General features: G+C 41.9%; 62 protein-coding genes, 1 rRNA gene, 2 riboswitches and 1 other annotated feature. Of the genes, 40 read left to right on the top strand and 23 right to left on the bottom strand.

The window, feature by feature from the left end; genetic code table 11:
* Positions 1-19: 19 nt before the first annotated feature.
* A complete protein-coding gene (locus LCL89_RS10760) occupies positions 20-637 on the bottom strand; it encodes a YhcN/YlaJ family sporulation lipoprotein (RefSeq protein ID WP_197317632.1) in 618 nt (205 codons plus the stop codon).
* A gap of 130 nt (positions 638-767) precedes the next feature.
* Between LCL89_RS10760 and LCL89_RS10755 the strand changes: the two genes are divergently transcribed.
* Positions 768-1,043 (top strand): YutD family protein, encoded by a 276-nt coding sequence (locus LCL89_RS10755; RefSeq protein ID WP_224810108.1) that lies wholly within the window; start codon positions 768-770, stop codon positions 1,041-1,043.
* Between the two features lie 35 nt (positions 1,044-1,078).
* Here the strand turns inward: LCL89_RS10755 and LCL89_RS10750 are convergent, their stop codons facing one another.
* Positions 1,079-1,369 (bottom strand): cytosolic protein, encoded by a 291-nt coding sequence (locus LCL89_RS10750; protein ID WP_197317633.1) that lies wholly within the window; start codon positions 1,367-1,369, stop codon positions 1,079-1,081.
* A gap of 122 nt (positions 1,370-1,491) precedes the next feature.
* Positions 1,492-1,758, bottom strand: a complete 267-nt coding sequence (locus LCL89_RS10745; RefSeq protein ID WP_197317634.1) for a DUF3055 domain-containing protein — start codon at positions 1,756-1,758, stop codon at positions 1,492-1,494.
* A 188-nt stretch (positions 1,759-1,946) separates the two neighbouring features.
* Between LCL89_RS10745 and hepT the strand changes: the two genes are divergently transcribed.
* Together hepT and LCL89_RS10735 are read left to right on the top strand one after the other, a co-directional pair.
* Positions 1,947-2,381, top strand: a complete 435-nt coding sequence (gene hepT / locus LCL89_RS10740; protein ID WP_197317635.1) for a type VII toxin-antitoxin system HepT family RNase toxin — start codon at positions 1,947-1,949, stop codon at positions 2,379-2,381.
* A gap of 33 nt (positions 2,382-2,414) precedes the next feature.
* The gene (locus LCL89_RS10735; protein WP_197317636.1) at positions 2,415-3,182 is read left to right on the top strand and encodes a TIGR01457 family HAD-type hydrolase; all 768 of its coding nucleotides are present in this window, start codon (positions 2,415-2,417) and stop codon (positions 3,180-3,182) included.
* Between the two features lie 86 nt (positions 3,183-3,268).
* Here LCL89_RS10735 and LCL89_RS10730 read toward each other — a convergent pair whose 3' ends face one another.
* Positions 3,269-4,831: a hypothetical protein gene (locus LCL89_RS10730; RefSeq protein ID WP_224810107.1), complete on the bottom strand. Its 1,563-nt coding sequence runs from the start codon at positions 4,829-4,831 to the stop codon at positions 3,269-3,271.
* A 123-nt stretch (positions 4,832-4,954) separates the two neighbouring features.
* A complete protein-coding gene (locus tag LCL89_RS10725; protein ID WP_197317638.1) occupies positions 4,955-5,470 on the bottom strand; it encodes a phosphatidylglycerophosphatase A family protein in 516 nt (171 codons plus the stop codon).
* Between the two features lie 167 nt (positions 5,471-5,637).
* On the opposite strand from LCL89_RS10725, the gene LCL89_RS10720 reads away from it, so the two are divergent.
* Positions 5,638-6,603: a 2-hydroxyacid dehydrogenase gene (locus LCL89_RS10720; protein ID WP_224810106.1), complete on the top strand. Its 966-nt coding sequence runs from the start codon at positions 5,638-5,640 to the stop codon at positions 6,601-6,603.
* 41 nt (positions 6,604-6,644) lie between these two features.
* Here the strand turns inward: LCL89_RS10720 and LCL89_RS10715 are convergent, their stop codons facing one another.
* Complete coding sequence (locus tag LCL89_RS10715; protein WP_197317734.1) at positions 6,645-6,923, bottom strand: NifU family protein; 279 nt, start codon at positions 6,921-6,923, stop codon at positions 6,645-6,647.
* A 113-nt stretch (positions 6,924-7,036) separates the two neighbouring features.
* On the opposite strand from LCL89_RS10715, the gene LCL89_RS10710 reads away from it, so the two are divergent.
* Both LCL89_RS10710 and LCL89_RS10705 read left to right on the top strand, forming a co-directional pair.
* Positions 7,037-7,366, top strand: a complete 330-nt coding sequence (locus LCL89_RS10710) for a YuzD family protein (RefSeq protein WP_197317640.1) — start codon at positions 7,037-7,039, stop codon at positions 7,364-7,366.
* An 80-nt stretch (positions 7,367-7,446) separates the two neighbouring features.
* A complete protein-coding gene (locus tag LCL89_RS10705; RefSeq protein WP_224810105.1) occupies positions 7,447-7,677 on the top strand; it encodes a YuzB family protein in 231 nt (76 codons plus the stop codon).
* Between the two features lie 748 nt (positions 7,678-8,425).
* Here LCL89_RS10705 and LCL89_RS10700 read toward each other — a convergent pair.
* Positions 8,426-9,133 carry a DUF2225 domain-containing protein gene (locus tag LCL89_RS10700; RefSeq protein ID WP_224810104.1) on the bottom strand — a complete coding sequence of 236 codons (708 nt, stop codon included), beginning with the start codon at positions 9,131-9,133 and terminating at the stop codon, positions 8,426-8,428.
* Positions 9,134-9,283: 150 nt separating this feature from the next.
* On the opposite strand from LCL89_RS10700, the gene LCL89_RS10695 reads away from it, so the two are divergent.
* Entirely contained in the window at positions 9,284-9,646 is a 363-nt protein-coding gene (locus LCL89_RS10695) for a HesB/IscA family protein (RefSeq protein WP_197317643.1), read from the top strand.
* Positions 9,647-9,755: 109 nt separating this feature from the next.
* Positions 9,756-10,016, top strand: coding sequence for a hypothetical protein (locus tag LCL89_RS10690; protein WP_224810103.1), 261 nt, complete (start codon positions 9,756-9,758; stop codon positions 10,014-10,016).
* Between the two features lie 160 nt (positions 10,017-10,176).
* On the opposite strand, the gene LCL89_RS10685 is transcribed toward LCL89_RS10690, so the two are convergent.
* Entirely contained in the window at positions 10,177-11,163 is a 987-nt protein-coding gene (locus LCL89_RS10685) for an NAD(P)/FAD-dependent oxidoreductase (protein ID WP_224810102.1), read from the bottom strand.
* Between the two features lie 301 nt (positions 11,164-11,464).
* Here LCL89_RS10685 and LCL89_RS10680 point away from each other — a divergent pair, with 301 nt between their 5' ends.
* From LCL89_RS10680 to LCL89_RS10670, 3 genes are all read left to right on the top strand, one after another.
* A complete protein-coding gene (locus LCL89_RS10680) occupies positions 11,465-12,685 on the top strand; it encodes an NAD(P)/FAD-dependent oxidoreductase (RefSeq protein WP_197317646.1) in 1,221 nt (406 codons plus the stop codon).
* A gap of 252 nt (positions 12,686-12,937) precedes the next feature.
* On the top strand, positions 12,938-13,255 hold the full coding sequence (locus LCL89_RS10675) for a YuiB family protein (RefSeq protein WP_224810101.1): 318 nt from the start codon (positions 12,938-12,940) through the stop codon (positions 13,253-13,255).
* A gap of 499 nt (positions 13,256-13,754) precedes the next feature.
* Positions 13,755-14,432, top strand: a complete 678-nt coding sequence (locus tag LCL89_RS10670) for a 3D domain-containing protein (RefSeq protein ID WP_224810100.1) — start codon at positions 13,755-13,757, stop codon at positions 14,430-14,432.
* Between the two features lie 240 nt (positions 14,433-14,672).
* Here the strand turns inward: LCL89_RS10670 and LCL89_RS10665 are convergent, their stop codons facing one another.
* A complete protein-coding gene (locus LCL89_RS10665; RefSeq protein ID WP_197317648.1) occupies positions 14,673-15,155 on the bottom strand; it encodes a divergent PAP2 family protein in 483 nt (160 codons plus the stop codon).
* Positions 15,156-15,306: 151 nt separating this feature from the next.
* Here LCL89_RS10665 and LCL89_RS10660 point away from each other — a divergent pair, with 151 nt between their 5' ends.
* Both LCL89_RS10660 and LCL89_RS10655 read left to right on the top strand, forming a co-directional pair.
* Positions 15,307-16,785, top strand: coding sequence for a leucyl aminopeptidase (locus LCL89_RS10660; protein WP_224810099.1), 1,479 nt, complete (start codon positions 15,307-15,309; stop codon positions 16,783-16,785).
* A 411-nt stretch (positions 16,786-17,196) separates the two neighbouring features.
* Entirely contained in the window at positions 17,197-17,424 is a 228-nt protein-coding gene (locus tag LCL89_RS10655) for a hypothetical protein (protein WP_197317650.1), read from the top strand.
* Positions 17,425-17,438: 14 nt separating this feature from the next.
* Here the strand turns inward: LCL89_RS10655 and deoD are convergent, their stop codons facing one another.
* Complete coding sequence (gene deoD, locus LCL89_RS10650) at positions 17,439-18,149, bottom strand: purine-nucleoside phosphorylase (RefSeq protein ID WP_197317651.1); 711 nt, start codon at positions 18,147-18,149, stop codon at positions 17,439-17,441.
* Positions 18,150-18,340: 191 nt separating this feature from the next.
* Between deoD and LCL89_RS10645 the strand changes: the two genes are divergently transcribed.
* Both LCL89_RS10645 and LCL89_RS10640 read left to right on the top strand, forming a co-directional pair.
* A complete protein-coding gene (locus LCL89_RS10645) occupies positions 18,341-18,889 on the top strand; it encodes a cation:proton antiporter regulatory subunit (protein WP_224810098.1) in 549 nt (182 codons plus the stop codon).
* 6 nt (positions 18,890-18,895) lie between these two features.
* Entirely contained in the window at positions 18,896-20,077 is a 1,182-nt protein-coding gene (locus LCL89_RS10640; RefSeq protein WP_224810097.1) for a cation:proton antiporter, read from the top strand.
* A gap of 24 nt (positions 20,078-20,101) precedes the next feature.
* Here the strand turns inward: LCL89_RS10640 and LCL89_RS10635 are convergent, their stop codons facing one another.
* Positions 20,102-20,485, bottom strand: coding sequence for a kinase-associated lipoprotein B (locus LCL89_RS10635; protein WP_224810096.1), 384 nt, complete (start codon positions 20,483-20,485; stop codon positions 20,102-20,104).
* Between the two features lie 115 nt (positions 20,486-20,600).
* Here LCL89_RS10635 and LCL89_RS10630 point away from each other — a divergent pair, with 115 nt between their 5' ends.
* On the top strand, positions 20,601-20,780 hold the full coding sequence (locus LCL89_RS10630; RefSeq protein ID WP_197317655.1) for a hypothetical protein: 180 nt from the start codon (positions 20,601-20,603) through the stop codon (positions 20,778-20,780).
* A 97-nt stretch (positions 20,781-20,877) separates the two neighbouring features.
* A complete protein-coding gene (locus LCL89_RS10625) occupies positions 20,878-21,453 on the top strand; it encodes a superoxide dismutase family protein (protein ID WP_224810095.1) in 576 nt (191 codons plus the stop codon).
* An 87-nt stretch (positions 21,454-21,540) separates the two neighbouring features.
* On the opposite strand, the gene LCL89_RS10620 is transcribed toward LCL89_RS10625, so the two are convergent.
* The 3 genes from LCL89_RS10620 to LCL89_RS10610 form a co-directional block, all read right to left on the bottom strand.
* Positions 21,541-22,716: a MalY/PatB family protein gene (locus LCL89_RS10620; RefSeq protein WP_224810094.1), complete on the bottom strand. Its 1,176-nt coding sequence runs from the start codon at positions 22,714-22,716 to the stop codon at positions 21,541-21,543.
* Between the two features lie 263 nt (positions 22,717-22,979).
* Positions 22,980-23,123, bottom strand: coding sequence for a hypothetical protein (locus LCL89_RS10615; RefSeq protein ID WP_224810093.1), 144 nt, complete (start codon positions 23,121-23,123; stop codon positions 22,980-22,982).
* A 145-nt stretch (positions 23,124-23,268) separates the two neighbouring features.
* Positions 23,269-23,622 (bottom strand): helix-turn-helix domain-containing protein, encoded by a 354-nt coding sequence (locus LCL89_RS10610; RefSeq protein WP_197317658.1) that lies wholly within the window; start codon positions 23,620-23,622, stop codon positions 23,269-23,271.
* Positions 23,623-23,836: 214 nt separating this feature from the next.
* Between LCL89_RS10610 and yugI the strand changes: the two genes are divergently transcribed.
* Complete coding sequence (yugI, locus tag LCL89_RS10605; RefSeq protein ID WP_197317659.1) at positions 23,837-24,217, top strand: S1 domain-containing post-transcriptional regulator GSP13; 381 nt, start codon at positions 23,837-23,839, stop codon at positions 24,215-24,217.
* Positions 24,218-24,264: 47 nt separating this feature from the next.
* On the opposite strand, the gene LCL89_RS10600 is transcribed toward yugI, so the two are convergent.
* Positions 24,265-24,501, bottom strand: coding sequence for a DUF378 domain-containing protein (locus LCL89_RS10600; protein WP_197317660.1), 237 nt, complete (start codon positions 24,499-24,501; stop codon positions 24,265-24,267).
* A 146-nt stretch (positions 24,502-24,647) separates the two neighbouring features.
* Here LCL89_RS10600 and LCL89_RS10595 point away from each other — a divergent pair, with 146 nt between their 5' ends.
* The 3 genes from LCL89_RS10595 to LCL89_RS10585 all read left to right on the top strand — a co-directional run bounded on the left by LCL89_RS10595 (position 24,648) and on the right by LCL89_RS10585 (position 27,826).
* Positions 24,648-25,814 (top strand): iron-containing alcohol dehydrogenase, encoded by a 1,167-nt coding sequence (locus LCL89_RS10595; RefSeq protein ID WP_224810092.1) that lies wholly within the window; start codon positions 24,648-24,650, stop codon positions 25,812-25,814.
* A gap of 145 nt (positions 25,815-25,959) precedes the next feature.
* The gene (locus tag LCL89_RS10590; protein ID WP_224810091.1) at positions 25,960-27,312 is read left to right on the top strand and encodes a glucose-6-phosphate isomerase; all 1,353 of its coding nucleotides are present in this window, start codon (positions 25,960-25,962) and stop codon (positions 27,310-27,312) included.
* 91 nt (positions 27,313-27,403) lie between these two features.
* Complete coding sequence (locus tag LCL89_RS10585) at positions 27,404-27,826, top strand: YugN-like family protein (protein WP_224810090.1); 423 nt, start codon at positions 27,404-27,406, stop codon at positions 27,824-27,826.
* Here LCL89_RS10585 and LCL89_RS10580 read toward each other — a convergent pair.
* Positions 27,803-28,801 carry a potassium channel family protein gene (locus LCL89_RS10580; protein WP_224810089.1) on the bottom strand — a complete coding sequence of 333 codons (999 nt, stop codon included), beginning with the start codon at positions 28,799-28,801 and terminating at the stop codon, positions 27,803-27,805. The two genes, LCL89_RS10585 and LCL89_RS10580, sit on opposite strands and share 24 nt — an antisense overlap.
* 312 nt (positions 28,802-29,113) lie before the next feature.
* On the opposite strand from LCL89_RS10580, the gene LCL89_RS10575 reads away from it, so the two are divergent.
* From LCL89_RS10575 to LCL89_RS10565, 3 genes are all read left to right on the top strand, one after another.
* Positions 29,114-30,172, top strand: coding sequence for a M20/M25/M40 family metallo-hydrolase (locus LCL89_RS10575; RefSeq protein WP_224810088.1), 1,059 nt, complete (start codon positions 29,114-29,116; stop codon positions 30,170-30,172).
* Between the two features lie 121 nt (positions 30,173-30,293).
* A complete protein-coding gene (locus LCL89_RS10570) occupies positions 30,294-30,491 on the top strand; it encodes a hypothetical protein (protein ID WP_224810087.1) in 198 nt (65 codons plus the stop codon).
* Positions 30,492-30,639: 148 nt separating this feature from the next.
* A riboswitch (FMN riboswitch) is annotated at positions 30,640-30,786 on the top strand.
* Between the two features lie 161 nt (positions 30,787-30,947).
* Positions 30,948-31,547, top strand: a complete 600-nt coding sequence (locus LCL89_RS10565; protein WP_197317667.1) for an ECF transporter S component — start codon at positions 30,948-30,950, stop codon at positions 31,545-31,547.
* Between the two features lie 56 nt (positions 31,548-31,603).
* On the opposite strand, the gene LCL89_RS10560 is transcribed toward LCL89_RS10565, so the two are convergent.
* The 3 genes from LCL89_RS10560 to LCL89_RS10550 all read right to left on the bottom strand — a co-directional run bounded on the left by LCL89_RS10560 (position 31,604) and on the right by LCL89_RS10550 (position 33,461).
* On the bottom strand, positions 31,604-31,978 hold the full coding sequence (locus tag LCL89_RS10560; protein ID WP_224810086.1) for a TraR/DksA C4-type zinc finger protein: 375 nt from the start codon (positions 31,976-31,978) through the stop codon (positions 31,604-31,606).
* A gap of 41 nt (positions 31,979-32,019) precedes the next feature.
* Complete coding sequence (locus tag LCL89_RS10555; RefSeq protein WP_197317669.1) at positions 32,020-32,418, bottom strand: hotdog fold thioesterase; 399 nt, start codon at positions 32,416-32,418, stop codon at positions 32,020-32,022.
* Between the two features lie 98 nt (positions 32,419-32,516).
* Entirely contained in the window at positions 32,517-33,461 is a 945-nt protein-coding gene (locus tag LCL89_RS10550) for a 1,4-dihydroxy-2-naphthoate polyprenyltransferase (RefSeq protein ID WP_224810085.1), read from the bottom strand.
* A gap of 223 nt (positions 33,462-33,684) precedes the next feature.
* Here LCL89_RS10550 and LCL89_RS10545 point away from each other — a divergent pair, with 223 nt between their 5' ends.
* The 7 genes from LCL89_RS10545 to LCL89_RS10515 all read left to right on the top strand — a co-directional run bounded on the left by LCL89_RS10545 (position 33,685) and on the right by LCL89_RS10515 (position 41,507).
* Positions 33,685-35,076 (top strand): isochorismate synthase, encoded by a 1,392-nt coding sequence (locus tag LCL89_RS10545; RefSeq protein ID WP_224810084.1) that lies wholly within the window; start codon positions 33,685-33,687, stop codon positions 35,074-35,076.
* Positions 35,076-36,812, top strand: a complete 1,737-nt coding sequence (gene menD / locus LCL89_RS10540; RefSeq protein WP_224810083.1) for a 2-succinyl-5-enolpyruvyl-6-hydroxy-3-cyclohexene-1-carboxylic-acid synthase — start codon at positions 35,076-35,078, stop codon at positions 36,810-36,812. The genes LCL89_RS10545 and menD overlap by 1 nt, the downstream gene beginning before the upstream one ends.
* Complete coding sequence (gene menH, locus LCL89_RS10535; protein ID WP_224810082.1) at positions 36,812-37,609, top strand: 2-succinyl-6-hydroxy-2,4-cyclohexadiene-1-carboxylate synthase; 798 nt, start codon at positions 36,812-36,814, stop codon at positions 37,607-37,609. Before menD ends, menH begins: the two co-directional genes overlap by 1 nt.
* 65 nt (positions 37,610-37,674) lie before the next feature.
* On the top strand, positions 37,675-38,493 hold the full coding sequence (gene menB, locus LCL89_RS10530; RefSeq protein ID WP_197317674.1) for a 1,4-dihydroxy-2-naphthoyl-CoA synthase: 819 nt from the start codon (positions 37,675-37,677) through the stop codon (positions 38,491-38,493).
* 78 nt (positions 38,494-38,571) lie between these two features.
* Positions 38,572-40,047 carry an o-succinylbenzoate--CoA ligase gene (locus LCL89_RS10525; protein ID WP_224810081.1) on the top strand — a complete coding sequence of 492 codons (1,476 nt, stop codon included), beginning with the start codon at positions 38,572-38,574 and terminating at the stop codon, positions 40,045-40,047.
* The gene (gene menC / locus LCL89_RS10520) at positions 40,037-41,152 is read left to right on the top strand and encodes an o-succinylbenzoate synthase (RefSeq protein ID WP_224810080.1); all 1,116 of its coding nucleotides are present in this window, start codon (positions 40,037-40,039) and stop codon (positions 41,150-41,152) included. The genes LCL89_RS10525 and menC overlap by 11 nt, the downstream gene beginning before the upstream one ends.
* 43 nt (positions 41,153-41,195) lie before the next feature.
* A complete protein-coding gene (locus LCL89_RS10515) occupies positions 41,196-41,507 on the top strand; it encodes a hydrolase (RefSeq protein WP_224810079.1) in 312 nt (103 codons plus the stop codon).
* Between the two features lie 112 nt (positions 41,508-41,619).
* Here LCL89_RS10515 and LCL89_RS10510 read toward each other — a convergent pair whose 3' ends face one another.
* A complete protein-coding gene (locus tag LCL89_RS10510; RefSeq protein ID WP_224810078.1) occupies positions 41,620-42,459 on the bottom strand; it encodes a DUF6612 family protein in 840 nt (279 codons plus the stop codon).
* A 244-nt stretch (positions 42,460-42,703) separates the two neighbouring features.
* Here LCL89_RS10510 and ytkD point away from each other — a divergent pair, with 244 nt between their 5' ends.
* Complete coding sequence (ytkD, locus tag LCL89_RS10505; RefSeq protein ID WP_197317679.1) at positions 42,704-43,171, top strand: RNA deprotection pyrophosphohydrolase; 468 nt, start codon at positions 42,704-42,706, stop codon at positions 43,169-43,171.
* Between the two features lie 186 nt (positions 43,172-43,357).
* Here the strand turns inward: ytkD and pckA are convergent, their stop codons facing one another.
* On the bottom strand, positions 43,358-44,947 hold the full coding sequence (gene pckA, locus LCL89_RS10500; RefSeq protein ID WP_224810077.1) for a phosphoenolpyruvate carboxykinase (ATP): 1,590 nt from the start codon (positions 44,945-44,947) through the stop codon (positions 43,358-43,360).
* A gap of 351 nt (positions 44,948-45,298) precedes the next feature.
* Positions 45,299-45,410, top strand: a riboswitch (SAM riboswitch).
* A gap of 227 nt (positions 45,411-45,637) precedes the next feature.
* Between pckA and metK the strand changes: the two genes are divergently transcribed.
* The gene (metK, locus tag LCL89_RS10495; RefSeq protein ID WP_224810076.1) at positions 45,638-46,834 is read left to right on the top strand and encodes a methionine adenosyltransferase; all 1,197 of its coding nucleotides are present in this window, start codon (positions 45,638-45,640) and stop codon (positions 46,832-46,834) included.
* A 49-nt stretch (positions 46,835-46,883) separates the two neighbouring features.
* Here the strand turns inward: metK and LCL89_RS10490 are convergent, their stop codons facing one another.
* A complete protein-coding gene (locus LCL89_RS10490) occupies positions 46,884-47,393 on the bottom strand; it encodes a gamma carbonic anhydrase (RefSeq protein WP_224810075.1) in 510 nt (169 codons plus the stop codon).
* A 59-nt stretch (positions 47,394-47,452) separates the two neighbouring features.
* Here LCL89_RS10490 and LCL89_RS10485 point away from each other — a divergent pair, with 59 nt between their 5' ends.
* Positions 47,453-48,241, top strand: a complete 789-nt coding sequence (locus LCL89_RS10485; RefSeq protein ID WP_224810074.1) for an alpha/beta hydrolase — start codon at positions 47,453-47,455, stop codon at positions 48,239-48,241.
* A gap of 48 nt (positions 48,242-48,289) precedes the next feature.
* The gene (locus LCL89_RS10480; RefSeq protein ID WP_224810273.1) at positions 48,290-49,327 is read left to right on the top strand and encodes a tetraprenyl-beta-curcumene synthase family protein; all 1,038 of its coding nucleotides are present in this window, start codon (positions 48,290-48,292) and stop codon (positions 49,325-49,327) included.
* 11 nt (positions 49,328-49,338) lie between these two features.
* On the opposite strand, the gene LCL89_RS10475 is transcribed toward LCL89_RS10480, so the two are convergent.
* Positions 49,339-49,911 (bottom strand): class I SAM-dependent methyltransferase, encoded by a 573-nt coding sequence (locus LCL89_RS10475; protein WP_224810073.1) that lies wholly within the window; start codon positions 49,909-49,911, stop codon positions 49,339-49,341.
* A gap of 138 nt (positions 49,912-50,049) precedes the next feature.
* Here LCL89_RS10475 and LCL89_RS10470 point away from each other — a divergent pair, with 138 nt between their 5' ends.
* From LCL89_RS10470 to LCL89_RS10450, 5 genes are all read left to right on the top strand, one after another.
* Positions 50,050-50,922: a WD40 repeat domain-containing protein gene (locus LCL89_RS10470; protein ID WP_224810072.1), complete on the top strand. Its 873-nt coding sequence runs from the start codon at positions 50,050-50,052 to the stop codon at positions 50,920-50,922.
* A 130-nt stretch (positions 50,923-51,052) separates the two neighbouring features.
* Positions 51,053-51,275, top strand: a binding site (T-box leader).
* Between the two features lie 53 nt (positions 51,276-51,328).
* The gene (leuS, locus tag LCL89_RS10465) at positions 51,329-53,743 is read left to right on the top strand and encodes a leucine--tRNA ligase (RefSeq protein ID WP_224810071.1); all 2,415 of its coding nucleotides are present in this window, start codon (positions 51,329-51,331) and stop codon (positions 53,741-53,743) included.
* Positions 53,744-53,880: 137 nt separating this feature from the next.
* Complete coding sequence (locus tag LCL89_RS10460) at positions 53,881-54,192, top strand: rhodanese-like domain-containing protein (protein WP_197317687.1); 312 nt, start codon at positions 53,881-53,883, stop codon at positions 54,190-54,192.
* A gap of 18 nt (positions 54,193-54,210) precedes the next feature.
* Positions 54,211-54,540, top strand: a complete 330-nt coding sequence (locus LCL89_RS10455) for a rhodanese-like domain-containing protein (protein WP_224810070.1) — start codon at positions 54,211-54,213, stop codon at positions 54,538-54,540.
* 545 nt (positions 54,541-55,085) lie between these two features.
* Positions 55,086-55,155 (top strand): 16S ribosomal RNA (locus tag LCL89_RS10450); the annotation flags it as partial.

Below are 55,155 nucleotides of genomic sequence, written 5' to 3'. Positions count from 1 at the left end.
TGTTAAAGTCAGGAAATCCTTAATGGTCACGCTTGTTGGTCATATCCATATTGGGTCCGACATCCGGCTGGTTCATGTTATTTTCCGGAACTTTCCCTTGCGGTGACTTTTTCAGTTTTTGTACGATACTATCAATGACTTCCTTATATTCTTCATCGTAAACGGTAGAGGTGCTGACGCTCTGGATGTCTCCAAAAGATGCAGGGTCGTCAGAGACATACACATGGTAAAAGCTTGGTACCATCGAATAAGCGGTTTTTTGCACCATATCTGCTGCTTCTTCACGACTATGGTTTTCTGGCTTCTGATATGCAATAAGAACTTCATTGTCTGTAACTAAAGTCGCAACATCTTCGAAACCTTCGTAACGAAGAATCATCCTTGAAATCATGTCCGCTACTTGTTCACGATTCACTTTGATTACACGGTTCTTTTCTACACGTTGGTCCAATTGGTCTTTCTTGAAACGGACATAACCGACTTGGCCGTCCATTAATTCATCTTCGTAACTGTCCATGGCATTTCCATTGAGCGTATCTTCCTGCATTTTCGTTTCTTCTTTTGCATTTTCTGCGCAGCCGCTTGCGAAAAGGAGAATAAGCCCGAGTATCAAACATATATTGATTATGTTCTTCATCATGATTCCTCCTGGTGATTTAGGTTATAACATTAGATTGGACGATTTTGTTGTATTCATACCGATGTATTTTGATTTCCTAGCAAGGATTGAATTATGGTACACTAAAAAGAGAATAAGAGGTGATTTTGTGTTAGAACTGTTCGGGAAAAAGTATGAAGTTGTAGAAGATTACCGTGAAGGTTTTCAACAGGAAGAAGTAGAAGGGCGTTTCAGTGAAATATTGAATAAATACGATTTTATCGTAGGAGACTGGGGTTATGGTCAACTGCGCTTAAAAGGTTTTTATGATGATCAAAACTCCAAAGCCACGTTCGATACAAAAATCAGTACTCTCGAGGATTATTTATATGAGTACTGCAATTTCGGCTGCCCTTATTTTGTTTTGAAAAGAGTAAACCAATAAACCGACGAGCTGGTATCAGCGCGTCGGTTTTTATTTTACTCATGTTCTTCTGAGGGTTTGATATCCTTGTTCTTCTCATCATGGATAGGATGAGCACCATCTTCCTGGCGTTGAAGGTCCTGATGCAGCGCTTTGTATTCATAATTGAAAGCACTGTAATATCTTTGAGACTCTGTCCACGGGGAGCTTTTTTCATTCGAAACCGGCTCATACTTATTGCGTGGTGCTCCGTAAGGACCCTCAGGCAATTGTTCTGGAGTTAAAAAGTTTCTTTGTGCTTCCACATTGGCAAAATCAGAATACTTCTTTTTATCATTTTTACCCATAAGTAAGAAACCTCCTTTCTTTTATTTTTCACAGAGGAGGTTTTTTTATTCTCTTATCCACTTGACTCTAAACTGACATCAAGGGGGGGGGGGAAGTATTACTTAAGGTGACCTGGTGACTTTTAAAGTAAGTCAGGGAGGTAATTTCTAAGTTCTTCAGCTTCTAATGCACTCAATTGAAAAATGTGCTCTAAATGACCATCCCTTTTTATGTTTTCCAAATCCAGTAAAGCCTGTCGGTTCTTATGGAGGTTGATGACCATCGTTTGATTTTTAAAATACTCTGCTTTCATGAGTGCAAGTTCAAAGCGGTGGTTTCCAGCAGTAAAAGATACAAAACGGGTGCTTGTATTTTGTGTGATATCTTCAATAAGGGGTCTTTCGCCCATTTATCTTCAACTCCTTTTTAAAAAAGAATATCTCATGTATGTTGAGGTCGATTAAAACATGCTGACACTAGTATGCCCAAACCCTTATATCATAGTCGTACTAAGGTGGTTTGCTTTTAGTTGTTGATCAGGGTTATGTTATTATGTGGATGAGAAAGATTCGTTCAGAAGTAAGAGGAGGTATGAAAATGTACTTTGTAGATCGTGAAAAAATTGAACAGATATTGCAGTATATGGAGAAGGTTTTACATAGCGTCTCCTCTCAAAAATTCAATGACTTTAATGAATTGCTGGCATTGGAACGTATGACGCATATCAATATAGAAGCCATTATTGATGTAGGCAATATGATGATCGACGGTTTTATCATGAGAGATCCAGGAAGTTATGAAGACATTATCGACATTCTGACGGATGAACAAGTCCTGCCCGAAGAGGAAATGGAAAATTACAAGTCATTCATAAGACTGCGCAAGAGTGTCGTGCAACATTACGATTCCATTGATCACGAGGAACTAAAGAAAGTATGGAACGAGCAAATGCCTTCTATAGAAGCTTTTCCGAACAGAATCCGTGATTATTTAACGAATGAACTGGGGCCAGTCTCAGCTTTTTCTAAGTAAGAAAGTGAAATGAAGGTTAGTAAGGAGATCAGGATGAAGTCATATCAAGCATATATCATTGATTTAGATGGAACGATGTATAGAGGAACTGAACGTATAGAGGGTGCCAAAGAGTTTGTGGATCACCTGAAAAAGAACGGTAAACCTTTCCTGTATTTGACGAACAATTCTTCAAAACGTCCAGAACAAATTGCTGAAAAGCTCAATAATTTAGGTGTTCACGCAGATTCAGAGCAAGTCTTTACAAGCAGCATGGCTACTGCTTCTTACATCTCAGAACAGAAAAAGTGTGCAGACGTTTTTGTTATTGGAGAGGAAGGCTTGCGGGATGCCATCCGACAAGAAGGGCATCGGCTTGTCGAGGAGAAAGCGGATTATGTGGTTATTGGGATTGACAGAGAAATTAATTATGAGAAGTATGTGAAAGCTTGTTTGAACGTGAGGAACGGGGCAGAGCTTTTAAGTACGAACGGAGATATCGCTATCCCTACCGAAAGGGGAATGTTACCTGGGAATGGAGCTATGACGTCTGTCATCACTGTCAGTACAGGGGTCGAACCCACTTTTATCGGCAAGCCTGAAGCAATCATCATGAATCAGGCATTGAATCAACTCGGATTTCCAAAAGAAGAGGCACTCTTAGTAGGAGATAATTACAATACAGATATTCTTGCAGGGATTCATGCAGGAATCGATACTCTTATGTTGGAGACAGGGGTCAGCACCTTTGAAGAGATCAAAGGCATGGATAAACAGCCGACCTACAAAAGTAAAAACTTAATCGACTGGTTGAAAGCATAAGAAAAGCCACCTATCTGGTGGCTTTTTTGTTGGCTCTAACTAACCATGTACTACCCACGGGAGTCTCCTCACCAGACATTACCGTCTTAGATGAGATACGGTCCGAAGAAAATGGTCATAAAAGCTACGTGAAGGGCTATGAAGTAGGTGAGCTGGATGAACATGGACCAGTCTCTCACTTTCGCACCGATTTTTAATATCCCGAAGGAGAGCAAGGCGAATCCGAAAAGGTAAGTCAGTGTACTTCCTGTAAAACTTAAATACTCTGGTGCTCTTGATAATGCAGCTTCTGTAACCAACTGATTTTTAAAGATGACAGCAGCTGCGATATAAATAGCAGCCCCTGCATATAACACCCAGGAATGCTCATGGTCCATCGCCCGACTGTTTGTAAAGGAAAGAATCACAATAAACAGAAGCGGCCAAATGAACCAAAGGACAGAAATCATTACTCCAAACAGTCCGTACGTCAACATCCCCATCGTCTTTCCTAATGCCTGCAGAAAATAATCCGTTGTTAAGAAAGGGGCACTTTGTATCAAGTGGTCCTTTCCTGAAGAAAGATATAAGGGATTGCTTCCACTTTCGACATCGAGCCATGTGATGGTTTTCTCATCATACCAAGCAGGGTTGCTTGAATGTTTCGGTGTATTGCTTAACCTCATTACTGTCCCGACTTGATCATTTTTTAACGTGGCTTGGTAGATATTGAACTGAGCGGGCGCTTTGAATTGAGTCTTCGTAGCACCGAAGGCTTTGAACAACACTGATGTCTGCCCAGTGTCAGTTCTCAGTTCGATATCTGAGATTTCTTTCAGGTTTTCAGTACCATGTGGATCTGGAAAATTTAATTCTGTAAGTTCAGGATTTTTCCCTATAGCTGTTTGATCAAAGTAATAAAAATACCTTACATTTCCCTCCATATTCGTTTTTTGTACAGTGCTGATAAGAAGGGAGTAAGTATCGTTATTTATGGAAAAGAGCAGCTCTTGTAACTCTTCTGAAGCATCCAAATTCAGTGTAGTCGAATCAATGCTTGTAAATTCTGCATTTTCCAAGGAATAAAAAGTGATGTGATGTTCATTTGTCTTTCGATGTTCCGTCATAAGGTGAACCTGGTCTTCCATTTCATGAAAATAAACAGATGCTTTCTCATCTTTTAATTTCAGGACAGGGGATGACTTGAGGGTTTCCATATCCAATTTATGAATAGCTGACTCATCTCTATAAAATACATGATTCTTTAAAGGATAAAACCCTGTAATGTCTACAATTTTTTCGTTCGTCTTCCCATTGTACAGACCATAGTAATCAGCATAGACCATTTGGTTATCCTCAATATGTATGCGTGTGAATTTATCCACCGGGATATCATAATAGGTCTCATCTATTAGACGAAGGTCTTCGTTGTAAGTTTTATGGGCAGCGCCTGTTTCAGTTAAATAAGAAACAGAGAGCTGGTCTTGTTTCGTCTCTGTGACGGAAGGTTGTTTAGAAGAGGGAGTTGTGGCTATTTGTAAAGGTCTGCTCCATTCTTCGCTGGGTGGCTCCGTTACTTCGTTATAATTTTTTGCAAATAGAATTCCCACGCCCGTTAAAATGATGATGAGTGGGGCAAGCCAGACAATGCTTCGTTTTAAAAGTGACACGTATACTTCCTCCCTTTATTTTCCTTATATGGCATTTAGAGTAGATAGTATTTGTACGTCTTGAACCACAAAAAGGTTTCAGAAAATAAAAAAAGCCATGCTCTCGCATGGCTTTATTAAATATTAATCTTCTTCAGGGTCTGTGTCTCCTTCAATGCTGTGGGCAAGGCGGCTGGAAGCGGCTGCCGCTATAGCTCCGACGATGTCATCTAGAAACGTATGACACTCTCCAGTTGATTTATCATTGAGGCGCTTTAAGACCCCGGGCTTTTGTTTATCAATGTAACCGTAATTTGTGAATCCGATGGACCCATAAACATTTACTATGGAAAAGGCGATGATTTCATCAACACCATATAAACCTTCATCGGTTTCAATTGTTTTTTGTAATGGTTCTTCCAGTTTGTTCTGTTCCGCTAATTTATCCAATTGTATTCCAGTTAAGATAGCATTTTGAACTTCTCTTTTTTTCAAGACACGATTCACATTGTGACGACATTCGTCCATCGTCAGGTTTTCGTGGTATTTCGATTGTAGGTAATAAACAAGCTCTGCCATATCTTCAATAGTGACACCACGTTCTGTAATCCATTCTCTAGCAGTCGTTTCAAGCGCAGTTATATTGTTTTCTTTTGCCATAATGAAAACCTCCCAACTCAACATATCTTTCTGTGTTCACTACCCATCCTCCATTATAGACAAACGGGAGGGGTACCATAAGTATATCAGATTCTTTGCTTGCCCGTGACAAATATCTTGAAGGTGAATGGTATGGTAAACTGTAAGAAAAAAACGGAGGTATGATGATGGAGAAGCCAAAGGTTTTAATCACACGTCAGTTACCGAGTGAAATCCTTGATTCTTATCGCGATCGGTTGGTGTTTGATGTCTGGGAAGATGAACACACACCAATTCCGGAATCGATGTTGAAGGAGAAGAGCAGGAAAGTAGACGGTATGCTGACCATGTTGACAGATCCTGTTGATGAGTCCCTAATTCGAAATTCGCAAAATTTGAAGATCGTAGCCAATCTAGCTGTAGGTTATGACAATGTTGATGTTCGTGCGGCCAATAAACATGGAGTGGCTGTAACCAATACGCCTGATGTACTAACCGAAACAACAGCAGATCTTACATTCGGTTTACTGCTTTCCTCAGCCCGAAGAATAGTGGAAGCCCAAAAGTATATTGAAGAGGGAAAATGGGAGCATTGGTCACCTCTTTTACTTGCAGGAAAAGAGGTTCACCATAAAACGATCGGTATCTTCGGGATGGGGAGAATCGGGGAAGCTGTGGCCAGAAGGGCAAAAGGTTTTGGTATGAAGATCCTCTATCACAACCGCTCACGAAAAACGGAAGCCGAAGAAACGCTGGGGGCATCCTATGTATCGTTTGATGAATTGTTGAATCAATCCGATTTTGTTTTAAGTATGGCACCTCTGACAGAGGATACATATCACATATTCAACAAAGCTGCATTCGAGAAGATGAAGAGTGATGCCATTTTCATTAATACTTCAAGAGGTAAAACAATGGATGAAAAAGCATTATTTGATGCAGTGAAAAGTGGAGTAATTGCTGGAGCTGGATTGGATGTGTTTGAAAACGAACCCATTGATCCATCCCACCCATTACTTGGATTAGATCAAGTGGTTTGTCTACCACATATCGGCTCAGCATCGATTGAAACACGTAATCGGATGATGGAGTTGTGTTTGGATAACATTGTTCGCTGTTTCGAAGGAAAGAAGCTCTTGACCCCTGTACAATAAAAAAAGCAGCCTTTCACTCGAAAGGCTGCTTTAATCATGTATTAAAACACTTGTTCTACTTCATATATACCAGGAACTTCCTGTGCCAGTGCACGCTCGATTCCTGCTTTCAGTGTAATGGTTGAACTTGGGCAGTTGCCGCAAGCCCCCATCAAACGTAGACGTACGATTCCATCTTCCACATCCACTAATTCAACGTCTCCCCCGTCACGAAGTAAAAATGGGCGAAGCTTGTTCAAAACTTCTTGAACTTGTTCATGCATGTTCAATCTTCCCCTTTCTGTAACACCATTATAAAACGAATAATCAGAAAAATCTATTGTTGTTCAATTGTTATGTTATTGAGAACCATTTTCATTTTATCTTTTTTTATTCCTTTTGTAAAATGGAAATAGATCTATTTTTCGATATATATTAAGGGGGACGATGAAACATGGGGGAAGTCAATGTGAGCGTTTATGGGGCAGAAGTGAAGTGTGCTAGTTGCGTGAATGCTCCTGGGTCGAAAGAAACCTTTGAGTGGATCCAGGCAGCTGTGGCCCGGAAGTATGGTACTGAGGGGATATCTTACACGTATTATGATATTCATACGGAAAACCAGCCTGGAGCAGACGAAGAGATTCTCAGTCAATTGTTCGATGAAGAGTTATTTTATCCACTTGTACTGGTCAATGGAGAAATAGTGGGAGAAGGTAATCCCAGGTTAAAGGATATATATAAAGCTTTGGAAAGTCATGGGATTCAAGCAGTTACGAATTCCTGAATGGTGGTATGTTTTCTGTATTCCCTGTGGTAAACTATTGAAAGAATAGGGTTTCATCCAGAAAAGACGAGGTGAGAAGGATGAATCCATTAATTGAATTCTGTGTAAATAATTTAGTCAACGGTGCTCAAGAAGCATTTGAAAAGCTTGAAAAAGATCCAGATCTCGATGTTGTAGAATACGGTTGTTTAAGTAACTGTGGAATTTGCTCCCAATTCATATATGCTCTTGTCGATGGGGAAAGAGTAATGGCCGACACCCCGCAGGAGTTAGTAGACAATATATATAAGCATCTGGACGAGACCCTATAAAATGAGATGTATAAAAGCGTGTTCCCTCTTAAAAGGAGCACGCTTTTATTAATTTGGGTCTGTTAAAGTTTAGTGTTGATATATCCATCAAAAAAAGAATTCATTACGAAATGTTTGTATGCGTGTATGGCTCCGGGAAAAGGTTCGCTTTCCATGGGGCGGGCGCTGAGTCTCCTCAGGCTATGCCTTCCGGGGCCTCACCTGTCCCACACGTCCCATAGGAGTCTCACCGTTTCCCTCCGCCCTTTGCTTCATCAGAGTGTCTCGAAACAAGATCTTTTAAAAGTATAAAATCCGTGACTACGTAAAAAAAAGACCTATTATCAAGATCGTCTGATACTTATGCCACTCCTAAGAGTATTAAATATAGCATTAGGTTTTAAGATTTTATACTTCCTCCCATCAAGATGAAAATGCAAAGGGCGGAGGGGAATCGGGAGACTCCTGCGGGAAGAGAGTGCTTGGTGAGACCCCACAGGACGAAAAGTCCGAGGAGGCTCACCGCGCTCCCGCGGAAAGCGAGTGATTCCCCGCAGCCCCTCCGCACATATCGATATAAACTATTGAACTTTTATGTCCTTATTTTGAAGACTAATTATCAACAATCAACTTTAACAGAGCCTTTAATTAGGGCTTGAAAAATTCAAATGACCCCGCATTATTGAAAGGTTAGCGGACTGTTTCCCCTTACCTCCTAAATAGACATTAGTATCAAGCGGATGATCCTTAGGGATAATTGCCATAATTATCACCGCCTGCTTTTCGATTCTTCACGAGTCACCTGCCATTGCTTTTCGGCTAAACTTCTGATGTGAGGGTCCGCTTTTGTTTTTCTAGAGTTTAATACTAAAGAGAAATTTTTTACCGCTTCACGATAATTACCGATACGCCTTTCCAATTCGCCGATGATATAAAGGACTTTGTACGAAGGCCATTCCGGGCGGTCGAGGGGTTCGACAAGGTAAGCTTCTCTATATGCATCTCTAGCTAGAGATGAAAATCGAAGCACTTGATCTTCATTATTCAAATATCGGTGGATCCACATGATTCTCATATAAAGACCAGCTAAAACACTCGCTTCTTCATTCTTTAAACGGGCACTGTAGACGGCGAGTTTCAATGTCTTCAAAGCATCTTCATGAGTACGTACCCCGCCAAAATCTTTATAATTCCAACGACTTACTAAGTGTTTATTAAAATCTTTTCTCTCTTGAGGACTAAATGACAACGAAAAGTTTTCAGTATGTGAGTAACCACACTTTGAACAAACATGTACATGATACAACGTCGGGTTGTATCGTTCTTGTTTATAAAGGGTGAAAAAATCCGTATCTATAGTAGTAGGAATTATGTATCGCGATCGAATCTTGGATGTCGTATATTCATAGTTACAAAGAGGGCATTGGACTGTTTTTTTATAAATGGGATTAATGGAGGGGGGCGAAATCTCAGACACATCCTTTCGAACTAATCCTATTATCCTATAAAGAGCTTTACTTCACAATGTTTACGACTGGAATTTTGTGTATACGTTTCATCATACTATTTGATAAAGGTGGATTGGGTTAGTATACTGGAATTAATGAATGGAAAGGAGAGGCTCAGGATGATTCTTAATATAACGGACGCAGCTAAACACCAAATTACTGAGATGATGAAAGAAGAGGATAATGAAAACATTCGCCTTCGTTTTGGTGTGAAAGGTGGGGGCTGCAGTGGATTATCTTATGCGATGGGCTTCGAAGATGAAATAAACGAAGAATTGGACCTTCTAGAGGAATCCAATGGCATTCCTGTAGTTGTAAATAGACAAGATGCAGCAATCATTGAAGGAACGACAATTGATTTCAAACAGAATATGATGGGTGGCGGATTCACAATCGATAATCCGAATGCCATCGTGTCCTGCGGCTGTGGATCTTCTTTCAAAACAGCGACGAATGCTGGTGCACCCGATCCGAACTGCTAATCGCATAATTTTCAACCTTCCTGTCAAAGGAAGGTTTTTTATTTTGGTTTTAACATGAGGACAACCTTTTTTTCCATATAATTAAGGGAAGATGGAATGGAGGGACACCATGAAGCAGATGTTGAGACAATGTTTATCCATGGATGAATACAGAATAAGTGCAATTATTGTCGGTTTTTTTATCACGTTGGGTGTAACCATGTATAAATATGCCGTAACAGGAATCATTGATGAAACGGTAAGCAATTTATTGCTGACGTTTATCTACATCATTGCCGCAATACAAGTGACGAACCACGTGAAAGAATATGCTGTGTTTAAGAATACAGCTCATCTTCAAAGAAGAGAAGACTCTCCTCAAAAGGATTAGGAACAAGTACTTTTGTTTAATAAGCGGATTTTTGCAGTATACGAAGCAACCAGGCAGTAAGTTTTTACAAAATATGTAATGTACAATAAATGTGCATAATAAAAACGCTCAGAAATTAATCTGAGCGTTTTTAAAATAAGATTATGTCTGAAGATTTCCATTAAGAAAACATGCTTGTAGAGTGTTTCGGCTGAACTCTGGCATCCGGGTCGATGTAGTTCTTTGCATTGTTGACGGCTGTAGGACCTTCACCAAATCCAGAAGCGATCAATTTGACTTTACCTGGATACGTACAGATGTCTCCAGCAGCATAAATTCCCTTGATGTTCGTTTCCATCTTAGAGTTGACAACGATGCTGTTCTTCTCGATTTCCAGTTCCCAATCTTTGATTGGTCCAAGAGAAGATATGAAACCGTAGTTGACGATCAGGTCGTCCACTTCGACAGTTTCCGTGCGATCTCCTTTGACTTCTTTCAATTCCACTTTTTCAACACGATCTTCACCGATGAGCTGATCCGGTGTGAATGGTGTCAAAATATTGACGTTGGAATTTCTCAACTGAGTGACACTATGTTCATGTGCTCGGAATTTATCACGTCTATGGACAAGAGTCACCTGTTTAGCAATGGGTTCGAGCATTAGGGACCAATCCACAGCTGAATCGCCTCCGCCGCAAATCATAACGTTTTTATCTCTGAAGCGGTCCATATCACTGACATGATAATGAAGGTTGGTATCTTCATATTTTTCTGTCCCTTCAATCTTAAGCTTTCTTGGCTGGAAAGCACCATTACCGGCAGTGATGATGATGGTTCTTGTATAATGTATTTCTTTATTGGTCGTCAACTTGAAGGTTTCATCTTCGAGGCGCTCCACACTCACTACTTCTTGTTCAAGGGCTACAGTAGGATCGAATGCCATTGCCTGCTCCTCCAAGTTGTCGACAAGCTCCTGTGCTCTTACACGTGGGAACCCGGCTACATCAAAAATGTATTTTTCAGGATAAAGTGCAGAAAGTTGGCCGCCAAGGTGAGGAAGGCTTTCGATAATCTTCACACTTGCATCTCTCATTCCACCATAAAAAGCGGTGAACAAACCGACAGGGCCTGCGCCGATGACTGTTATATCATATATTTTATCACTCATAGTTTTCCTCCTGTTCAAATTGTCACTATCGTCCATTCTATCATAATTTTTTTACAGATGGGAATGCTACGGATGTGGTAAATCCTCTAAAAGAGACGGCAATTTTTCCATTATTTCGATAATATATTATGGGTTGAAAATGGCGGTAAAAAAGTCTAAGATGAAGTTAGACAATATATTACGTATTTGTGACAATTTCAAATAGTATTCGACAGGCTTTTTTTTATGTGTTTTTGTGTGAAACCAGTCACAAAGGTTCGTTATCGTATTATAAAAAACTACGAGATGGAAGTGATTAATCATGAAGAACCCTAACATTGTCATCTTAGGCGCAGGGTATGGAGGAATTATGACAGCTGTCAAGCTGCAGAAAAGTCTTGGTGTAAATGAAGCTAATGTAACATTAGTGAATAAGCATAGCTATCACTATCAAACCACTTGGCTGCATGAGAATGCTGCAGGGACGCTGCATCACGACCGTACACGCATTCAGATCAAAGATGTGATCAACACAAGCAAAATTAATTTCATCCAGGATTCTGTAACTGAAATCAAACCGGATGAAAAGAAAGTCATCCTTGAAAATGGAGATTTATCTTATGACTATCTAGTTATCGGACTAGGCTTTGAAGCTGCTACATTCGGTATTCCTGGACTTAAAGAGCATGCGTTCACTATCGGAAGCATCAACCAGGCACGCTTGATCCGTCAGCACATCGAATACAATTTCGCTAAATACAACAATGAAGCAGACAAAAAGCAAGAGCGTTTGAACATTGTTGTAGGTGGTGCTGGATTTACAGGTATCGAATTTGTAGGTGAGCTTGCGAATCGCGTTCCTGAACTATGTAAAGAGTATGATGTACCGCGTGAAAATGTCCGCATCATCAATGTCGAAGCAGCTCCTACGGCTCTACCAGGTTTCGATCCTGAGCTGGTAGAGTATGCGATGAATTCTCTAGAAGCTCGTGGAGTGGAATTCAAGATCGGTGCGATGATCAAAGAAGTCACTGAAAACAAGCTGGTATTTGAAAAGGACGAGCAGCGTGAAGAAATCCCTACGAATACAGTGGTGTGGGCAGCTGGTGTCCGCGGTAACTCTATCGTAGAAAATGCCGGTTTTGAATCCAACCGTGGCCGTACTCCTGTAAGTGATGAACTCCGTCCTAAGGGGTATGATGATGTGTTCATCGTCGGAGACTGCGCACTTCTATTCAATGAGGAAACAGAACGCCCTTATCCGCCGACAGCACAAATTGCTATCCAGCAAGCAGAGCATACAGCTGCAAACTTGACTAAATTGGTGAGAGGGGACAACCACTTGGAACCATTCAAGCCTGATTTGAAAGGTACAGTCGCTTCTCTAGGTCATGACGATGCGATCGGTGTCGTATTTGATGATAAGAAGCTGTTCGGATGGTCTGCTTCTGCAATGAAGAAAGTCATTGACAACCGCTACCTTATGAAATTGGGTGGACCTGGTTTAGTCATGAAAAAAGGTAAATTGAATTTCTTCCATTAATTCTGATTTTAAGCAAAGGCAGTCTCGCTGTCTTTGCTTTTTTATTTGGCTTTCTCTTTCTTAATGCAACTGTTGAACGATAGCTTTTGATAAGAGGTTGGTAGTTTTAAAAAACGACTCACTCTGCCGGGACAGCTTCTAAAGCATACAGTCACCCAGAGTCTCCAACCTAATCAGCTTGCGATTTTGAAAGATCAATTATAGAATGAAATTTGGATAATTTTTTGTAAGGCAGTTTTAGGAGGAACATTTTTGAATATTGTACAGTTTATTGTTTCCATGTTGTTATTTTTTGTCTTATTCTTTGGCATTTCTTTTCTATTGAATATGATTCTGCGCTCTTCATGGATTATGTCTTTCGTATATCCGGCGATCATATTGCTGATCGTGGATAACTTTCCATTCACGACATACTTTTCAAGTCCTGGAGAAGCCTTTCCTACAGTTTATAACCAATTGATCAATTTGCAGATTGTAGATATTTTCATTTTGGCAAGTGGTTTTGCGGGTACGATCGTGGCTGGAATCGTTATTCGGTTCTTGAGAAAAAGTGGATATCAAATGTTCTGAGTCAAACGCTGCAAAAGACGGTCTACGTCATGCAGCGTTTTTTTGTTTGTTTAAGGCTCTGATATTGCTTGGTGTTGTTATTTCACATGTGGGCTCATATCAGCTCTTTCTGTCCTGGAATTTGTGTGAGGCGGCCTTTTAGAATGACTCCCTTTCCGTGGGGTACCGTGAGCCTCCTCAGGCTGCGCCTTCCAGGGTCTCACGATGTACCTTTATCCCACAGGAGTCTCGTCATTCTAAAAGGCCGCCTCTTCAAAGTAGAAAGGGCGGAAAGGCCATTAACGAAGTTCGGTACTCCAACTACGAACGGACTGTTTTCCCTGCCATCCCATGCTCTGAGTGATTAACAGACCGGACCCCTAATTCCAGACGGAGACTATTTAGTAATCGTTTAAAATATCAACAACAGACTTTAACAGAACCTTTTTTAAAGTCCGGGAAACATAAAAAGGTATAAAAGGAACGAGCTTGGACATGATTACACCTAGAGGTGATTTTCATGAAAAAGCATACGAAAATAGTTTTCTTGATCCTTTTTGTTCTGGCTTTTTACAGTACTTTCTCTAACATATCGAATCTATCGCTGACAGACTGGGACGAATGGATTGCTGCTAAATTTCATAAGGAATCATTAGACGGAGCGGAGATGAATGGGAAAGGTGTAGACTTGGACACTAAGTCATTGAACATCAAAAATGCTCAACAGACATATGTGTCGAGCTCTACAGTTGAAGCTGTACAAACGCTCGCTGAAACGTTGGACTTATCCTCATATCCTAAACATACGGTGACAGCAACGGGATATACAGCAGGGTTTGAATCGACCGGTAAAAACCCTGGTCATCCGCAATACGGAATTACCTATTCGGGTGTCAACGTTAAGAGAGATTTATACTCTACAATTGCAGCTGACCTAAGTGTTTTTCCGATTGGTACTGTGTTGTTCATTCCTGATTATGGATATGGTGTTGTTGCAGACATAGGCGGAGCAATCAAGGGGGATAAGCTTGATTTATATTTTCCTACAGTTACTGATGTTTTTGAACAGTGGGGGAAGAAAACGTTGGATGTTTATGTGATTGAAAAAGGAGACGGAAGCTTGACAGAAAACGAACTTATTAAACTGAATGAGAACGAATCGTTGCAGGTATTCCGCTCTCAAATGATTCCAAACTAACAAAAGACCTCCTTTATGGAGGTCTTTTTGATTTATATTCAGGTTCTGTTAAAGGGTGGGGTTGATACTCTCGGTTTTATAAAACTTGTTTGACAGAAATGGATTTGGTGCAGGGCCTTCGGGGAAGGGTCCGCTTTCCTGCGGTGGAACCGGCAAGCTTCCACCTATTCACTCACAAAAGGCTTTAAACGAATAAATCAACACTAAACATTAACAGAGCCTATATTTAAGTAATTAATCTTAATAAATCCAAGTGTGAAGTAAAAAAGTAAGTAAAATTCCGGTCAGTCCGCCGAAGAAAACTTCAATGGGCTGATGGCCGAGAAGTTCTTTCAATTCTTCTTTCTTTTGGTATTGTTCTTTGTTTCCCCAATCTTTTGCTTCATGAACGAAACGGTTGAAGTCTTTCAGTAACAAGTTAAGCATGATTGCTTGTTCACCGGTCTGCCTTCTCACCCCGGTAGAATCAAACATGACGATGATCGAGAAAACACAGGCAACGGCAAAAATAGGAGAATCGAACCCTTGTTCAATCCCTACACCAGTAGCAAGAGCGGTTACGGCTGCGGAGTGGCTTGAGGGCATACCACCTGTACTGAACGCGAGACTTGGGTTGAAGTGCCTTGAAGCGATGAAATTGATCGGGATTTTTACGACTTGTGCAAAGACGATGGAGGCGATAGACGCCCATAATGGGAAGTTATGTAGTAAATCTAGCAACATGGTGACATCCTTTCCGTTAAGGGTGGCGGTAGTATTAGAGTTGATTATTTCTTCAAAGTACCGTCATTATAACACATTCCATATTGCTTAGTGGTAAGGAAAGAAAAACACATCATATTTCTGTATACTGTTGGATGGAGGTGGATTGTATATGTTTGAAATACGAGAAAATGTTATTCATAAAGGAGAGACGGTGCTGATAGGTCTCTTTAATGAAGATGTAGAAAATCAAAAAGATTTTTATCGATTGAACAATCAAATGGATGGTCAATTGAAGGTGTACATAGACGAAGGAGATATCTCAAGCGGATATAAAGTAGTGTCAAAATTTCTCCCATTAAAGGAAGATGGGCCGAAAAGGATTTATGTGCTCGGGTTAGGAGCTAAAGCCGAAATTACAAAGGATAAGTACCGCAAGGCATTAGGTTATGCCTTCAAAAAAATCTTATCTGATAAAGTAGACCTTTTGACAGTGGCTTTTGAAAGTATGGTGAGTGACGAGGTCGCTTATGAAACAGCAGCTGAAATTCTTGCCGAAGCCCTGGTTTCTTCCACTTATCAACTCCCTACATTTAAGACAGACCAGAAGGATCCAGTGGAATTTGAAAAGGTCACTCTGGCTACGGATCAGGATGAAGAATCTTTGGAGTACTCTTTGAATAAAGGGTTGAGCTTGGGAAACGGAGTCAATACTGCGAGATACCTTACTCACCTGCCTGCGAATGTTCTGACTTCAACTGAGATGGCCGAATTTGCAAAGACGCTGGCGGAGGATTATGGTTTTGAAATCGACATTCTGGAAAAAGAAGATATGGAGCGTTTAGGAATGGGCGCTTTACTGGCTGTCAATCAAGGTTCCACTGAGCCCCCTAAATTGATTGTCTTAAAATATCAAGGTTTAGAGAAATGGGAAGATGTCACGGCGTTAGTAGGTAAAGGAATCACCTATGATACAGGGGGATACTCCATCAAGCCGAAGACAGGGATGCCTGGGATGAAAGGAGACATGGGAGGTGCTGCCGCCGTTTTGGGAGCAATGGATACGATTGGTCAGCTTCAACCCAAAAAGAACGTCATAGCTGTCATTCCATCCACAGATAATATGATTTCAGGAGATGCTTTCAAACCGGATGATGTCATCACTTCCATGTGTGGGAAGACGATCGAGGTATTGAATACTGACGCAGAAGGTCGACTGGCACTGGGTGACGGTATTACTTATGCCAAAAGTCAAAAAATCGATCGTGTATTGAATGTGGCTACCCTCACCGGAGGAGTGGTGACTGCTCTTGGTTCGTGGATGACTGGTGCGATGACAAATGACCAACAGTTTTTCACCGATGTTCAAAAAATAGGAGAGGAAGTGGGAGAGCCGATTTGGCTGCTACCATACAATGACGACTACAAAGCTCAAGTACGAAAAAGTGATATCGCGGACTTGAACAATTCTCCTACTCGCAAAGCGCACGCTATAATGGGAGGGGCTTTTGTAGGTGAATTTGTTGGAGACACTCCTTGGATTCACTTGGATATTGCAGGAACTTCCATTGCAGATGGAGCACATGACCTGGGCCCTAAAGGCCCGACGGGGGTTATGGCAAAAACATTAGCCTCTTATGTGATGAAATAGAGGAAAACACTCAAGCAGATGAATGCTTGAGTGTTTTTCATTTTGTCTTTGTTAAAGTCTGTCGTTGATATTTTAAATGATTTCATACCAGACTACTCTCCGGGGGATTGTGTCGGTCCGTTTTGTTATCGGAGTGTGGGAGGGAAGGGAAAACTGTCCGTTTTCCGGGGGGAACGCTTAAGCCTCCTCGAACTTTTCGTTCCCCGGAGTCTGACCTTGTTCCTTATTCCCGCAAGAGTCTACCTGTTTTCCCTTCCTCCCATTCATAGTTAGTGTAACGGATTTTGATTACACTAAGCATTAACAGATACTTCATATTAGCCTTTTTTGTATTCTCACTAGGTAGATACCCTGTCATAACAACATGACCTGTATACAATACATGTAAACAGATATCGGGAGGCAGTGGTCTTGTATACAGAGGAAAATGAGGCTTGCGACCGATCAGAAGAAAAGCTTAGAAGCTGGCAGCGCCATATCGGAAAAGTGGTTGATGTGTATTCGAGGTGCCATGTGTATAGAGGGAAACTGGAAATACTTACAAGTGAACATGCAATCATGAGTGTCGGAGAGAGATTGATTTCTATTGACTTCTCTTTAATAGAAAGAGTGGAAGATAAAAAAGACACCCCGAAATAGGGTGTCTTTCTTGTTCAGTCTTGAATAGCCGCCTCAAGAGCGACCTCGATCATATCGTTGAAAGTGTTTTGACGCTCTTCAGCAGTCGTTTCTTCACCTGTCAGGATATGGTCACTGACTGTAAGTACAGATAGAGCTTCACGGTTGTATTTAGCAGCCAAGGTGTAAAGGGCAGTAGTTTCCATTTCTACGGCCAATACATTGTATTTAGCGAGCAGGTTGAACAGATCCATTGCCTGGTCACGGTAGAAGCTGTCACTTGTAAAGACGTTACCTACACGTAAATTCAAACCTTTCTTTTCTCCTGCTTCATACGCATTTTTTAAAAGACCGAAATCAGCTGTCGGAGCGAAGTCGATGCCGCCGAATACCATACGGTTCATTTGAGAATCAGTTGTGGAAGTGGATGCTAAGATGACATCACGGACTTTAACATCCTTTTGTAGTGCGCCACAAGATCCGACACGAATCAATTTCTGCACACCATAGCTTTCCATCAATTCATTGATATAGATGGAAATGGAAGGGACTCCCATCCCTGTACCTTGGACAGAAATGCGTTCTCCTTTGTATGTGCCGGTATATCCATACATGCCGCGGACTTCATTATAGCAAGTCGCATCTTCCAAAAAGTTCTCAGCGATGTATTTTGCACGTAGTGGATCGCCGGGTAATAGTATCTTTTCTGCAATATCTCCAGGATTTGCACCAATATGTGTTGTCAATGGAATTACCTCCTATATATCTTTGGACTATTTAAAATTACCACACGCCGCAGTTGTTGACAAATACAGTTGTTTTCTGTTTGGTGGTTGGTAAAATGAGGGAAAGAACTTAATGACAATTCGGATATTATGTGAACAAAGAGGAATATGGTTATAATGGAAAAAAGGTGAAAAAATAATTCACGAACACGATGGAACCCAATTTATTAAAAATCGAATCGAAGATCAGGATTTTAAGGAGTGCAAATGGAATGAATATCTCTATATCCAAACTTCCAGGAATCGGACAAAAAATTTGTTTGAAAACCGGCGAGGATAGTATGCTCGTACTCATTGTTCATCATACCGGAAAACGTGAATTATATTTCTTTGAAGATGCAGACAGTGAAGAGGCTGACTTTTCTATGGACCTTACCTCAGATGAAACACGAGAGCTTGGGGCCCAGTTACTGGGCGCTACTTACCAGCCGGTGGATGCAGATCAATTGAAGATATTCCAGAATCAAATTGTGATCGACTGGGTGGAGTTGAAAGAAAAATCAAGTTTAGCTTTTAAAACTATTGAAGAGTCTGAAATAAGGAATCGGACCGGAGCGACGATCATCGGGATCGTCAAAGGGGATGAAACGATCGCAATTCCCGAGGCAGATACGAGATTACAACCAGGAGATGTCATCATGACGATCGGAAAGCAGGATCAAATCGATACCTTATCCGACTTGTGCAAAGGAGAGGAATGATGGCCGGTGCATGCTGAAGGATTTCCAGCTCTGCTGGGAGCAGGACTTATTCTAATATTTATCTTTTATTTAGGCTTTTTAAGTTTAAAGATCAAAATCCCCAGTGTCATATTATATATCCTCTTAGGAATAGTAGTAGCGGACGTCATACATGAAAGCGAACTGCTGGCTTTTGCCAGTGAAATCGGAATCGTCCTTTTATTTTTCCTATTAGGGTTGGAATTTAATGTAAAAAGACTTGGGGGAATTGCAAAAAAAATATGGCCTTCAGGTTTATTGGATGTGTTTTTAAGTTTAGGCGTCACCACTGGGATTGCATTATTGTTTAACCTCGATTTGTTCTCCAGTTTCTTAATCGGAGGAATAGCATATGCGACAAGCTCTTCCATAACAGCGAAGTTGTTGGATGATCGCGGTCGTATGGCGAATACCGAAACAGAGTTTATTTTAGCCATTCTGATTTTCGAAGACTTGGTCGCACCGATTATCGTCGCCATCCTCTTCGGAGTGAGTGCAGGAGATCATTTCAATACTTTCACCTTCGTCATTCTGGTAGGGAAGATATTGGGCCTTACTTTACTTGCGATCATTTTAGGGAAGACTTTATTCAAAAGATTTGAATCCTTCCTTGATCGTATCGACGATGAAGATTTCAAAATCGCATTGTTGATCGGGATTGCTCTGGCGTATGGGGGCCTTGCTCTTTTCTTAGGGTTATCTGAAGTGTTAGGTGCTTTCCTCGCTGGAATGATGCTTGCGGAAATTGGAAGAATTGAAAAAGTGGAGCAGACGGTGTTCCCTGTAAAAGATTTGATGCTGCCTACTTTTTTCATATATTTTGGGACAACCATTCAATTGGGAGACGGAGTGCCGATGATCGGGCTGTTAGTCATCATCATCATTTGGTCAGTCATAGCAAAGCTTCTTCTTGGAATATTGGGTGGTCCCATGTACGGGATTTCAAAGCGAGCCTCTCTCAGAGCGGGTTTATCCTTGTGCTCCCGCGGCGAATTCTCTGTTGTCATTGCGAGTGTGGCGACAGGGGTGTTGAAGGTGTTCAGTGGTCTATATATTCTGGTTGCTGCATTCGTTGGAATGCTGCTTTTTGAACAAGCCACAAACATTACCAACAAGGTTTACGGGAAACCTGTAAAGAAAAAGAAGAAAATCAAGCTGCCAGGAAGCTGAAAAAGGAGGCGCAAGCCTCCTTTTTTACTTGAAATATTGCTTCTCTAGTTCCTCCAATCGTTCTAATGCGTGTGCATTGAACTCTGTATCTCTTCGCTGCAGCTTCTCTTTTAAACGATCGACGGACTTTTGTAAAGAGTTTTTATAATCAGGTACAGACGATTCTTCATATAAATGAACGGCCTCTTTTTGGATGTTGGCTTTTTCGTTGTAACTCAGGGCTTTCCTTTGGTGGAAAAACACATTCTCTGTTTTTCCCGGGTTATGTAAGTCACCCTGCATTGGATGCTTGTCTACAGCTAATATTTTGACGAGATAAAATCGATTGCGGTCCTCTACGATTTCACCGATATAGATTCCGGATTTGTAATGAGCTTTTACAATCGTACCTTTTTCAAGTTCAGTCATGACGATCCCTCCTATGGCTGAATTATAACAAAAATTCAATTTGTGAAGAAATTTTGAAATCATTATATGGTCTATTTAAATCTGCTATACTATGCCTGAAGGATGTGATGCTCTTATGATGGAATTTTTATATTTCCCTGAAGATAAGTCAGAATATATTCCTGCTGTTCTTACATTATTGCTATTCGTCGTCGGTGCAGCCATTACGATGATTTTAATTATAAAAGCTTCGCAGAAAGAAGAAAAAAAGACGGAAGATCGATCGAATGATGAGAGGAAAGAGCAGGAAGAGTGAATGAACCACGCTGGAGAGTATTCTGGCGTGGTTTTGTCATACATTTAATGGTTATGGGGGATAATACGCTTAGAACATGGTAGAGCGGAGGGAAAAAATGAAATTATGTTGTGGCAGTTTACTCCTGCTGTTCATTGTTTTAAGCGGTTGTTCGAATGATCAGAGGTCTCCATTGGAAACTTCCATCTACAATAGTGAAAATGACAAAATCGGCACGGCTACTTTCACCGAGCGTCCTGAAGGAGTGGAAGTGGCGGTCAAGGTAGAAGGATTGGAACCGGGGGTTCACGGAATCCATATTCATGAGTTTCCAAAGTGTGAAGCTCCTGATTTCAAGAGTGCAGGCAATCATTTTAATCCGAAGTCAAAAGATCATGGCCTGATGAATGCAGATGGAGCCCATGCTGGAGACATGGCTAATATAGAAGCTGACCCTAGTGGGATGGTCGATACGAAACTGATGCTTCCAGAAGCGAAATTAAAAGAAGCCCAAACATCTTTGTTAAGAAAAGAGGGCACATCGATCATCATTACAAGCGGACCTGATGATGGGATGACTCAACCAGCGGGTGATTCGGGTGAACGAGTCGCCTGTGGCAAAATCACCATCAAGGCAGATGAAGATGAGACCAGCGATCCAACAGAACCGGATAAAAAGCAGAAAGAAGAATAAAAAAAGTCTCCCCTTCGGTGGTGACCTCAGAAGTTAGAGTTGAAATTCTAACTTTTAGGGGTCACCACCCTTTATAGGGAGGCTTTTTTATTGAAGTCGATTGACTGCTCTCACAATTCGATCCACTCCATCTTCTATAATTGGCTTCGGAGCTGCTATATTCAATCGCATAAAACCATTTCCTTCTTCTCCGAATGATGCGCCGTCATTAAGACCGACTTTGGCCTCTTTCTGCATGAACCTTTTCAGTTCTTTTTGTTCGAAATTCAGCTCCCGGCAATCCAGCCAAAGAAGGTAGGTCCCTTCAGGAGGAATGACTTTGATTTTGTCTGTTTCTTTGTGCAGGCGATCTGAAACGTAGTAATAATGGGATTCCAACAAATCTGTCAGATCCTCAAGCCACTCTTCCCCGTGTTGATAAGCAGCTTCTAATGCAGTGATTCCAAGAGTATTAAGAAGGAACATTCCTTGGTTGTTGAACTGCTTATCTAATACTTCCCTCACTTTTTTATCCGCTGTCACCACATAAGAAACCTGCATACCGGCTAAATTGAATGTTTTCGTCGGAGACATACAAGTAATAGTGTTTTGACTCGTATGATGATCCAGGCTTGCTATGGGGACGTGAGTGTGGTCTTTAAAAACCAGATCCGCATGAATTTCATCCGAGACGATCAGAACTTCATGTCGGTTACAAATGTCCGCAATCTTGTTCAATTCTTCCTTCGTCCAAACCCGTCCTACAGGATTGTGCGGGTTACAAAGAATAAACATCTTCACGTCATTTTCCTTTATTTTTTCTTCGAAATCATCGAAATCGATGTGATATCGTTCTTCATTAAAAATCAAAGAGTTTTTGACCACATGCCGTCCATGATCTTTTATAACTGTATAAAACGGAGGATATACCGGTGTTTGAATCAAGATGTGATCTCCGACTTCCGTGAGACTTTGAATGATCATGTGTAATGAAGGTATGACCCCTGGACTATATCGGATCCAATCCTGTTCTACATCCCAACCGTGTCTTTTTGAAAGCCAGTCGGTAATGATTCGTTTCGTATTGTCATCAGGCACAGTGTAGCCGAATATTCCATGTCGGACCCTCTCTGTCAAAGCTTCTGTAACGGGGGCTGGAGTTTTGAAGTCCATATCCGCCACCCACATCGGTAAAACTTCCGGATCTTGATAGAAGTGATCCACCATATCCCATTTTACTGACTTCGTTCCTTTACGTTCTATAACCTCATCAAAGCGTCCCATCCTTATCCCTCCTCAAGGTGCTGCTGTATTTTTTTATAATAACCGAAAGGAATCTTTTGATGAATTTTTCTGCTTTGGTAATTCTGATTCAACGACGGTTATGTAAAGGAGCAGTTTAGTGATGCATCTACACTAAACTTCAAGTATGAAAAAGGGTATCCTTTATAAAAACTCTGTTATTGCTTGGTCTTTCTGTCCTAGATCTTGTGTGAGGCGGCCTTTTAGAATGACTCGCTTTCCGTGGGGTACCGTGAGCCTTCTCTTCAAAGTGCCAGGGTCGTAATGGCCGTTACCGAAGTCGGTACACCAACTACGAGCGGACTGTTTTCCCTGCCATCCCATGCTCTGAGTAAATAACGGATCGGACCACCTATACCCAGAAGGAGACTATTTAGTAATCGTTTCAAATATCAACAACAGACTTTAACAGATCCTTTAAAAAAGGCAAAAAAAAAGCAAAGCGAACGTTCGCTCTGCTTCAACAGGGGGAATACGAGAAAGTCTTACGTTATTACTTATTACCGACTTTCATAGATTTTAAACCTATAAATTTTATTTTTTTTGTTGATTTAATTCATAAAGTAGATTCATGGCTTGTAAAACGTCTTTTTCGGAGAAATCCCGGGCTTTTTTCAAGATCAGTTTAGAACTTTTCACACCGATCTCTTCAATCAAATTCTTCAGTTCGTCGTCTATGGTGGTATCATCCTCCTGGAATTCCATTAATTCAGATGCAGGAATATCAAGTACTGTTGATATTTTCAATATGGTATCCAGTTCAGGAGAACGTTCGTTATTTTCATAGCTTTCAAGGGTTTGAACTCCCAGCCTCGCTTTCAATGCAAGTTCTTCTTTCGTAAAGTTTTTATTTTCTCTATTTTTTCTGATGTTATCTCCGATCGTCACTCCGGTTCCTCCTCAAATGACTTTTCTTCATTATATCACGGTTTTTTATGGGAGAGAGTTTTTATCACCAACTATCCAATAGGAGTTTTTGATGAAGTACGACCGAATATGTCATCTGGATTCTGTAAGGACTTTGCTAAATGAGTGAAACTATGATAAAATCATTAATTGCGTGAAAAGAAGCGAATAATATAATTATCAGGAGTTGTATAGCATGTCAGAGAAGTTTCAAGAAGGACAAGTATTAGAAGGTAAAGTTACAGGAATTCAGCCATACGGTGCATTCGTTGCACTAGACGATCAAGTACAAGGTCTTGTGCACATTTCAGAAGTGACTCACGGTTTTGTAAAAGACATCAACGAGCACCTGTCCGAAGGTGATGAAGTTCAAGTTAAGATCTTGAATATCGATGAAGAGAGCAACAAATACTCTCTATCCATCCGTGCAACGCAGGAAGCACCAAAACGTCCTCGCAAACAAGCAGCTGCACCTAAACAACAGCAGCAAGAAGATACTGCAGGATTTAACACACTTAAAGATAAATTGGAAGACTGGATCAAACAGTCTGACGATCGTGAAAAATTCCGCAAATAAAGCGAATGAATTTTTAACGGACCCTGTCTATGGACGGGTCCGTTTTTTTATTCTACAGATTCTGCAGTTCGATCACTATATTCGGCTGCTGGGTTGAAATATAGGGAAATGGCAATGAGTCCACTGATACCGACTAGTGTATAAATCACTCGTGCGAGTGCTCCGCTTTGTTCACCACCGCCAAACAAACCAGCGACGAGATCGTATTGGAATAATCCAATCAACCCCCAGTTGACCGCACCGACAATGACTAACAACAAGGCTACGCGTTGAAACCAACTCATTCTAACCCCTCCTTTTTTAAAAAATGAAAACTGCAATTTTAGCTTCCACAACCTTGCTCGAAAATATTCCTACAGCAGATTCTTTGAGTATTAAAAGTCAATCATGGATAATATAACTCGAGAGTTTAGATGAGAGGAGAATGAAAATGGAAAAATTCACTTTTTATAATCCGACAAAGTTAATATTCGGTAAAGATCAAGTTCAGCAGCTTCCAAACCAAATCCCTGAAGGCACGAAGAAAGTGCTTCTTGTTTACGGTGGAGGAAGCATTAAGAAAAATGGCGTTTATGATCAAGTCATGGAACAGTTGAATGAAGCAGGTGTTGAAGTCCATGAACTTTCCGGCGTTGAACCGAACCCTAAACTGACGACGGTTCATGAAGGGGTGAAAATTTGTAAAGAAGAGGGCATCCACTTCCTACTAGCTGTGGGAGGAGGAAGTGTCATCGACTGCACGAAAACCATCGCGACAGGTGCTAAATATGACGGAGATGCCTGGGATCTTGTAACGAAAAAAGCGACACCTAAAGATGCGCTTCCTTTTGGTACCGTTTTGACTCTGGCAGCTACTGGTTCAGAGATGAATGCAGGGTCAGTCATCACTAACTGGGAAACCAATGAGAAGTATGGATGGGGGGCACCTCCATTCACCAACCCTAAATTCTCCATATTGGATCCACAGAACACCGTAAGTGTTCCTAAGGATCAAACCATTTATGGAATTGTGGATATGATGACTCACATGTTTGAGCAGTATTTCCATACTCCGACACAATCTCCTGTACAGGATGAAATGATTGAGGGAGTATTACGGACAGTCATTGATACAGCTCCTAAATTGTTAGATGACCTGGAATCTTATGAGCATAGAGAAACGATTCTATATGCAGGAACCATCGCTTTGAATGGCATGCTGCAAATGGGATACCGCGGGGACTGGGCAAGCCATAACATCGAGCATGCTGTTTCCGCCGTGTATGACATCCCTCATGCAGGTGGTCTTGCGATTCTATTCCCGAACTGGATGAAGCATAATTTATCCGTTGACGAAAAGCGTTTCGCTCAATTAGCGACCAACGTATTCGGGGTAGAAACAGAAGGGAAGTCTGACCGTCAGGTAGCAGAAGAGGGGATTGAAGCTCTACGTTCCTTCTGGACTTCCATTGGAGCGCCAGAAACCCTTGAACATTATGAAATCGGTGACGAGAAGTTCGATGTCATCGTCGATCGTGCTATGAAACGTGGGCCATTCGGAAACTTCAATAAACTCGAAGCAGACGATGTAGAAAAGATCTTAGAAATGTCCAAATAAAGAACTAGGAGACCCGGAATAACCTTTTTCGGGTCTCTTTTTATATGTATGCGTTTGCAATTCGGGGTTTACTTGATTATGGAGTTTTGATTCGGTAGAGTAAAAAAAGGATCAGTAATTTTATCGAAAAAATGGAGGTAAATAAATGACACACGTTCGTTTTGATTATGAAAAAGCATTGCCGTTCTTTGGGGAACATGAGCTGGATTATATGCAGGGAGCTGTATCCTTAGCTCACGAAGCGCTTCATGAAAAGAAAGGGGCAGGCAGCGATTTCCTTGGGTGGCTTGATTTACCGGAGGATTACGATCAAGAGGAATTCTCCAGAATTAAAAAATCTGCTGAAAAAATCAAATCTGACTCTGATGTTCTATTAGTGATCGGTATCGGAGGTTCATACTTAGGTGCCCGTGCAGCTTTAGAGATGTTGAACCACAGTTTCTACAATGAATTATCTTCTGATGACCGCAGCACACCTCAGGTTTTCTTCGTAGGAAACAGCATCAGTGCGCCGTATATGAATGAACTATTCGACCTTTTGAAAGATAAAGACGTATCTATCAATGTCATCTCTAAAAGTGGTACAACAACGGAACCAGCGATCGCATTCCGTATTTTCCGTAAGTTCTTAGAAGAGAAGTACGGACAAGATGAAGCGCGTAAGCGTATTTATGCAACCACTGATAAAGAAAAAGGGGCGTTGAAAACATTAGCTTCTGAGCAAGGTTATGAAAGCTTTGTCGTTCCTGATGATGTCGGCGGACGTTATTCTGTGTTGACTGCTGTCGGCCTTCTGCCAATTGCAGCAAGCGGAATCGATATTGATGAGATGATGAAAGGTGCTCAAGCTGCTCGTACAGAATTGAGCTCAGATAACCTATCTGAAAACCCTGCCTATCAATATGCAGCGGTCAGAAATGTTCTTTATAACAAAGGTAAGACGATTGAGATGTTGATCAACTATGAACCTTCTCTGCAATACTTCTCTGAATGGTGGAAGCAGCTATTTGGAGAAAGTGAAGGAAAAGATCAAAAAGGGATTTTCCCATCATCTGCCAACTTCTCTACGGACCTTCACTCTCTTGGTCAGTATGTACAGGAAGGACGTAGAGACTTATTTGAGACAGTGTTGAATGTTGAAACTCCAGATTCTGACATTACAATTGAAGAAGATGATCAGAACTTGGATGGCTTGAATTATCTAGCTGGTAAGACAGTCGATCAAGTCAATGAAAAAGCATATTTAGGGACCATGCTTGCTCATACGGATGGCGGTGTTCCTAACTTGACGATCCACCTTCCGAAGCGTGATGCATACACATTTGGTTACCTTGTGTATTTCTTCGAAAAAGCATGTGCCATCAGTGGGTATCTTCTAGGAGTCAATCCATTTGACCAGCCAGGTGTCGAAGCGTACAAGAAAAATATGTTTGCACTGCTCGGTAAGCCCGGCTTTGAAGAAGAAAAAGCAGAGCTCGAAAAACGCCTAAATCAATAATTGGTAAGAATAAGCACCTCAGTTCATCCAGAAAATGGATGAACTGAGGTGCTTTTATTTGGGCAGACTAGACGAAAAGGAGTGTGGTAGTATGATTTCTTTATCGTCCTCAATCACTGGCGGTGTTTATACTTTTAATGATGTAGAGCAGGAATTGAAGCCTATAGGTTTCAAACTTTCTGATAACTGGGATTATGAGCACGGATACTTTGATTACAAAATTGCAGACGAAGTCGGGTATCAATTTTTAAGGCTGCCGTTCGTCATCAAATCAGGTTCACTCGATGCCCCTGCTGATTATGCAACGATTGAAATGAAGGAACCGTTTTTACTTTCACATAAATATAATCCAGGACTTGATGACAACGTCAGAGAAGGAAATATACGTGCAATCTTTGATCAATTCCAGGAACCGGTCGACAAAGATGCTACGTTCCCGGAAAAGTATATCAGTACGGGACGGGAAGTTTTAGCTCAAGTAGAGCAGGTACTAATGCCGAAACGGAGTGAATAACACGAGGGCTTCTCCTTTTTGGAGAACCATCTCAGGACGAAGATCAAATGTCACCTTGTCCTCTTTTCGTACCCCAATGACCTGGCAACCATCTTTAAGATAATATTCGAGAGCTTGTAGAAGTGGCTTTTCTTCAAGCTCTTTTGGTATTTCTGTTTCATGAAACTGTCTGGAAGTCAGCAATTTCAATAAAAGGTCAAATGGCTGTACAGGATCTTTTTTGTATAATTCCTGATAAAAAAGACTACTCATGAAGTCATTGGAGCGTATGACGGTATCTGCACCAGCGCGTTCGGCATTGATCCTCTGTCTATCCGTTAAAACTTCCGCGATGATGAACAGGTCGGGGTTGTGCCCTTTCATCGCGACGATTTGATGGATGACGGACTGATCGGATTGCTGCTCTTTTTTAGATGGATCGGCAGTAATGACCGCCATGCCTGCCTGTTTTACATTCGCTTTTTCCAGTGTAGTTTCTTCAGTAGCATCTCCATGTATGAAGTGGACATAGGACAATCTTTCATAAAAATGATTCATACTGCGATCGATCAAAACGATTTTTTCCTGCAGGTTCTCGCCATCAATTCTATCAATCAACTGTCTAGTTCTTTCATTCCAGCCTACTAATACAAGGTGGGATGATCCTCGATAGTCCACTTCCCCGCTGGTCAGTGCTTTTTCATGCCTTACAGTGGTAGAAGAGAGCATAGCCATATAAAAAGTTACCAATCCACCGCCTGCTAAGATCAGCAGAATTGAAGTTATTTTTCCAGGGAGGCTGAGTGGTACATAATCTCCATAACCCACGGTGGAACCTGTTACAAAAGCCCACCAAATGCCATCAAACAAGGTAGGGAAACTATTCGGTTCAAGGAGGTGGATGATGATTCCGAAAAGAGTCATCATGACCATTACCGTACCTAATAAACGGATTACGAGCGGGACTTGGAAGTATAAGCGGATCCAGTGCTGCATCATGAATGCCCCTTTTTATTCTTCAGTATGTATCAAAAATAAGAAATTCAAACGATGGAAATCGTTTTACATCCTAAGGCTTAATATTAATAAAGCTGCCTTCTAAGCCCACTTCTACTTTCATCTCTATCTCAAAGTACAGTCTTATAGAATATGGTTTATAGTTGAGAATGAGTTTTTAAATTACTGGTGATTGGGAAACAATAAGCCTTTATAAGGAATAAAAAACCAAATCGAATGAAACACCGAATAAACAGACGTTTAGAATCCATATTTGTTATGATGAAAGAGACTGAAGAGGAGGAATTGATTATGGAACAAGAACGTATGGATTTTTTAATGGAGCTTCTACAAACACCATCGCCATCCAGTATGGAGATGCAGATTCAAAAACGATGGATCAAAGAAATGACACCATATGCGGATGAGATTCGCACGGATCATGCCGGGAATGCCATTGCTGTACTTAACCCTGAAGCTGAAGTGAAGGTATTGCTGGCCGGGCATTGTGACGAAATTGCACTCGTTATCAATCGGATCGATGACCATGGGTTTTTACATTTTGACAAGATGGGAGGAATCAATCCGAAAGCGGCTGTTGGAATGAAGGTGACAGTGCTTGGTTACGAAAAGACGATGACAGGAGTCGTCGGAGTGAACGCTCAACACCATGGGGGGTTGAAAGGAGACTTTGGTCTTGATGATTTGTTCATCGATTGCGGTGCAAAGTCTAGAGAAGAAATGGAAAAGTTCGTTCAAATCGGAGACCTTGCTGTTTATAAACGTGAACCAGAAATCATGATGGATCGCTACATAGCAGGCAGAGGATTGGATAACCGCACCGGTCAGTTTATTGTCGGAGAAGTGCTGCGTAGACTATCTGAAAAACAATTGAACGTGGGTGTCTATGCAGCCAGCACAGTGAATGAAGAAACCAATATGGGCGGCGCTTATTTCGCTGCAGCGGGAATCGAACCGACGATGGCGATTGCATGTGACGTTACTTTTGCGACAGATTATCCTGGAGTAAATAAGAATAAGTATGGAGATATCCGCTTAGATGGCGGTCCAGTATTAGCAAAAGGCGCACCGATCAATCGAAAAATCAACCAACTATTAGAGAAAGCCGCAAAAACTTTGGAGATGGATGTTCAGTATGAACTGACTCCAAGAGTGACTGGTACAGATGCTGATAAAATGCGATTGACCGGTAGAGGGGTTCCTGTAAGCTTAGTTTCCCTCCCTCTTCGCTATATGCATTCACCTGCAGAAACCGTCAGTATCAAAGACATGGAAGAAGAAATCGATCTATTAGTTGAAATGATTGCGACTATGACTGGTAATGAAAGCTTGAATCCGCTTGACGATTAACACAAGTCCCCGGAACTTATGAAGAAGTTTCCGGGGTTTTTTGTTGGATCTCTCTCGTTTAAAAATTCTTATCATAGGAAAGCCTAGGGAAGAATATATTTGATTTTAGGGAGGGATCTTTATGGATAGGGAAACGTTGCATCAAAACATTCTTACATTAAAAGGGAAAATATGTTCCGGCCAAATACAATATAATCAATTTGAAGATCATCTGACTCCTCATTTAGATGCCGTGAAATTGAAGGAAGATGGGATTGTAGATGAAAGTACAATCTCCCAGACACTTCGTATTCTACTGGATTCAGTGAACAGGCCATAAGCACTCTCAGGGTGCTTTTTTATTTTGGTTTTTTTCGATTTTATACTTTTTGGGTGGAGCATATACCTTTGGTACATCTAATGGTTCAAACATTTTTATTGCCAAACGTGTTCCCTGAATATAAAATAAGAATACAAATACATATCGATTCCATCTTCGGGGCAGGGTGAAATTCCCGACCGACGGTAATGAATGAGAAATCATTCTAAGTCCGTGACCCGTGAGGTTTATCCAAACGGTGGACCTGGTGAAAATCCGGGACCGACAGTGAAAGTCTGGATGGGAGAAGATGTCGAACGAAGCAGGTAGGTGAAGTGTGTTTTCTCTGCCTCTAGTTTCCTATGGATCTAATTCCCACCCTAAAGCCCTTATTCAGCTTTAGGGTTTTATGTTTCCAAGGGACGTTCAACCTTCATCTGGGATGTGAATCGATAATAAAGATGAAGGAGGAGATTGATGATGAATCCATACAAAGGTCAATCATCAAAATTAATGAAACTGATTATTATAGCATTGCTGGGAAGTATATCGATGGTGTTGATGCTGTTGAATTTTCCTTTACCGATGCTTCCACCCTATTTGAAAATCGATTTCAGTGAAGTGCCGGCATTAGTTGCAGCTATTTTATTCACGCCGATGGCTGGAGTAGCGGTCGAGGGATTGAAAAATTTAATGTATATGATTTACACAGGTGCTGCAGACCCGATTGGGGTTCTTGCTAATTTCACAGCTGGAACCTTATTCGTAGTTCCCGCAGCTATGATTTACCATAAATTTAAAACGAAAAAGTCACTGATTTCCGGTCTGATTGGAAGTTCAGTGATCATGACAATCGGTATGAGTGTGTTGAACTTCTTTATCATTCTTCCTGCCTATACCTGGTTTATGGGATGGGAAACGATGAGTGCGAACTTGAAGCTTGGGACGATTGCTGCCGGTATCCTTCCGTTTAATTTAGTCAAAGGTTTGATTGTCAGCCTCATGTTCATCGCTTTATTCAATAAGTTACAGCCATGGATCAAACAAAAGCGGATGTCGTCTTCGAATGCTGCATAGCTGAATGAAAAACGGATATAAAAAAGATGGCCACGTATCAAAGCGGCCATCTTTTTTTATTTTTTATTGTTTTCAAGTTCCCCAACGTTGAATCTTGCTGTCGGCATTGCTTCTAAACGTTCTTCAGGAATCGGTTCACCTGATTTTTCACTTAATCCGTATGTGCCTTTTTCCATTCTTCTTAAGGCATCATTGACCTCCATGAGCTTTTCTCTTGCTTGTTCATAAAGGGTCATCTCTTTTTCCCGCTCAAATTGATCGGTTCCCTGATTGCCGGGGTGATCGGCTACACTGGAGATTTCGCCGGTTTTATCATTGGGATAGTCTTCTTTAGCCCGATCATCCCTGTATTGTTCTAAATCGTTCTCTGCTTCCTCTTTCATTTTTAACAGCTGTTTTTTTAAGGATGCTTTTTTCTCTTCGGTCAACATATCATAAGCTCCTTTCTGTTTAGAAACTGCGTGGGTTGTTGTTACCCTTGATCTTTCTTCGGGACAACACCGATGGTGCATCTGGAGATGGATATGAGGTCTTTACTTTCGTTTTCAATTTTTATTTCCCAAACCATCGTTTTTCTTCCCAGATGAATAGGGGAGGCGTGTGCTGTGACATACCCTTCACGGATGCTTTTAATGTGATTGGCATTGATTTCAATGCCGAAAATCTGTTGGTTCTCTGCATCAGCGTTCAAGTATGCTCCTATGCTGGCAGCGCTCTCTGCAAGAGCCACACTCGCTCCTCCATGAAGGAAGCCCATAGGCTGTCTCGTACGCTCATCAACAGGCATACGGATTTGGACAAAGTCCTGGCGAGCTTCTAAAACCTCCATCCCTAGAGTTTCCAATAAAGTATTTTTTAAAAATGATTCCATAAGTCATCCATCCTTTTAGTTTATTTCCCGCATATTCCAGCCTCAAACCTATAGAAAAAAAGGATGGCATATGACCATCCTTCTTCATAAGTGAATTTTTATCCTATTGGGAATAGTAAATGCAGGACAAGTGATAATCCCAACAGAAGTCCATAAAACGTATTGGTTTGTGCTGTTGCTTTCATGGCGGGCATCATTTCCAACGGTTCCTTCTTATTTATGAACCCCTGGACAGCCTGCCAAGCTTTTTTTACACTAAGCAAGGTGATCAAGGACCAGAAAGGTAAGACATCAAATATAATAAGACCGATTGTAATTGCATAGGCACTGATAAACAAGATGGACAAGAACCTTATAGACCCCACATGACCGAATAAAATGGCAAGCGTTCTTCTTCCATTTTCAGCATCGCCGACACGGTCACGGATGTTGTTGGCAAGTAGTATCGCTCCGATGAAAATGGCTGCTGGAAGAGAAACGAGCACCACTTCCCATGTAATGATCAACGTTTGTATATAATAGCTGATTCCGATGATGACGGTTCCCATGAAAAAGCCTGCCGTAACTTCACCGAATGGCGTGTAGGCGATGGGTAGAGGGCCGCCTGTGTAAAGATATCCGAAAAGCATTGAAATCAATCCGATTACAGCAATCCACCAGCTTGAAGCAATGCAGATAAAAACGCCTAATAGAGCAGCTGCTCCGAAGAAAGTGAGGGCTAGAAGGCGTACGGTTTTGGGTTTTACACCATCACGGACGATCGTGCCGCCTATCCCTACAGAATTTTCATTATCCAACCCTCGGACATAATCATAATATTCATTGAACATGTTGGTAGCCGCTTGAATGAGGATGGAAGCGATCAGCATAGCTGCGAATAACCAGCCATCGATCGATTGTTCCGTCGCTGCCAGCATAGTACCGATGAAAACAGGAACGAATGCTGCTGTCAGTGTGTGGGGGCGAAGCAGACGCCACCATACTTGAAATCCTTCTCGTTCATTCAAGGAAGCTCTCATGTTTTGTTTTGAAATCGAACTCATTGGTGTTCTCTCCCTTGTTAATAACTATACTCTATTCTATCAATATAAGTTTAGGGAAACACCCCATGAGTGTCAATCTATGTAAGAATATGCAATTTAAAGTGGGGATTCCTTGAGTCAAGGGGAAAAAGAGAATAAAATAGAAGAAGGTGCGAGTAAGTACAAGTAGTTTCAGAAATCATTGATATATATTTAGCGTCCCTTAAGAATGGGAGGAATTATAATGCTTCACACTAAAGTTTCACAAATAGAAGAAATCATTGAAGGTGCGATCCAAACCGCTCGTCAACACCAAAAGCCTCAGTTGATCAGCATAGTGGACCGGATTGATAATATAGATCCGTTTCAGTTTTTGCATACAGGACAAATCATCGATCAGCATCGATCCTTTTGGCAAAGTGCTGAAGAAGAATTCACCTTGGTAGGAATCGGAACTGCCAGCAAATTGTATGCGAAGACGAGAGCGCGTTTTAATGAGATTCAATCGATGTGGAATGATTTGAATGATCAAGCTGTTCTTTACGATGACTTTAACGTAAAGGGTACAGGCATCGTGGCTCTGGGAGGGTTCAGCTTTGACCCTGAACAAAGGAATGGAGTTCCTTGGGAAAACTTTTCTGATTCTCAGATGACGATTCCGGCATACATGCTTACTATCAAGGATGATCAGTGCTTTTTGACAACCAATGTTTTTCTTTATCCGGAAGATCATCCACAGCAAATCATCCGGCAGATCAAAGAACACCAAGAAATTCTCTTTTCTCCAAAACCACTCCCTTATGAACCGATTGTGAGAAGTGGAATGGAAGAAGTCCTTCCCGAAGAATGGAAGAAGACGGTGGAGCGGGCGACGGACGATATTAAAAAAGGATTATTAGAAAAAGTCGTCCTGGCACGTGAATTACGAGTGAAATTCCAAGCACCTGTTCAGCTTGCAGAGGTGATCAAGGACTTGGCGGAAACTCAGAATAACAGTTATATCTTCGCATTTGAGAGTGATGGAGATTATTTTGTCGGTGCAACTCCAGAACGATTAGCAAAGCTGGAACAAGACCAACTCGTATCGACCTGCCTTGCAGGTACTATTCCTCGAGGTAAAACGAAAGAAGAAGATGCTGAATTAGGTCAAGAACTGCTCGAAGATCCAAAAAACCTACAAGAGCACCAATTCGTCGTAGATATGATTCGTGGAGCGGTGGAAGCCTGCTGTACCAATGTCGATATCCCTGCTTCACCGGTGTTATATCCACTGCGGAACTTACAACACTTGTACACACCAGTCACGGCTACGTTGGACGAAGGTTATTCCTTACTGGACGTGATCGAACGGCTGCATCCAACACCTGCTCTTGGTGGACTCCCACAAAAAGCCTCTGTGGATTATATAAGGGAAAATGAAACGATGAACAGAGGATGGTATGCAGGCCCGATCGGCTGGTTTGACTCTTCCAATAATGGTGAATTTGCAGTAGCTATCCGTTCTGCACTTATTAAGAACGATTCAGCTTCATTGTTTGCGGGATGTGGAGTCGTAGAAGATAGTGAACCGGAAGCAGAATATGAAGAAACAGCTGTGAAATTAAAGCCGATGTTATCTGTTTTAGGAGGATCATAATGGAACATGTGGAGACACTGACAAGATACGTCACGCATTTCGTAGATCAACTGGTCTATTCAGGAGTGGAACACGTGGTCATTTCCCCGGGCTCAAGATCCACTCCCCTTGCCATGACGTTTGCAGAACATAATGGGATCGAACATTGGGTACATCTCGATGAAAGGTCTGCAGCTTTTTTCGCTTTAGGGATGGCGAAAGAACAGCAAAAGCCTGTCGCTCTCGTCTGTACATCCGGAACGGCAGCTGCAAATTACTACCCAGCAGTGGTCGAAGCCTACTACAGCAGAGTTCCATTGCTCGTTTTGACAGCTGATCGTCCTCATGAATTGCGTGGTGTCGGTGCGCCTCAGGCGATTAATCAAATTCAGATGTTCGGAAACTACGTGAACTGGTATCAAGACCTGGCTTTACCAGAGCCCGGTCTACATATGTATGCCAGACGTCAGGCTGCAAGAGCAGTGGATGAATCGTTAGCTCCTCATCCGGCTCCTGTTCACTTGAATTTACCTTTCAGAGAACCTTTGGTTCCGGATTTTAGCCTGCCTGGATTATGGAGAGAGGAAGGGAAGGTCATTCCACGTTCATCAAAAGGCATAAATTCTTTATCTGCTGAACAAGCTGAATCATTCATCGAACGATGCAAGCCGCTTAAGAGAGGTCTGATTGTCGTGGGTCCTCAAATGGATGAAAACTTAGCTGACGAATTGACCCGACTGGCCTCCAGGCTGGGGGTGCCTGTTTTGGCAGATCCTTTATCACAACTGCGGACAGGCGATCACGACAAACGGAACATCATAGAAAATTATGATGCACTTTTAAAATCTGAAACGATACAGGAGCAAGCCGTTCCAGATTATATTCTCAGGTTCGGTGCCATGCCGATTTCGAAAGCCTATTTGAAATGGGTACAAAGAAATGAAGATACGGTCGATCATTATATCGTTGATTCGCATCAAAGTTACCGAGAACCAGCCGGAATAGCTGCTCAATTCATAGAGACTGATCCGGTCGAGTTTTGCCGGCAGCTTTCTTCTCAACTCCCTGAAGGGGATGATAGAAATGAATGGCTCTCCTTATGGCAGGGGATGAATAAAACAGCGAAAGACGAAATGCTCAAGGAACCTGAAGAGCCTTTGAATGAAGGACATGCTGTTGTTTTTTTGGCGGACGCACTCCCTGAAAGGTCGAACTTGTTTGTCGGAAACAGTATGCCGATCCGTGATGTAGACAGTTTCTTCATGGCCACCCCTAAAGATGTCCGGGTAATGGCGAACCGGGGAGCCAACGGAATAGACGGCGTGGTTTCGACAGCCCTCGGATCTGCCATTTCAGGTCGGAGGACGACTTTGTTATTAGGAGATGTTTCTTTCTTCCATGACTTGAACGGGCTTTGGATGGCTAAAAGTAAGAACATCCCTCTTACCATTGTCGTCATCAATAATAATGGTGGCGGTATTTTTTCTTACCTGCCACAAGTAAATCATCCGGATCACTTTGAAGAATTATTTGGAACGCCTGTAAATATCGACTTCGCACAAACAGTTGGTATGTATGGGGGAATCCACACCAAAGTCGATTCATGGGACGCTTATCGAAAAGCTTTAATGGAGAGTTATACAGACGAGGGACTTTCTGTCATTGAAGTTGTGACGAACCGGGAAGATCATGTCGCATTTCACAAGCAGAAGTGGAAAAGTGTAGAAGAAGCGATTAGTAACCGAGGTGTAGATTGATGTATGTATCGGTGAGCGGTCGCAAATACTGGATAGAGGATGAGGGAGAAGGCAGTGTTTTAGTTCTTTTGCATGGCTTTACGGGGAGTACAAATACTTTCGATGAAGTGGTGGATCAATTCTCCGGTTCGTACCGGATCATCCGGATCGATCTGCCGGGCCATGCACGAACAGGACCTGTCGGGGTCCTCTCAATGGAGCAATTCTGCAGGGACCTCTATCAGCTGTTCATCCATTTAGGCACCGGGCCTGTAAATTTATTAGGGTACTCCTTAGGTGGGAGAACCGCTCTTTCTTTTGCCGTTCTCTACCCGGCCATGGTTGAAAAAGTCGTGTTGGAAAGTGCTTCACCAGGGTTGGAATCTTCAGAGGATCAACTTTCCCGTCAAGCTAAAGATGCGGGTCTGGCTGAAAAATTAGAGAATGAAGGTTTAGAGGCTTTCGTAGATTTTTGGGAAACGATTCCCTTGTTCGACTCCCATCAGACCCTTCCGGTACAAAAGAAAGCTGCTCTGCGTGAGGAGAGAATGAGTCATAAGGCCACCGGATTGGCTGAATCCCTTTTAGGAATGGGGACAGGGAAGCAGCCCTCGTGGTGGGAGCGTTTAGCTGAACTCCGCTGTCCAGTTCTATTGATTACGGGTAAACAGGATACGAAATTCCATCAAATCAATTCAAGGATGGAAGAAATTCTGCCGAACTCCTGCTGGGAAGTCGTCGATCAAGCAGGTCATACTGTTCATTTAGAGCAAACAAGAATTTTTGCTAAAATTGTAGAAGACTTCATGATACAATAGAGGATGCATGAAAGCGGTATTCATGATAATACTTAGATTTATTTCGTTTGAAGGAGGAAGTTGCTATGTCTTTTGAATGGGTTCGCGAACGCGAATATGAAGACATTACGTATGAAACATTAGAAGGAATTGCGAAAATTTCCATCAATCGTCCTGAGGTAAGGAATGCATTCCGCCCTCAAACCGTACACGAATTGATTGATGCCTTCGCCTATGCGCGTGATGATTCTAAAATCGGTGTCATCGTACTTGCAGGCGTCGGTGATGATGCATTCTGCGCAGGTGGTGACCAGAAGGTGCGTGGTCACGGAGGGTACGTAGGTGATGATCACATTCCACGCTTGAATGTGTTGGATCTACAACGTTTGATCCGCGTAATTCCAAAGCCTGTCGTTGCTATGGTTTCTGGTTATGCAATTGGTGGAGGGCACGTTTTACATGTAGTTTGTGACCTTACAATTGCTGCGGATAACGCGATCTTCGGTCAAACAGGACCAAAAGTGGGAAGCTTTGACGCTGGATATGGTGCAGGCTTGCTTGCACGTATCGTCGGTCACAAAAAAGCCCGCGAAATTTGGTTCTTGTGCCGTCAATACAGTGCTGAAGAAGCGAAAGAAATGGGACTTGTCAACACTGTCGTTCCTCTAGAGGAGCTGGAAGCGGAAACTGTACAGTGGTGTAGAGAGATGCTTGAAAAATCTCCGACAGCTATTCGTTTCTTGAAAGCTTCTTTCAACGCAGATACGGACGGTTTAGCTGGTCTTCAACAAATGGGTGGAGACGCGACATTGCTTTATTACACAACAGATGAAGCAAAAGAAGGCCGTGACGCATTCAAGGAGAAAAGGAAGCCTGATTTCGATCAGTTCCCTCGTTTCCCTTAATACGTCTTCATGAAAGGGGCATTCCTAAATAGGGAATGTCCCCTTTTTTTACATGTCAGAAGGATAAGGAGGAAGATGATGAGTACAACTATTCCTCATTGGTTAGAAAAGCAGTATGAGTTGAAAGGCGGCCAGATAGCCTTGGAAGATCCGGAGGGAGTTTCTGTTACTTTCAAGGATCTCCGCAACAAGAGCAGATCTATAGCATCCTCCATGCTTAATGATGGGATTCGGTCTGGTGATCATATCGCTTTTTTAGCTGAAAATGATGTGGATTTGCCTGCATTTCTTCATGCCATCAGTTATGTTGGAGCTGTAGCTGTTTTATTGAATACAAGACTTTCTCCGGAAGAGATTACTTTTCAATTGAATGATGCTCAAGTTTCTCGCCTGTTTGCAGGTTCTACTCTTTGTGAGAAAGCAGTAGAAGCTGCAAAGGGAGCGGATCGTAATATTGAGATACATTGTCTCGAGTCTTATCATGAATCTTTCGACCGTCAGGATTTGAAAGAAGTGATCTCTTTAGATGATGTCTATACGATGATGTATACCTCAGGGACGACAGGCAGCCCGAAAGCAGTCATGCACACCTATGGAAACCATTGGCACAGTGCTGTCGCTTCTGGTCTGAATCTAGGTATTCATACAGAAGATAAATGGCTGCTTTGTCTGCCTATGTTCCATGTGGGTGGCTTTTCAATATTAATGAAAAGCGTCATCTATGGGATGCCGGTCCATTTAGTTAATAAGTTCGATGCAGAAGTCGTCAACCGACAAGTTTTTCAGTCAGAAGTGACCCACATATCTGCGGTCTCCATCATGCTGCAAAAGATGATCGATCAATTAGGGAGTGACGACTATCCTTCTCATTTTCGCTGTATGCTGCTAGGTGGAGGCCCTGTTCCTGAGCAGTTGCTTCGTCAAGCGACGGACCGAAACATCCCTGTTTACCAGACCTATGGCATGACAGAAACCTCATCCCAAATTTCAACACTAAGCCCTAGAGATGCTTCCAGAAAAATTGGATCAGCAGGCAAGGCGCTGACGTCTGCAGAATTAAAGGTTGATGCTTCAGGAAAAGGTGAAGTCGGTGAAATCATGGTCAAAGGTCCGATGGTCACAGGTGGTTACTTTAATCGTCCTCCGCTAACAGAGGAATACTTTAGAACTGGTGACTTAGGCTATGAAGATGAAGAAGGCTTTTTATATGTAGTGGACCGCGCCAATGATATGATCATCTCAGGTGGTGAAAACGTCTATCCTGCAGAAATTGAAAAAATATTATCTGAGATGAAGGAAATTGCAGAGATAGGAGTTACCGGAGAAGAGGATCCTGAATGGGGAGAAATTCCTGTTGCTTTTGTTGTTGTCAAAGAAGGGGAAAAACTTGATTTGGCATCCCTGCAGGAGTTTTGCCGGGAAAGGCTTGCGAAATATAAGGTGCCGAAACGGCTCTATTTTGTAAGGGAGATCCCAAGGAATGCTTCAAATAAAATTTTGAGAAGAAAACTGTTTTCCGCTCTTCAAAAGGAGAGGGATGAGTATGAGAATTAGCCATGTCCATTTAAGAAAAATAATCCTGCCACTGCGGGCTCCTTTTCAGACTCATCAGGGATCTGTGACCGTCCGGGAATTGATCATCGTGGAAGCGGAAGATGACGATGGCTTAAAAGGTTATGGAGAAGTGACGGCTTTCTCAGCTCCTTTTTATACATCCGAAACGATCTCTACAGCCTGGCATATGTTAGTGGATGTCCTGATTCCACAGATGAAAGAGATGAGCATCCATCATCCGAGTGATTTTGAAAAAAACGTCCGCTGGGTGCAGGGGAACCCTATGGCGAAGGCGGGACTTGAAGGAGCCTTATGGGACTTATACAGCAAGCAGCAGAATATAAGCCTGCGTGAAGTCCTTGGCGGTACACGCGGTTATGTGAAAGCGGGAGCGGTCCTGAGCTTATCGGACCACTTGGAAGAAGATATCAAGTCGCTTCAAAAATCAGGATACCAGCGATTCAAGCTGAAAGTGGAGAGAGGAAAAGAAAATCAGGTAATTGAAGAAGTCCAAAAGACAGCACCTGACCTCCCAATTATGATTGACGCAAATGGTCAATATACATCAGTCGACATCCCTCATTTATTAAGCTTAGATCGATATGGGCTGATGATGATTGAGCAGCCCTTCTCATCAGGTGATTTTTATTTACACAGCCTATTGCAGAAACAGTCAAAGACCCCGGTTTGTCTGGATGAGTCTATCATGAGCTACCATGACGCCGTACAGGCCATTCAGTTCAACAGTTGTAAAATCATCAATATAAAAATCAGTCGTGTAGGCGGTCTTTCTGCTGCCAAACAGATTCACGATTATTGTACCTCCCATGGAGTGGAGGTGTGGTGCGGTGGAATGGTCGAATCAGGAATATCAAAAGCGCACAATTTAGCATTAGCGTCATTGGAAAACTTTACGATCCCAGGGGACTTGTCCGGTTCAACGCGGTACTTTGAAAGAGACATCATCAAACCGGGGATTGAAGTTGTGAAAGGTCAAATCGAGGTCCCGGAAGGTCCGGGAATCGGTGTGGAAGTGGATACAAGCTATCTGGAGGATGTTACTATTGAAAAAGTATCGAAACGAATTCAAGAAAGATTTTCATAACTTGGCCTCGTCTTGCTCACAATAAGGGCAAGGAGGTCGGTGTATGGAAAAGAATAACTACTTCATCAATATAGGAACGAGAGAGATTTCGTTAAACCATGATGCCAATAACGATGATTTCATTGTAAGTGCGACAGAAGATGAAATCATCGAGCTCAGGGAAATTTTCGATCAGATGTATAATGCAGATATCCGTTCATTTTTTAGAGCTCACATTCCAGCCCAGCCCTACCACCAAGACCAAAGTAATGACGATTATGATCTCGGTATGGTGACGGCGTTTCGGAAAATATATGAGCTCGGTGATGAACAGACAAAAAAGCATATTCAACAAATGGGTATTTTAGACGAATAAAAAAGACGGCGGTTCATTATATGAACCGCCGTCTTTTCTACTTGTACTGAAGCTGCATGCTTTGATCTATGCTTCCTCTTGAATTGCAGGTGTCCGTTGTTTGAGTTGTCAGTTATTGCTGAAATAAACTCTCGATATTTTCAATCTCTTTTGCCTTTTGTTTCACGTCTTCAGGGATTGAAATTTCCCCTATTTCATTGAACTGACTGTAATTTCCGTCAATCGTCTGGTTCATCGTTACCTTTTCCCCGTTCTGGTCAATAGTGAACGTCATATCTACTTTCATTTTGTGAGGATAGTACGTTTCTTTATCTATAGAGAAAGAGTAACTCAATTTTTTGAAATCGACACCATCCATAAGGTTTTCGGGAATTTGACCTCCTGTGAGGGATTCTTTCATTGCCTGATCAACAAGGTTTTTAACCTTCTCCCCTTCTGAACGTAAAGAAAGGATGTAATAATTATCTTTTTCCTCCAAGTCGAATTCATCGATAAACTCTTTCAAGCTATCCAGCTGAGACACAGGCGTTTGTTTCTCTGCATCTATGGCATTCAGTTGTTCAGCCACTTCCTTAGGAGCTTTATACCATCCATTCTTCGTAGGAAGAGTCATATATAAACCATCGGGTGTGTAGTATTGTTTCATCACCTGTCCCATTGTTTCTACTTTTTGATGGTAAGCCATTGGCTCCGTTTGGACTTTTGATTCAATTTTGGACGTGATCGGTTCTCCTAAAGGAAGAGCAGGTGAATCCGCTTGGCTTGATTGACTATCGTCCATTTCAAGCGTATGGGTAGACTCCATTTTCAACAAAAAGTTATCCAATTTTTTGCTTGCTTCTGAAGACTTTTGATAAATGTCCTCGATCTTCGCCCCTTCTGAACTGGAACATGCTGTAGTGAATATAAGTATAGTCATGATGCTCAGGGTAGAGATGATCAGCTTCTTCATAGAATGACCCTCCTAATAATTTTTCTTCTATTTGAATATACGATATGGAAATAAAATGGTTTCACTCTAACGTCATTTCCTCTTCCGTTTACGTAAAGTGTAAGAAAGGAATAATAAAAAATAGAAACTAACCAACGCGCGGTTTGTATTTACTTCTGCTTGTGGTACGATTTATACAGGTGAAGTTAGTATCGAACAGGAAGTTAAAATGAACATATCCAGAATTAAAGGCAGCTGATCAAACATGAAAACTTTTTACGATTTCTACCAAAATCCAGTTCAATTATCTTTTGATGATCACCCTTTCTCCAAAGATCCCAAACATGTATGGATCATTTGCCGTTATAAAGGCCAATGGCTGCTGACGAAACATAAAGATCGTGGTTTGGAATTTCCAGGAGGAAAGGTCGAGAGCGGAGAGACAGCGGAAGAGGCTGCAATCAGGGAAGTGAAAGAAGAAACAGGTGCTGACGTAGAGGAGCTGCGCTATATAGGGCAATACCACGTAGAAGGAAAAGGTGGTACCGTCATTAAAAACGTTTATTTCGCTGAGATAGCTGAATTGGTGGAACAAGACCATTATTTTGAAACCGATGGTCCTGTCTTATTCAGCCACCTTCCGAAAGGCCTGGCAAACAACAACCGTTTCAGTTTCATGATGAAAGATGAAGTCCTTCCCTTATGTATGGAGAGAATTGAACAACATAACTAAAGTAACTCTTCCTGGGTGAGAAGTGTTATTGCTACTCACACACTGCTGACTCGTGCATTCATGGCCGGGATCGCAAAAGCAAAGGGTACAATCAAAAGCTGATACCAGTTAAAAAAGAGAGAGCGTCGGACCGATAAGTCCGACGCTCTCATTTTATATGAGGAGATGAGGAAACAATTTTCAGTGTTACTTGTGATAAACAGGTCCAGCCTGCTTAACTTCATCGCTTGCATAAGAGAATTTCTTAAAATTCTCATGAAACTTATCTGCTAGTTGTTTAGCTTCCTGATCATATTCTTCAGGATTTTCCCATGTTTTTCTAGGAATCAGAACTTCATCTGGCACCCCGGGAACATGCATAGGAATGTTGAGGCCGAAGAAAGGATCGGTATAAGTTTCTACGGAATTCAATTCACCTTCCAAGGCAGCTTGAATCATGGAACGGGTATAGGATAATTTCATCCGGCTGCCCTGCCCGTAGGCTCCACCTGTCCAACCTGTATTGACAAGGTAAACGTCCGTATTGAACTGATCGATCTTTTCACCCAGCATCTCTGCGTAAGTAGAAGGAGCTAGTGGTAAGAATGGTGATCCGAAACAAGCGGAAAAAGTAGCTTGTGGTTCGGTGATCCCTCTTTCTGTACCGGCCAGTTTGCTTGTATAGCCACTTAAGAAGTGGTACATGGCTTGTTCTTTTGTCAATTTACTGATGGGTGGTAAAACCCCTGTTGCATCTGCGGTCAAAAAGATGATCGCGTTAGGGTGACCAGCTCTGCTCGGCTGTACGATATTATCGATGTGTTGGATTGGATAAGCTGCTCTTGTGTTTTCAGTCAAACTTGTATCATCATAGTCAGGTTGGTGCGACAAATCATCGAGTACGACATTTTCTAAAACAGAACCAAAATGAATCGCATCAAAGATCTGAGGTTCTTTTTCCTTGGACAAGTTGATACACTTGGCATAGCATCCACCCTCGATATTGAATACACCGTGGTTGGACCATGCGTGTTCATCATCACCGATTAAACGTCTGAGCGGGTCTGCGGATAATGTAGTCTTTCCTGTTCCGGACAACCCGAAGAACAAAGCCACATCTCCTTCTTTCCCTACATTCGCAGAACAGTGCATAGGCAGAACATCTTTTTGAGGAAGAAGGTAATTCATGACAGAGAAGATGGATTTTTTAATCTCTCCTGCATATTCCGTTCCTCCAATGAGAACGATCCGATGTTTAAAGGAAATCATGATGAAGGCTTCAGAGTTCGTTCCATCCGTTTCAGGGTCTGCTTTGAAGGTCGGGGCAGATACGACCGTGAATTCTGGTTCGTGATCTTTGTATTCTTTTTCAGTCGGACGGATGAACATCTGGCGTGCAAATAGGTTGTGCCAGGCGAATTCATTGATGACTTGAAGAGGCAGACGGTACTTCTCATCTGCTCCAGCAAAACCTTTGAATGTATACAGCTCATCGCGCTGTTTTAAATAATCGAGTACTTTGTGGTAGAGGTTCACAAATACTTCTTCTTCAATAGGGGCATTCACTTTTCCCCAGTCCACTTTACCTTTAGATACATCATCCTCAACGATGAACTTATCTTTCGGGGACCTTCCTGTATAGGTACCAGTGGTAGCCTGCACGGCACCCTTATCCGTCAAAGTACCTTCATTTCGATCCAAGATTCTTTCAACGAGCTGGGGAACGGATAATTGGTGGTGCACATTCTCTTGGGCTAACAATATTTTTAAGTCGGACATTTGATTGATGGTACTCATAGTGTCTACCCGCCTTTATAAAGAGATTTAAGTAAGCTGATGTATGATTATGTTCATTAGTATAACACATTGGATTATATCGTCCATACTATTCGTGAAAATGCTTACATTATTTTTTATACCTTTTATGTCTGTGAATTTGACTGTCTTTAATGAATGTTCACTTCCACACAACTATTAAAACATAATCGACTTTTAATATGGTATGTCTCATGGAAGCAATATGTTTAAGTTAGTATGGTTTATCTCTTTATCAAATACTCTTTTCGAAGTTCTTTCTAAATTATTGAAGACATGGGCGGCAATTGACATGAGGGGGTGTTTTCGATACGATATCTTAGAACGGAAACTCTCTTATCCAGAGTCGGTGGAGGGACAGGCCCTTTGAAGCCCGGCAACCGTCATGCATATGACATGGTGCTAACCTGAAGCAAGGAGATCGATGCTCCTTGGACGATAAGAGCGAAAGGAAGCAACCCCTTTCCTCGAGTCAGGAAGGGTTTTTTCTTTTTCAAAGGAGAAAAAATCCATAGTAGGTATCACATATACTCAAGATACTTATTAAAAACTCAGAGGTTGTGTCAAGGGTGCGAAACGAACATATAATGAAACTTAACTTAAAAGTTTTTGCACATACTGGTAAAGAGTTCCGTCTAATACTTTGTACTTTAGAAGGAGGAGTTTTTCAGAATGCCAGCCAATCGCCGGTTATTCACATCAGAGTCTGTCACAGAAGGCCATCCGGATAAGATCTGCGACCAGATTTCTGATGCGATTTTAGACGAAATTTTAAAAAATGACCCGAACGCAAGGGTCGCATGTGAAACAACAGTAACAACGGGACTTGTGCTAGTTTCAGGAGAAATCAGCACGAATACTTATGTAGACATTCCTTCCATTGTCCGCCAAACCGTAAAAGATATCGGATATACTAGAGCCAAATACGGCTTTGATGCAGATACATGCGCGGTTCTGACAGCAATTGATGAGCAATCCCCTGATATTGCGGGCGGCGTAGACGTGGCCTATGAATCTCGCGAAGGTCAGATGAGTGAAGATGAGATTGAATCCATCGGAGCAGGTGATCAAGGGTTGATGTTCGGTTTCGCCAATAATGAAACCGAGGAGCTGATGCCTCTGCCGATTTCATTAGCCCACAGGCTCTCTAAACGACTATCTGATGTACGTAAAGATGGTACATTAGAATACTTGCGGCCAGATGGTAAAACCCAAGTGACCATTGAGTATGATGAAAATGATGTACCTAAGCGAGTGGATACGATCGTCATTTCTACTCAACATGCAGAAGAAATCACTTTGGAACAAATCAAAACAGACCTGAAAGCGGAAGTGATCGATCCTATCGTTCCTTCTCACTGGATTGATGAGAAAACGAAATACTTCATTAATCCTACTGGACGTTTTGTCATTGGAGGACCTCAAGGAGATGCAGGTTTAACAGGACGAAAAATCATCGTAGATACATACGGTGGATACGCCCGTCACGGTGGTGGAGCTTTCAGTGGTAAAGATGCAACGAAAGTTGACCGTTCTGCCGCCTATGCCGCTCGATATGTAGCCAAAAATATCGTAGCTGCAGGTTTGGCTGATTCTGTTGAAGTGCAGCTCGCTTATGCCATCGGTGTTGCACAGCCCGTTTCTATCTCCATCAATACGAATGGAACAGGGAAAGTATCAGAAGAGGATCTAGTTGAAGTCGTTCGCGAACTTTTCGATTTGCGTCCGGCCGGAATCATCAAGATGTTGGATCTCCGCCGTCCGATTTATCGTCAAACGGCTGCTTACGGACACTTCGGTCGTACCGATGTAGAATTCCCTTGGGAAAAAACCGATAAAGCAGAAGAACTTAAAAACAGATTCAAGTAAAAAGAAGCTGTCTCTATGATCATAGAGGCAGCTTCTTTCATATACTTACTTAATCCAGGTTTTTATAATACTGCCCTTTTTCCACATAGCTTGCACGGATACGATTCAGCTCCTGGATATCTTTTTCTTCCAATTCTCTTACCACTTTGGCAGGTCTTCCAAAGGCAAGTGTGTTCGGTGGAATGACTTTGCCTGGAGGTACCAGACTCCCGGCTCCTATGAAGGCTTGCTCTCCGATTTCAGCTCCATCTAAAATGAGTGACCCCATTCCGATCAGTGCATTCTTTTTAATGTGTGCGGAGTGAAGAGTGACTTGATGTCCTACAGTGACTCCATCCTCAATGACTAACGGCTGGTCCGGACTTTGGTGGAGGAGGCTGAGGTCCTGGATATTCACTTCATCCCCTACACGAACTGGAGCTACATCACCCCGTATGACAGTTTTGAACCATACACTCGATTTTTTTCCGATCGTAACATCCCCGGTGATGACTGTATCTTCTGCAATGAATGCTGTGGGATCGATTTGTGGTCGTTTTCCTTTATATTCGCAAATCATGTCGAACCCCCTTATAATATGACTATATCAAGTATATCAAAAGTAAGGAGTCGTGACGTATGACATCATTTGTTTCAGATCAAAGCGCAGCCACTGTAATTATCGTCCACGGAGCATTCGAACATTCAGGTCGTTACGATGATCTGGCAAGCCAATTCCACAAAGATGGTTTTGATGTCATTTATGATGACTTGCCCGGACAAGGCAGATCTCCCGGAAAAAAAGGACATATCAAAAGCTTTCATGAATATATAGAAACGATCCAGAAATGGATTGAAAAAGCGGACCCCGATAAGCCTGTATTTCTTCTAGGTCACAGCATGGGGGGGATTGCGGTGATTCGAACGATGCAAAAGGTGAAGCCGCGAGTGGAAGGAGTCATTCTCTCATCTCCTGCAGCTGGAATACTTAATGGGGCAGAGAAACCGATGGAAATCGCTTCTTACATCCTCAACCGGTTGTCACCACGATTGAGAGTCAAAGCTTCCTTGCAGCCAAATTTAATCACACGGAATGAAAAAGTCATTTTAAAAGATGAAGACGATGATTTGATTTTGGATAAAGTATCGATTCGGTGGTATCGTGAATTCAAACAAGGGATCAAAGAAGCGTTCCGTCATACGGATCAGTTTCCTGATGTTCCTCTGTTAGTCATGCAGGCCGGAGACGACCGCATCGTCGATGTAAGTAAAACGAAAGAATGGTTTCATAAAATAGATCTCACAGAGAAAAGCTATAAACAATGGCCCGGGTTATATCATGAAATCTTTAATGAACCTGAATGGCCTATGGTCTATGAATACAGCTTGAACTTCATGCAGTTACAGTTGAAAAAGACGAAATTATAGGAGGGTGGATCATTGGCGTCTAAAGTTCCACAAAATGCTGTTCATTTGATGTATAAAGTTTATAAGGAAGTGTTCCCGAGTGTCCATCGAGAATTGAAGTACTGGGTGGATAGAGCAGAAGCTATACCGAATGAAGAGCTCCGCACACAGGCGCTGGCGAGTATAGAAGCGAAGACATTCCATTGTGAAGGCGGAGCCATTTATTCAGTTCTGGCAGGGCACCACGCACCGGATGTGGTCCGTTTCATCGTAGCCTACCAGACGATCAGTGATTATTTGGATAATTTATGCGATCGCAGCACATCCATGGACCCGGAAGATTTTCGTATGCTTCATGAATCCATGCTTGATGCCTTGAATCCTGAAAACGAGTTGAAAGATTACTACCAATTCAGAGAGGATCAAGAGGATGGTGGTTATTTGGGGGATCTCGTTAAAACCTGTCAGAATGTCCTCGGGAAATACCCGCAATATGAAAATGTGAGGTACCATACTGGTAAACTATGTGCGTTGTATGTGGACTTGCAGGTACATAAACACGTAATGGAAGAGGAGCGGATTCCTCGTCTTATGAACTGGTTTGAAAACCATCAGGAAGAATGGCCGGACTTAGAATGGTATGAATTTTCTGCGTGCACTGGTTCTACACTGGGCATCTTCTGCCTCGTTTCTTATACATTGGGGGATAGGATTGACGGACGTCTGGCTCAACAAATCGAAAAAAGCTATTTCCCTTTCATGCAGGGGCTGCACATCCTTTTGGATTACTATATCGATCAAGAGGAAGATGAGGTCGAGGGAGACTTGAACTTCTGCTCTTATTACAATCATGATGGACAAATGAAGGAGCGCTTTAAGTACTTTGTCACTCAGACAAATGAAGAAGTCTCAAAATTACCTGATTCAAACTTCCACCAGATGATTCGTAAAGGTCTGGTCGGGATGTATCTTGCGGATAGAAAGGTGGATCGTCTGAAAGGAGCCGAAACTTTCGTGAAAGATTTGTTGAAAGTGAGTGGTCGTAAAGCGACATTCTTTTACTACAATACGAAAATGTATCACAAAATAAAGCCTGGTCGACTTTAATGTCTGCCAGGCTATTGTTTTTCGATCGCTACAATGAAAGGCGGGTCATTCTTCTGATTGATGAAACCGTATTGCAATGCTTTGAAATACTTTTGGTCAAGGTTACTTACGTATTCCAGCAAAGCGTTCTTTTCTTCCTTCCCGCCTGGGTGTCCGTGATAAACGACCAGCACGAGTATGCCGCCTTTTTGAATCATTGATAAAATTTTCTCTACAGATTCTATTGTCTCCTTAGGAGTCGTAACAATACTTTTATCACTTCCCGGCAGATACCCAAGGTTATAGATCGCTGCTTTAATTTGAGAGTGGTGTTTTTCCGGTATACACTCTTTTACATGGCTGTGAGATTCATGAAACAACGTAGCTCTCGATTCCATGTCGTTATCCCTTAACCTCTGCCTCGTGTTGTCCACAGCCTCTTGCTGTATATCAAACCCATAAACGTGACCATTTTCACCTACTTGATTAGTCAAAAATAATGTATCATGACCATTTCCACAGGTAGCGTCGATTGCGATATCCCCTTCACTTAGTGCTTGCTCCATGAGTGAATGGGAGTATGGAAGTACCCTTTGTAATACCATACTTTTTTTCACCTCCATATTCTCTAATAAAAACCTTGAGATATTGTAGCACGAATAAAAAGAAAAACCTATATAATGATTCGTTTCTATTCCAACCTTCCTTTATAATGAAAATATGAAAAACAAGGGGGAATCGTTTTGGAAATCACTCCGCTTAAAGGGCATTCTTCACACGTAAACAAAGTAGCTGTCAGTCCAGATGCTCGTTACATAGCCTCAGCCGGTTTCAGTGGTGAACTTTTCTTATGGGATGTAGAACGGGAGGAACGTGTCCAAGTTTATGAAGGTCACCAACAGACCGTTAATGGGGTTTGCTGGCTGGATGATGGGAAGAAAATTTTGTCTGCTTCCGGCGATGGGAAGATTTTGATACATGAAGTTTCCACAAGCTCGCCTTTACGCGAGATGCAAGACTTAAAATCCGGTGTTAATCATCTCCGTGTAACAGCAGATGAACGTTTTTTCCTGACTAGCACAAAATCTCATTTGATGAATCTTTGGGATTTTGAGGAAGGGAAGAAAGTTTCCACACTTAAAAGTGACCAAAAGAATCAAGGTGTCCTGTCTGTTGCGCGCTTTCATGACCATGCCATTATAGGAGGGCTGGGTAAAACGCTGCGGCGAATCTCCATTATGGAAGGGGAAGTTCTGGAGCAGATGGAAGCGCATGAAAGTGCTGTGATGGGCTTCCGATTTTTTGATGAAGACCGGCATGCGGTTTCAGTCGGGTACGATGGTAAGTTGCTTATTTGGGACATGGTCACTCATCAACCATTAGAGAAGTTCCACCTCGGGGATGAAGGTTATTATGGCATAGACGTTTCTCCTGATGGATTAGAAGCAGCAGTGACTATGCCTTACGAATTGAAAAGAATTACTTTATCGGACCTTTCTGTTCAACAATTGTCCCTGCCTGCAAAAGGGAATTATAGTGTGAATTATGCGCAGGACGGCTCTTATCTTGCAATCGGTTCTGCAGATAAAACAGTTCGGGTAGTTTCAATACCATAAGTGCTTAAAATCCAGGTGATCACCCAAGTATCTGATATAGCAGCTGGATTTCTTCGCTGTTATGTATTTGATAGCGACCCCGGACATGCTTGACAAAGGCTATGCGTTTCATTAAGATACGATTAGATATGAATTGACGTAGAAAAGGAGTAGTAGTAAAGAGTCATGTTATCAGAGAGGCAGCGGTTGGTGTAAGCTGCTCATGACCTTTATGAACTCGCCTTGGATGTCGCAGAGGTGAATTCAACAAGTAGCCTTTGCCGGTACAGTCACCGTTATTGACTTTTCGAGTGAACGTTTTAGTGAACGTTAATTTGGGTGGTACCGCGGGAATCAAGCCTCTCGTCCCATATAGGGACGAGAGGCTTTTTATATTTTAATATGGAAGAATTGAGGAGGAAAAGAAATGGCGTTTGATCATAAGAACATCGAAAAGAAATGGCAGAATTACTGGCTGGAAAACAAAACATTCAAAACTGACGGCCATTCTGACAAAAAGAAATTTTATGCGTTGGATATGTTCCCTTACCCTTCAGGAGCTGGGTTGCACGTTGGGCACCCGGAAGGGTATACAGCTACAGATATCTTATCTCGGATGAAGCGGATGCAGGGGTACGAAGTACTTCACCCCATCGGGTGGGATGCGTTCGGACTTCCTGCTGAGCAATATGCGTTAGATACCGGGAATGACCCCGAAGAGTTTACTGAACAAAATATCAATACATTCCGCCGTCAAATTCAAGAGCTCGGCTTCTCCTACGACTGGGATCGCGAAGTGAACACGACGGATCCGGATTATTATAAATGGACACAATGGATTTTCTTGAAACTGTATGAAAAAGGATTGGCCTATATTGATGAAGTCGCAGTAAACTGGTGCCCAGCGCTTGGTACCGTACTTGCGAATGAAGAAGTCATTGATGGAAAGAGTGAACGCGGAGGGCATCCGGTCGAGCGACGTCCAATGAAGCAGTGGATGTTGAAGATTACCGCCTATGCCGATCGTCTGCTTGAGGACCTTGAAGACTTGGATTGGCCGGAAAGCATCAAAGATATGCAGCGCAATTGGATAGGTAAGTCTGAAGGTGCTGAAGTCTCCTTTAAAATCGATGGATTTGAAGAAACCTTTGATGTATTCACCACCCGCCCAGATACATTATTCGGCGCGACCTATGCAGTCCTTGCTCCTGAACATCCACTCGTTGATAAAGTGGTATCTGCTGAGCAAAAAGCTTCAGTTAATGAGTATATCGAAAAAGCGAAGCATAAAAGTGACCTTGAACGTACAGATTTAGCTAAGGATAAATCCGGTGTCTTCACGGGCGCTTATGCAATCAATCCAGTAAATGGAGAGAAACTTCCTATCTGGGTGGCCGATTACGTATTAATGAGCTACGGAAGTGGAGCAATCATGGCAGTACCTGCCCATGATGAAAGAGATTATGAATTTGCAACGAAATTCGAGCTTCCGATCATTCCTGTCGTTGAAGGTGGCGATGTAGAGCAGGAAGCTTATACGGGAGACGGCAAACACATCAATTCAGATTTCCTGAATGGCTTGGAAAAGGAAGAAGCGATAGAAAAAGCTGTCCAATGGCTTGAGGAAAACGGAAAAGGTGAAAAGAAAACAACTTATCGTCTGCGTGACTGGTTGTTCAGCCGTCAACGTTATTGGGGAGAGCCTATCCCTGTCATTCACTGGGAAGATGGTTCTATAACTCCTGTTAAAGAGGAAGAACTCCCTGTAGAGCTGCCGAAGACGTCTGAAATCAAACCTTCTGGTACAGGCGAATCCCCGTTAGCGAACATCGATGACTGGGTCAATGTCGTGGATCCTGAAACAGGTATGAAGGGCCGGAGAGAAACGAATACGATGCCTCAATGGGCAGGTAGCTGCTGGTATTATCTGCGTTATATTGATGCCGATAATGATGATATCTTTGCTGACTATGATTTGTTGAAGAAATGGCTGCCTGTCGATGTTTACATCGGAGGAGCGGAACACGCAGTCCTTCACCTGCTTTATGCTCGATTTTGGCACAAAGTCCTTTATGATGTGGGTGTAGTACCGACTAAAGAACCATTCCAAAAACTTTTCAACCAAGGAATGATTCTTGGGGAAAATAATGAAAAAATGAGTAAATCCAAAGGAAATGTAGTGAATCCAGATGATATCGTTTATTCACATGGAGCGGACACTTTGAGATTGTATGAAATGTTCATGGGACCTTTGGATGCTTCAGTGGCATGGTCTACAAACGGTTTAGATGGCGCACGCAGATTCTTGGACCGCGTGTGGAGACTTTTTGTCCAGGATGAAACGTTATCTCCATATGTGAAAGAAGAATCAAGCGAAGACTCACTGGATAAAATTTACCACGAAACCGTGAAAAAGGTTACGGAGAACTTTGAAGAGCTTCGTTTCAACACTGGTATCTCTCAAATGATGGTCTTCATTAATGAAGGTTATAAAGCAGAGGAAATACCAAAGCATTATGTAGAAGGTTTCGTTAAGCTGCTATCCCCGGTTGCTCCACACTTGGCTGAAGAACTATGGCAGCTATTGGGACATTCGGAAACGATCAGCTATCAACAATGGCCGAGCTATGATGAGTCCAAGCTTGTTGAAGATGAAGTTGAAATTGTTGTACAAGTCATGGGGAAAGTACGAGCTAAAATGATGGTAAACAAAGACGCTTCCAAAGAAGACTTAGAAAAACAAGCGTTGGAAAATGAAAATGTACAACCTTGGCTGGAAGGAAAAACAGTCAGAAAAGTGATAGCAGTTCCGGGAAAATTAGTCAATATCGTGGCTAACTAGTGTCAGAAACATCACCTTGAGAGTCCATCTCAAGGTGATTTTTTTATCTTCTAACATATGCGGTGCCAATTTCTTGACTTTGAAATATAATTTAATAAAATTAACATAGCAAAGGGATATAAAAGGAGGAATTTACCATGAGCCAAATCGAAGAAATCAGTCCGGAGAAAGTTGAAGAAATGATTGAGAACGAAGAAAATTTCACAGTGATTGATGTGCGTGAAGATGAAGAAGTTGCTGAAGGGATGGTACCGACAGCAAAGCATATTCCTTTAGGAAATATCCCTGATGAAATTGATCAATTATCGAAAGATGAACAATATGTTATGATTTGCCGTTCCGGTAGAAGAAGTATGAAAGCTGCCGAGTTTATGAAAGAAAAAGGATTTACCCATGTGAAGAACATGGACGGCGGTATGCTGAACTGGAATGGGGAACTAGTTTTCTAAATAGGTAGGTAATCAACAATGATGATACTTCTATATATATTAACAGGAACTCTTTCTCTTTTATTATTGAATGACTTTTATAAAAGGTCTTTCTTGAAACCATTCAACCCATCTGCTGTTTCTGATGATTTTTGTATTATTGATATTCGAGATTATATCTCCGCTCACCGCTCTCCATATCCTGGGGCCGAAAATATTCCTTTAAGCTATTTGTCCAGAGCTTTGAATGAACGGTTCGAATGCCCAAAAGAAATTCTATTGGTCACAGATGATAAGCGTGGGGCTAAAATAGCTGCAAAAATGATAAAGAAAAAGCAGAACAAACCTGTTTACTATGTACAGTCTTAATTGGATCTAGAGAACTTTCTTCTATATTAAATAGGAGAAGGTTCTTTTTTATTGGAAACCGCTTTTCAAGGAAAGATCATTCTTATTCACTTTGTAAGGAAAGGTTGTCATGTTATTAAATGAGATACGCCTGTAGGAGGAAAGCATTTCAAAAGTGATGAAGTAGTCTCTTCATTATTCATCTGCACATCTAAGAAATTTATAGCAGCCATTCATTTCGATGGAATTTATAATGAAATACATTCTTCAAAATTTATTTTAAACCATGTATTGACTCTTAAACTACTATGCTGTAATATTATTAACGTTGCTTATTTGAGAGCAACAGACAGGAAAAATAAAAACTATTTTTTCAACAAAATCTAGCAAAACATATTGACAGTTTATTACACCATGTGCTAGAATTTGATTACTGTCGCTCAAGCGGCAATTTGATCTTTGAAAACTGAACGAACCAACCAGTACGTCAAGATATTTCTTCTATTAAGAAGAAAACGAAACAAGCACATTCGGTGTGCAAATGAGCAAGACAAACTTTTTCAACTTTTATGGAGAGTTTGATCCTGGCTCAGGACGAACGCTGGCGGCGTGCCTAATACATGCAAGTCGAGCGCG

The organism is Halobacillus yeomjeoni, from assembly GCF_020171525.1.
GTDB classification, from domain to species: domain Bacteria; phylum Bacillota; class Bacilli; order Bacillales; family Halobacillaceae; genus Halobacillus; species Halobacillus yeomjeoni.
This window is presented reverse-complemented; position numbering and strand designations above follow the sequence as displayed.

What these genes read in the sequence shown, in the direction of transcription:
- LCL89_RS10760 (WP_197317632.1), bottom strand. Translation starts at nt 637, where the DNA reads ATGAAGAACATAATCAATATATGTTTGATACTCGGGCTTATTCTCCTT.
- LCL89_RS10750 (WP_197317633.1), bottom strand. Translation starts at nt 1,369, where the DNA reads ATGGGTAAAAATGATAAAAAGAAGTATTCTGATTTTGCCAATGTGGAA.
- LCL89_RS10745 (WP_197317634.1), bottom strand. Translation starts at nt 1,758, where the DNA reads ATGGGCGAAAGACCCCTTATTGAAGATATCACACAAAATACAAGCACC.
- hepT (WP_197317635.1), top strand. Translation starts at nt 1,947, where the DNA reads ATGTACTTTGTAGATCGTGAAAAAATTGAACAGATATTGCAGTATATG.
- LCL89_RS10735 (WP_197317636.1), top strand. Translation starts at nt 2,415, where the DNA reads ATGAAGTCATATCAAGCATATATCATTGATTTAGATGGAACGATGTAT.
- LCL89_RS10725 (WP_197317638.1), bottom strand. Translation starts at nt 5,470, where the DNA reads ATGGCAAAAGAAAACAATATAACTGCGCTTGAAACGACTGCTAGAGAA.
- LCL89_RS10720 (WP_224810106.1), top strand. Translation starts at nt 5,638, where the DNA reads ATGGAGAAGCCAAAGGTTTTAATCACACGTCAGTTACCGAGTGAAATC.
- LCL89_RS10710 (WP_197317640.1), top strand. Translation starts at nt 7,037, where the DNA reads ATGGGGGAAGTCAATGTGAGCGTTTATGGGGCAGAAGTGAAGTGTGCT.
- LCL89_RS10705 (WP_224810105.1), top strand. Translation starts at nt 7,447, where the DNA reads ATGAATCCATTAATTGAATTCTGTGTAAATAATTTAGTCAACGGTGCT.
- LCL89_RS10695 (WP_197317643.1), top strand. Translation starts at nt 9,284, where the DNA reads ATGATTCTTAATATAACGGACGCAGCTAAACACCAAATTACTGAGATG.
- LCL89_RS10690 (WP_224810103.1), top strand. Translation starts at nt 9,756, where the DNA reads ATGAAGCAGATGTTGAGACAATGTTTATCCATGGATGAATACAGAATA.
- LCL89_RS10685 (WP_224810102.1), bottom strand. Translation starts at nt 11,163, where the DNA reads ATGAGTGATAAAATATATGATATAACAGTCATCGGCGCAGGCCCTGTC.
- LCL89_RS10680 (WP_197317646.1), top strand. Translation starts at nt 11,465, where the DNA reads ATGAAGAACCCTAACATTGTCATCTTAGGCGCAGGGTATGGAGGAATT.
- LCL89_RS10670 (WP_224810100.1), top strand. Translation starts at nt 13,755, where the DNA reads ATGAAAAAGCATACGAAAATAGTTTTCTTGATCCTTTTTGTTCTGGCT.
- LCL89_RS10665 (WP_197317648.1), bottom strand. Translation starts at nt 15,155, where the DNA reads ATGTTGCTAGATTTACTACATAACTTCCCATTATGGGCGTCTATCGCC.
- LCL89_RS10660 (WP_224810099.1), top strand. Translation starts at nt 15,307, where the DNA reads ATGTTTGAAATACGAGAAAATGTTATTCATAAAGGAGAGACGGTGCTG.
- LCL89_RS10645 (WP_224810098.1), top strand. Translation starts at nt 18,341, where the DNA reads ATGGAACCCAATTTATTAAAAATCGAATCGAAGATCAGGATTTTAAGG.
- LCL89_RS10635 (WP_224810096.1), bottom strand. Translation starts at nt 20,485, where the DNA reads ATGACTGAACTTGAAAAAGGTACGATTGTAAAAGCTCATTACAAATCC.
- LCL89_RS10630 (WP_197317655.1), top strand. Translation starts at nt 20,601, where the DNA reads ATGATGGAATTTTTATATTTCCCTGAAGATAAGTCAGAATATATTCCT.
- LCL89_RS10625 (WP_224810095.1), top strand. Translation starts at nt 20,878, where the DNA reads ATGAAATTATGTTGTGGCAGTTTACTCCTGCTGTTCATTGTTTTAAGC.
- LCL89_RS10620 (WP_224810094.1), bottom strand. Translation starts at nt 22,716, where the DNA reads ATGGGACGCTTTGATGAGGTTATAGAACGTAAAGGAACGAAGTCAGTA.
- yugI (WP_197317659.1), top strand. Translation starts at nt 23,837, where the DNA reads ATGTCAGAGAAGTTTCAAGAAGGACAAGTATTAGAAGGTAAAGTTACA.
- LCL89_RS10600 (WP_197317660.1), bottom strand. Translation starts at nt 24,501, where the DNA reads ATGAGTTGGTTTCAACGCGTAGCCTTGTTGTTAGTCATTGTCGGTGCG.
- LCL89_RS10595 (WP_224810092.1), top strand. Translation starts at nt 24,648, where the DNA reads ATGGAAAAATTCACTTTTTATAATCCGACAAAGTTAATATTCGGTAAA.
- LCL89_RS10590 (WP_224810091.1), top strand. Translation starts at nt 25,960, where the DNA reads ATGACACACGTTCGTTTTGATTATGAAAAAGCATTGCCGTTCTTTGGG.
- LCL89_RS10585 (WP_224810090.1), top strand. Translation starts at nt 27,404, where the DNA reads ATGATTTCTTTATCGTCCTCAATCACTGGCGGTGTTTATACTTTTAAT.
- LCL89_RS10580 (WP_224810089.1), bottom strand. Translation starts at nt 28,801, where the DNA reads ATGCAGCACTGGATCCGCTTATACTTCCAAGTCCCGCTCGTAATCCGT.
- LCL89_RS10575 (WP_224810088.1), top strand. Translation starts at nt 29,114, where the DNA reads ATGGAACAAGAACGTATGGATTTTTTAATGGAGCTTCTACAAACACCA.
- LCL89_RS10570 (WP_224810087.1), top strand. Translation starts at nt 30,294, where the DNA reads ATGGATAGGGAAACGTTGCATCAAAACATTCTTACATTAAAAGGGAAA.
- LCL89_RS10565 (WP_197317667.1), top strand. Translation starts at nt 30,948, where the DNA reads ATGATGAATCCATACAAAGGTCAATCATCAAAATTAATGAAACTGATT.
- LCL89_RS10560 (WP_224810086.1), bottom strand. Translation starts at nt 31,978, where the DNA reads ATGTTGACCGAAGAGAAAAAAGCATCCTTAAAAAAACAGCTGTTAAAA.
- LCL89_RS10555 (WP_197317669.1), bottom strand. Translation starts at nt 32,418, where the DNA reads ATGGAATCATTTTTAAAAAATACTTTATTGGAAACTCTAGGGATGGAG.
- LCL89_RS10550 (WP_224810085.1), bottom strand. Translation starts at nt 33,461, where the DNA reads ATGAGTTCGATTTCAAAACAAAACATGAGAGCTTCCTTGAATGAACGA.
- LCL89_RS10545 (WP_224810084.1), top strand. Translation starts at nt 33,685, where the DNA reads ATGCTTCACACTAAAGTTTCACAAATAGAAGAAATCATTGAAGGTGCG.
- menD (WP_224810083.1), top strand. Translation starts at nt 35,076, where the DNA reads ATGGAACATGTGGAGACACTGACAAGATACGTCACGCATTTCGTAGAT.
- menH (WP_224810082.1), top strand. Translation starts at nt 36,812, where the DNA reads ATGTATGTATCGGTGAGCGGTCGCAAATACTGGATAGAGGATGAGGGA.
- menB (WP_197317674.1), top strand. Translation starts at nt 37,675, where the DNA reads ATGTCTTTTGAATGGGTTCGCGAACGCGAATATGAAGACATTACGTAT.
- LCL89_RS10525 (WP_224810081.1), top strand. Translation starts at nt 38,572, where the DNA reads ATGAGTACAACTATTCCTCATTGGTTAGAAAAGCAGTATGAGTTGAAA.
- menC (WP_224810080.1), top strand. Translation starts at nt 40,037, where the DNA reads ATGAGAATTAGCCATGTCCATTTAAGAAAAATAATCCTGCCACTGCGG.
- LCL89_RS10515 (WP_224810079.1), top strand. Translation starts at nt 41,196, where the DNA reads ATGGAAAAGAATAACTACTTCATCAATATAGGAACGAGAGAGATTTCG.
- LCL89_RS10510 (WP_224810078.1), bottom strand. Translation starts at nt 42,459, where the DNA reads ATGAAGAAGCTGATCATCTCTACCCTGAGCATCATGACTATACTTATA.
- ytkD (WP_197317679.1), top strand. Translation starts at nt 42,704, where the DNA reads ATGAAAACTTTTTACGATTTCTACCAAAATCCAGTTCAATTATCTTTT.
- pckA (WP_224810077.1), bottom strand. Translation starts at nt 44,947, where the DNA reads ATGAGTACCATCAATCAAATGTCCGACTTAAAAATATTGTTAGCCCAA.
- metK (WP_224810076.1), top strand. Translation starts at nt 45,638, where the DNA reads ATGCCAGCCAATCGCCGGTTATTCACATCAGAGTCTGTCACAGAAGGC.
- LCL89_RS10490 (WP_224810075.1), bottom strand. Translation starts at nt 47,393, where the DNA reads ATGATTTGCGAATATAAAGGAAAACGACCACAAATCGATCCCACAGCA.
- LCL89_RS10485 (WP_224810074.1), top strand. Translation starts at nt 47,453, where the DNA reads ATGACATCATTTGTTTCAGATCAAAGCGCAGCCACTGTAATTATCGTC.
- LCL89_RS10480 (WP_224810273.1), top strand. Translation starts at nt 48,290, where the DNA reads ATGTATAAAGTTTATAAGGAAGTGTTCCCGAGTGTCCATCGAGAATTG.
- LCL89_RS10475 (WP_224810073.1), bottom strand. Translation starts at nt 49,911, where the DNA reads ATGGTATTACAAAGGGTACTTCCATACTCCCATTCACTCATGGAGCAA.
- leuS (WP_224810071.1), top strand. Translation starts at nt 51,329, where the DNA reads ATGGCGTTTGATCATAAGAACATCGAAAAGAAATGGCAGAATTACTGG.
- LCL89_RS10460 (WP_197317687.1), top strand. Translation starts at nt 53,881, where the DNA reads ATGAGCCAAATCGAAGAAATCAGTCCGGAGAAAGTTGAAGAAATGATT.
- LCL89_RS10455 (WP_224810070.1), top strand. Translation starts at nt 54,211, where the DNA reads ATGATGATACTTCTATATATATTAACAGGAACTCTTTCTCTTTTATTA.